The following is a 55526-nucleotide window of genomic DNA, read 5'->3' as shown; positions in this document are numbered from 1 at the left end:
GGGCGAGCGGCTCCCGGCCGGTGGCGGCCAGGCCCGCCTCGTCGGTCAACAGCAGGGCCGCGGCGCCGTCGTTGAGCGGGGAGGCGTTGCCGGCCGTGACGGTGCCCCGGCCGTCCGTCCGGAAGGCCGGCTTCAGCCGGGCCAGCGCCTCGGGGGTGGAACCCTCGCGGATGCACTCGTCCCGTACGAGGTCCACGCCCTCGTACGGGACGACCTCGCCGTCGTAGAGTCCGGCGGCCCAGGCGGCCGCGGCCTTGCGGTGGCTCTCCAGGGCGAAGGCGTCCTGCGCCTCGCGGGTGACGGCGTACTTGTCGGCGACGAGTTCGGCGCCCTCGCCGAGCGAGCCGGTCCACTCCGCGGGCATCCGCGGGTTGGTCATCCGCCAGCCGAGGGTGGTGGACCACATCTGCTGGTGCCCGGCGGGGAAGGCCCGTTCGGGCTTCTGGACCACCCAGGGGGCGCGGCTCATCGATTCGACGCCGCCCGCGATGGCCACGGAGGCGTCGCCCAGCGCGATGGCGCGGGCGGCCTGGATCACGGCTTCGAGTCCGGATCCGCACAGCCGGTTGACGGTGACTCCGGGGACGCTCACCGGGAGGCCTGCCAGCAGGACGGCCATCCGGGCCACGTCGCGGTTGTCCTCGCCCGCGCCGTTGGCGTCGCCGAAGACGACGTCGTCGATACGGGCCGGATCGAGGTCGGGCGTACGGTCCACCAGCGCGCGCACGACGTGCGCGGCCAGGTCGTCCGGGCGGACCCCGGCGAGGGCCCCGCCGAACTTTCCGATCGGGGTGCGGACGGCGTCGACGACGTAGACGTCGCGGACGGTGCGGATGCTCATGGGGTCTCTCCTGGGCGGATCCGTACGGCGGCGGCGCACCGGCGCCGTGTGGGCGCCGATGCCGAGGTGGGCACGACGCCGGTGTGGGCACCGCGACACGCCGCCGGGCACGCCCGGTGGGGCGCGCCCGCAGTCTCCGTCCGCACGTCACCGCCTGTCAACGGCCCCCCGGCCCTCCGTCGACCCGGCCGGGACGGAACGGGCCGCGGTACGGGGTGCCGGACCGGGGCCGCGGACACGGCGCCGGACCGCGGGCCGCGGGCAAGGACGGCCGGGCGGCGGACCGGGGCCACGGACGAGTGCGGCCGGCGGGCCCGCGGACCGGGTGCCCCGCGTGGGGCGGCCGGCGGGCCCGCGGACCGGGTGCCCCGCGTGGGGCGGCCGGCGGGCCCGCGGACCGGGTGCCCGAGCGGGGCGGCGTCAGGTCGACTCGCGGTGCACGGCCGCGGCCGCCGTCAGGTCGTGCCGCTCCGTGACCTCCGACGGCTCCCGCACCGCGTGGTCCACCAGCGAGGCCAGGTGGTCACCCGTCGGCATCTCGAGGCGCACCGTGCTCAGCCGGGGCCGCAGCAGCCGCCCGATGAGGAGGTCGTCGGCGCCGATGACGGCGACGTCCTCGGGGACGCGCAGCCCCGCGTCCTGGAAGGCGCGCATCAGCAGCATCGCGTACTCGTCGTTGTACGCGAAGACCGCGTCCAGCCCGAGCCCGCGCCAGCGGGCCGCGAGCGCCGCCGCCGATTCCTCGGAGTACGCCATCGGAACGGGCTCGACCCGTACCGCCTGCGCGCCGGACTCCTCGGCGCCCGCCACGGAGCGGGCGCCCGCCAGCCGGGGCGCGGAGAACAGCTCCAGCCCCTCCTCCTCCGGGACGACCACACCGATCCGCCGCCGGCCCCGCTCGACGAGATGGGCCGCGGCGCGGGCGCCGACCTCCTGCTGGTCCATGACCAGTGCGTGCGCCCCGGGTACACCGGCCGGGCCCATGGTGATCACCGCGCGGGCCCCGGCCCGCTTCAGGGTGGCGACGTTGCGCGCGGAGAGGGTGATCTCGCCGAGGGATATCACCGCCACGGGACGCAGTTCCGCCCACGCCCGCACGGCCTCGTCCCCGCTGAGGCCGAGGCTGCCGTACTGGACCACCGTGTAGTCGAGCCGGCGCAGCGCCCACTGGAGTTCGTTGAGGAAGGCGCTGTACAGCGGGCCGATCGGCACGTTGGGGGTGGGCAGCAGCACGATCCGGGTGTGCCCGGCGCGCAGACTGCGGGCGGCGGCGTGCGGGACGTATCCCAGTTCCTCGGCGGCCTCGCGGACCTTGCGGCGGGTCGGCTCGCTGATGCGCACGGCTTCCGCGTTGTTCAGCACGTACGAGACCGTCGCGCGCGAGACCCCGGCGAGGCGGGCCACGTCGGCGCTGGTCGGAACGGGGGGTGTCGGCGTGGGCGATCCGGAGGCCGCCTGCGGCGGCTTCGCCGGCTTCGGCGACTTCGATGACTGAGACATTGCCGTGGCATCTTTCCAGACCGGTTGCGCCCAGGGGCTGGCGGATGGCCTGAAACGAATGCTAGACAGTGGTTACACGCGTCATTGACACGTGTAACCACTGGCGTGACATCCCCGTCGACGGACGTGCCGACGGATGTGTCATCGCACGTGCGCACGCACGTGCCCCGCCGTGCCGCCGCCCTGTCGCGCTCCGTCGCACCCCCGCCGTCGCGACCGGGCGGCGCGCACCCAGCCCCACCCCTCGCTCTCCCTCCGTCCGCCCGCGACCGCCCAGGAGGGCACCGTGGCCCTTTCCTCCCCCGACACCGGTTCCACCGCAGCCACCACCGGCGCGTCCGCCGACCCCGGTCCCCGTCCCAGCCCCGGCCCCGGCCCGGGACCCGCGCGTCGCGGCCTGCTCCCCCTCCTGCTCGTCGGGAACTCCGCCATGTACGCGCTCTACGTCGGCGTGGCCGGCGTCCTGCTCGCGCTCCAGGTCGAGGACATCGACCCGGCGAACAAGGTGGCGAACTTCGGCCTGATAGCGGGGGTCTCGGCGATCTTCGCCACGGTCTTCAACCCCGTCGCCGGCGCCCTGTCCGACCGCAGCGGACGGCGCAACCCTTGGATCCTCGGCGGCGGACTCGCCGCCGTCCCGGCGATGTTCCTGCTCGGCCTCGCCGACACGATCCTGCTGATCACGATCGCCTGGTGCCTCGGCCAGGCCGTCATGAACGTCTACCAGGCGGCCCTCACCTCCGTGGTCCCCCACCGGGTGCCGCTGAGCGCCCGCGGCAAGGCCTCCGCGGCCGTGGGCCTCGGACTGCCCTTCGGCTCCACCCTCGGTGCGCTGCTCGGCGCGGCCTTCTCCGACGACTACCGCACCGGGTATCTCGTGTTCGGCGCTCTCGTGGCCGGGGCCGCCGTCCTGTTCACCGCCTGCAGCCGCGAGGAACGCCTCCCGGCCCGCGCCCCGCTGCCGGTCAGGGCCCAGCTCGCCGCCTTCGCGAGCGCCCTGCGCCACCACGACTTCCGGTGGGCGTTCATCGGACGGGCGCTGCTCGTCCTCGGGTACTTCGCGGTCACCGGCTACCAGCTCTACATCCTCCAGGACCACACCGTGCTGCCCGACGGCATGGAACCGGAGGCCGCGGTGGCGGTGTTGCTGCCGCTGAGCAGTGTGGCGATGGTCGTCTCCACCGTCCTCGGCGGATATCTCTCCGACCGCTTCGACCGGCGCAAGCTCTTCGTCGGCGCCTCCGCCCTGCTGTCGGCCGTCGCGCTCGTCCTCCCGGCCGTGTCGGCCAGCTGGACCGCGATGCTGGCCTTCTCCCTGGTCAACGGGCTGGCGTTCGGCTGCTACATGGCGGTGGACACCGCGCTCGTGACGATGGTGCTCCCCCAGGCCGAGGACGCGGCCCGCGACATGGGCGTGCTCAACATCGCCAACGCCGGCCCGCAGATCGTCGCCCCGTTCATCGCCTCGGTGATCGTCTCGCTCAGCGGCGGGTACACCGCGCTGTTCGTCGTCGCGGCCGTGCTGGCGGTGGCGGGGGCGCTGGCGGTGAAGCCGATCCGCAGCGTGCGCTGACCGGGACGCCGCACCACCAGTCCCCCTCCACCACAACTCGCCGCTCCCCGAGCACAGTTCACACCCTCGAAACTCAAGAAGGGCACCACCGTGCAGCTGCACACCCAGACCTGGGGCGAGGGCGACCGCATCGCCCTCCTCATCCACGGCATCATGACCGACCACCGGACCTGGCGCCGGGTCGGCCCCGCCCTCGCCGACCGCGGCTACCGCGTCATCGCCGTGGACCTGCGGGGCCACGGGGCCAGCGGCCGTGGCGCGTACAGTCCGGAGCTCTACGCCGACGACGTGGTCGAGACGCTGCCGGCCGACGCCGAACTCGCCCTCGGCCACTCCCTCGGCGGCCTCACCCTGTCGCTCGCGGTGGACCGGCTGAAGCCGCGGCGGGCGGTGTACTCCGACCCCGGCTGGCACCTGGCCGCCCCCGCGGAGGACTTCGGCCCGGAGCTACTGGCCCGGTTCAAGTCGGCGACCTGGGAGGAGATCCGGGCGATGAGTCCGCGCTGGGAGGACGTGGACGTCGACATCGAGCTGGCGACCCTGGCGCTGTGGGACGAGCGGACGGCCCTGAGCCTCGCCCCGCTGCTCGGCGCCGACCTGATGCCGACGGCGCCGGTGGTGCCGTCGCTGGTCCAGCTCGCCGATCCGAGCCGGTTGATCTCGCCGGAGCGGGCGGAGCTGCTCAGGAGCCGCGGGTTCCACGTGCGTTCGGTCGCCGGGGCCGGACACACCATCCATCGCGACGACTTCGACGGGTTCATGGCCTCCCTGGAGGGCTGGATCTAGGCCGTCTCCTTCGCCTGCCGGCATCGGGCGCTCTCCAACGGCGGCGGGTTCGCCCGGTGTCAGTGGCGGTTGCCAGACTGGTGCCATGAGCGATGAGGTGGAGTACGACGGCCGGGTGGACCCGGGAGCCCTGCTGCTGCGCACGGACTGGAACGCCGTGGAGCACTGCTGCCCGGACGTGGCACCGGAGACGCCCGTGATCCTGCGGGAGCTGCTGGACGACGATCCGCGCGTCCAGGGGTACGCCCTTCGATGCCTGGCCGAAGCCCTCACCCGGGGGAACGTCTTCTACACCGCCACGGCGCCCGCGGCCCGGTACGTGGCGGCGGTCCTGGGCGACCCGCGGACCCTGGCGCAGGTCACCGACCGCAGCGAGTACGAGGTGTACGACCTGGGTCCGCAGGCCCCGTTCCCGCTGCGCGCCGGATTGATGACCTGGCTGGGGGAGTCGCTCGTCGACGCGATCGCCCAGCAGGGGCGGCCCTACGGCGACGAGGAGGACCTCGACGCGTTCCTCGACCTCGCCCCGGAGTTCCACACGGCCGTGCAGCCCTTCCTCACCGCAGGCTCCCCCGTCATACGCGAGGCGGCCCTCGGCGTGCTCCTGCCGCTGCTCCGGCTGCCCGCCCTGGCCGACCGGCGCCCCGGGCACCGTGACCTGGTCCTCGCCGCGGCCCTCGGTGACGGCCCCCACCGCTGGCGGGCCGTCGACACGCTCTCCTCCTGGGGCGAGGACGTCTCGGCCCTGCTCTGACCGCCCGCTCATCCCCAACGTCGGGGCCTGCACGGGTAGTCGTGCCCGGTGGGTCCCCCGTACCGTCTTCCTACCGAACGGTAACAGGGGGAGTGGTGCGCGATGTCGGAAGTGTCGGCCGGCCTGGTCGAGATGGCTACGGCGCTCGCAGAAGGCAGTGTGTCCGCACGGCAGTTGACCGAGGAGGCGCTGCGCCGGATCGCGGTGGCGCAGCCGGAGCTGAACGCCTTCCGGACCGTACGCGCCGACGCCGCGCTCGCCGAGGCGGACGCGGCGGACCGGCGGCTGGCCGCAGGCGAGCGGCTGCCCCTGCTGGGCGTACCGCTCGCGGTCAAGGACGACATGGACCTGGCCGGGGAGGCGACCGCCTTCGGCTGCGGCGGAGTCTTCGCCCCGAAGACCGCCGACAGCGAGGCGGTACGGAGGCTGCGCGCGGCCGGTGCGGTCATCGTGGGCAAGACCCAGACGCCGGAGCTCGGACAGTGGCCCTTCACCGAGGGCGAGGCCTTCGGTGCGACCCGCAATCCGTGGAACCCGGCCTACTCGCCCGGTGGGTCCTCGGGCGGCTCGGCGGCGGCCGTGGCGGCGGGCCTCATCCCGGCGGCGCTCGGCTCGGACGGTGCCGGTTCGGTCCGGATCCCGGCGGCCTGGACCCACCTGATCGGCGTGAAACCGCAGCGCGGGCGCATCTCCACCTGGCCGGAGCCGGAGTCCTTCCACGGGCTCACGGTCAACGGCGTACTGGCCCGTACGGTCGCCGACGCGGCGCTCCTGCTGGACGCCGCGAGCGGCCCGCACCCCGAGGACCTGCACCGCCCGGCCCGCATCTCGGCGGTCGAGGCGGCCCGGCGCACCCCGCGTCGGCTGCGGATCGCCCTCTCCTTCGGGATGCCCTTCACCGCGACATCCAAGTCACTCGACCCGCAGGTGCGTTCGGCGGTGGAGCGGCTGGCCGGGCGGCTGGAGGCGCTGGGGCACGAGGTGGTGGCGGAGGACCCGCGGTACGGCCCGATCGGCCTGACCTTCGTACCCCGGGCGACCAGCGGCGTACGGGACTGGGCGGCGCGGGTACCCGATCCGGCGCTGCTGGACCCGCGCACGCGCGAGGCGGTACGGACCGGCCGGATCCTGGGCGGGGCGGCCCTGCGGGTCTCCCGCCGGGCGGAGGCGGCGCTGGGGCGGCGGGTCGGTGAGATCTTCGGCCGTTTCGACGTGGTACTGACCCCGACGACGGCCACCCCGCCGCTGCGGATCGGAGCGCTGGCCGGTCTCGGTGCCATGGCCACGGACCGGGCGATGATCGCCGCCTGCCCGTACGCGTGGACGTGGAACGTCCTGGGCTGGCCGGGGGTGAACGTCCCGGCGGGGTTCACGGCCGAGGGGCTGCCGATGGGAGCCCAGTTGCTGGGTCCGGCGGACTCCGAGCCGCTGCTGCTGGCGCTCGCCGCGCAGGTGGAGGCGGCACAGGACTGGGCGGCGCGACGGCCGGATCCGGTGCGGACCGGCGTGTGAGGTGCGGCGCGTGAGATCCGGGGTGTGACAGCCGGCGGGCCGCCGGGCTCGGCGCCCGCCTGCCGTGGGGCCGGAGTGCCGACGATGAGCCTGCGTGACAGGCTGAACGGGGGGATCTCGCCGGTCCGGCCACCGCGCCGGCCTTGCAGCTGGGAGATCGACATGGTCAGTGACGCCAGCAGGCCCGAGGCAGTCCAAGGGCGACCGCGCCCCTGGCACGCGCCCACGTCCGGCACCACTCTCCTGGCGGGAGTGCTGATGGTCTTCGGAGGGGCGATGGCGTTCCTCGAAGGGATCGCTGCCGTCGCCAGCGACGACCTGTTCGTCGTGACGCGCCACTACGTGTTCGAGTTCAGCCTGACGGGCTGGGGCTGGATCCACCTCATCCTCGGCATCGCCCTCGTCGTCGCCGGTTGCGCCGTACTCGGCGGACTCCTGTGGGGGCGCTACTTCGGCATCGTGGTCGCCGGGCTGGGCGCGATCGCCAACTTCCTCTGGATCCCGTACTACCCCTGGTGGGCGCTGACCCTGGTCGTCGTCAACCTCTTCATCGTCTGGGCGCTGTGCACGGGCTCCCACCGGGAAGCGGACACGACCTGAGCGCCCGGACCCGGCCGCACGGGGGCGCGGGCGCGGGACCGGTAGCCTCGGCGGGATGACGGCACTTTCGCATCACGGCAACGGCCGCACCGACCAGCCCGGCCGCGACGGGAACACGGCGACCTCCGAGGCCGATCCCCGCGCCATCGGCCCCGTACGCACCGAGTACGCACCCGACCCCGACGGCGACCCCGATCCCGGCGAGATCGTGTGGACCTGGGTCCCGTACGAGGAGAACGACGGCCGCGGCAAGGACCGGCCGGTGCTGGTCGTCGCGCGGGAGGCGGGCGGGCGGACCCTGCTCGCCGTACAGCTGTCCAGCAAGCGGCACGACCACGACCACGAGTGGGTGCCGATCGGGACCGGACCCTGGGACAGCGCGGGCCGCGAGTCCTGGGTGGACGTCGACCGGGTGCTGCGGGTGCACGAGTCAGGGATGCGGCGCGAGGCCTGCGCGCTGGACCGGGGACGCTTCCGGCTGGTCGTCGAGCGGCTGCGCGAGCGCTACGGCTGGACGTAGGCCCGCGGCGGGACGGCAAGCCGCGGCCGGGCCCTCACCGTCCCGCCCCGCCCCTCGCCGTCCCGCTCCGCTCTTCAGGACCCGAAGCCCGTGAAGGCGCGTTCGAACGCCTCCCGCGTCTCGGGTTTGCGGTCCAGCACCCCGAACACCACCCGCTCGAACACCCCCGCGAACCGGGCCGCCAGCAGTCCCCGGAAGGCCTCGGCCACCTCCGCCGGGTCGTTCTGGAACACCCCGCAGCCCCACGCCCCGAGGACCAGTCGCCGGTAGCCGTGCAGCGCGGCGACTTCCAGCACGAGCTCCGCCCGTCGGGCCAGCGCCCCCGGGATCTCCGCCACCCGCTGCGGCTCCTGCCGCCGGATCGTGCCCGCGTTCGGGGCGGGAGAGGTCAGGAAGCCGACCAGGAACGGGGTCTCCAGGAGTTCGCCCCTGTCGTCGCGGAACACGGGCACCCCGGGCGAGTGAATCACCCGGTCGGTGTAGAAGGTGCTGCGCTCGGCTCGGTGGACCTCGTAGTACTCCGGGGCCTCCAGCAGGGTCTCGTACAGGGCCGAGGCCCGGCACAGCGCCTCCTCCTGGGCCTTGGCCCCACGGACGTAACCGCCCCCGGGATTGCGGGCCGAGGCGAAGTTCAGAGCCGCGACCGGGGCGGCCTCCGGGCCGTCCGGGCCGTCCGGGACGCCCGTCGCGAGCCTGCGGGCCGCGACCGTGGTGCTCTCGTCCGTGACCTCGACGGCCGTCGGTCCGCCTCCACGAACGACCCCTCCGTCTGGAACGACCCGGTTTGGTCCATATATCCTGGTTCCTGCCTTGGCCTCCGCCAGGGCGGCGGCCAGCGAGACCTGCCGTCCCGACCGCGTCCGGTAGCCACCGGCCGCCAGGATCTCCGCGTTCTCCCGCGCGATCTCGCGCAATCTGCTGCTCACGCCGCCATCCTCTGTACCCCGGCCATCGGCGGCAAAGGAATTTGTGCCCCAGGGAGGGGTAGGCACGGGTGATGTCACGGCCGACCACAGGAGACGAGGACCGGTATGCCCCAGGACTCACCCACTCCCCCACGCGCGACCGTCCCACCTCCCAACGCCTCCCTCAGCGAGACCGAGGCGGAGGAGCTGATTCACGGCATCTGCTTCAAGACCGGCCCGCCCCGCCTCGTCGGCGCGGAGCTCGAATGGCTGGTCCTGGATGCCGAACGGCCCGAACAGCACCTGTCCCCCGAGCGGCTGCGGGCCGCGCACGCCGCCGCCCGCGCGCTGCCCCTGAACTCGCGGCTGACCGTCGAACCCGGCGGCCAGCTCGAACTCAGCTCGGCCCCCGCCGCGTCCCTCAGCGAATGCGTGGACGGCCTCCAGGCCGACCTCACCGCCGTGCGCGCCGCCCTGCTGGCCCGCGGCCTGGTCCTGCGCGGCCTCGGCCGCGACCCACGGCGCCCGTACCGGCGGCTGCTGAACAGCCCGCGGTACGACGCGATGGAGGCCTACTTCGACCGCACCGGCCCGGCCGGGCGCGTCATGATGTGCGCCTCCGCCTCCGTGCAGGTCTGCGTGGACGCCGGGTACGAGGAGCCGGGCATGCTCGGTCACGGCCGGCGCTGGCGCCTCGCCCACCTGCTGGGCGCGGTGCTGGTGGCCGCCTTCGCCAACTCCCCCGCGTACGAGGGCCCGTACGCCGGCTGGCGCTGCGCCCGCCAGGGCGTCTGGGGCGACATCGACAGCCGCCGCGCCCTCGCGCCGCCGCTGGAGGCGGAGCCGCGGGCCGCGTGGACGCGGCAGGCGCTGGACACCGAGGTCATGTGCGTCCGCTCGTACGAGGGCGAACCGTGGGAGATGCCGCGGGGCACGACCTTCCGCGACTGGCTGCGTACGGCTGGTGACGGCGGGCGGACGGAGCGCTCCGGGCCCGCGGGCCGCCCCGCACTGCGGGCGCCCACCGCCGAGGACCTGGAGTACCACCTGACCACGCTGTTCCCGCCGGTGCGGCCACGCGGCCACCTGGAGCTGCGGATGATCGACGCGCAGCCGGGCGACGACGGCTGGCTGGTCCCGCTGGCGGTCGTGCACGCGCTGTTCGACGATCCGGAGGCGGCCGAGACCGCGTACCGGGCGACGAAGGCGCTGTCCGACGCGCACGGCCCGCGGCCCTCGCCCCGCAATCCGCTGTGGCGCTCCGCCGCCCGGGACGGCCTGGCCGATCCGGAGCTGCGGACGGCCGCGACGGCCTGTTTCCTCGCTGCGGCCGAGGCCCTGCCCCGGCTGGGCGCGAGCGAGCACGTCCAGGAGACGGTCGGGGCGTTCACGGAGCGCTTCGTGCTGCGCGGTCGCTGTCCGGCCGACGAACCGTCCCCCCTGCTCACCGGGAAGGAGGCCCGCCGGTGACCACGTCATACCCGTCCCGGGAAGCCCTGCGGGAGCGGGCGGCCGCCGCCCTGACCGCCGCGCGCGTGCGGACTGCCGGGCTCACCGACGCCGTGAGCGACGAGGACCTGACCGCCCAGCACTCGCTGCTGATGTCCCCGCTCGTCTGGGACCTCGCGCACATCGGGAACCAGGAGGAGCTCTGGCTGTTGCGCAACGTCGCCGGCCGCGAGTCGCTGCGCCCCGAGATCAACCCGCTCTACGACGCCTTCGAGCATCCCCGCGCCGAGCGGCCCAAGCTGCCGCTGCTCGGACCCGGGGAGGCCCGCCGGTACGCGGCCGAGGTGCGCGGCCGGGTCTTCGACCTGCTGGAGCGCACTCCCCTGGAGGGCAGTGCGCTCCTCGACGACGGCTTCGCCTTCGGGATGATCGCCCAGCACGAACAGCAGCACGACGAAACGATGCTGATCACCCATCAGCTGCGGCAGGGCGCGCCCGTGCTGACCGCGCCGGATCCGGACGCCCCCTACGATCCGCCGCTCTCCGCCGAAGTCCTCGTCCCCGGCGGCCCGTTCACCATGGGCACCTCGGCCGAGCCGTGGTCGCTGGACAACGAGCGGCCCGCGCACGTCCGGGACGTCGCAGCCTTCTGGATCGACACGGTACCGGTGACCAACGCCGCCTACCTGGCCTTCATCGCGGACGGCGGCTACCACGAGCCCCGCTGGTGGGCGCCGGCGGGCTGGCAGCAGATCCGCGAACACTCCGTGGAGGCGCCGCTGTTCTGGCACCGGGAGGCGGGGCAGTGGCTGCGCCGCCGCTTCGGGGTGACCGAGCCGGTGCCCGAGGACGAGCCGGTGCTGCACGTCAGCTGGTACGAGGCGGACGCCTATGCGCGCTGGGCGGGGCGGCGGCTGCCGACGGAGACGGAGTGGGAGAAGGCGGCCCGCTTCGATCCGGTGGCCGGCCGCTCGGCCCGCTACCCGTGGGGCGACGCGGACCCGACTCCGGCCCTGGCCAATCTGGGGCAACGCCATCTGCGCCCGGCCCGTGCGGGCAGCTACCCGGCCGGCGCCTCCCCGCTCGGGGTGCGCCAGCTGATCGGCGACGTCTGGGAGTGGACCGCGTCCGACTTCCTGCCCTACCCCGGCTTCCGGGCGTTCCCCTACCGGGAGTACTCGGAGGTGTTCTTCGGCCCGGAGCACAAGGTGCTGCGGGGCGGTTCCTTCGCGGTGGACCCGGTGGCCTGCCGGGGCACCTTCCGCAACTGGGACCTACCGGTGCGGCGGCAGATCTTCTCCGGCTTCCGCACCGCGAGGGACGTCTGATGTGCCGTCACCTCGCTTATCTGGGACCGGTGGTGGAACTGCGGCGGCTGCTGAGCGAGCCCGAGCACTCACTGGTGCGCCAGTCCTGGGAGCCGCGCCGGCAGCGCTCCGGCACGGTCAACGCCGACGGCTTCGGCATCGGCTGGTACGCGGAGGACGACCCGGTGCCCGCCCGCTACCGGCGGTCCGGGCCCGTCTGGTCCGACCTGACCTTCGCCGACCTCGCCCGGGTGGTGCGCAGCGGGGCCGTGCTGGCCGCCGTACGGGACGCCACCCTGCCCGGGGCCGACGGGGAGGCGGCGGCCGCGCCGTTCTCGGACGGTCCGTGGCTGTTCAGCCACAACGGCGCGATACGGGGCTGGCCGGACGCGGCGGCCCCGCTCGCGGCCGGGCTGCCGCCCGCGGAGCTGCTCCGGTTGGCCGCGCGCACGGATTCGGCGCTGGTCTGGGCGCTGGTCCTGCACCGGCTGCGGGCCGGGGACGACCTGGCCACGGCGCTCGCCGAGCCGGTCCGGGAGCTGGCCACGGCGGCTCCCGGCTCGCGGCTGAACCTGTTGGTGACGGACGGCGTCGCGATCGCCGCCACGGCGTGGGGGGATTCGCTCTGGTACCTGGCCGACGCGGGCGCCCGGCGCACCGTGGTGGCCTCCGAGCCGTACGACGACGACCCCCGGTGGTGCGAAGTGCCCGACCGGACCCTGCTGACCGCCACCCGCTCACGGGTCGAACTGACCCCGCTCAAGGAGAACTCCCCGTGACCAACTTCCAGTTGACCCGGACCCTCGACGAGCACGCGGCGGAGACCGCGCTGCGCACGGACGTGCTCCACGGGCTCACCCACCTCCCGAAGATGCTGCCGCCCAAGTGGTTCTACGACGCGCGGGGCAGTGAGCTCTTCGAGGAGATCACCCGGCTGCCCGAGTACTACCCGACCCGCGCGGAGCGGGAGATCCTGCTGGAGCGGGCCCGGGAGATCGCCTCGGAGAGCGGCGCCCGCACCCTGGTGGAGCTGGGTTCGGGCTCCTCGGAGAAGACCCGGCACCTGATCGAGGCGATGCCCGCGCTGGACACCTACGTACCGGTGGACGTGAGCGAGAGCGCCCTGCGGGGGGCGGCCGAGACGCTGCTCGCGGCACATCCGGGGCTGCGGGTGCACGCGCTGCTGGCCGACTTCACGCGCGCGCTGAAGCTGCCGGACTCTCCCGGACCCCGGCTGGTGGTGTTCCTGGGCGGCACGATCGGGAACCTGCTGCCGCCGGAGCGTGCGGTGTTCCTGGCGTCCGTACGGGCGATGCTGTCGCCCGGGGACGCGCTGCTGATGGGCACGGACCTGGTGAAGGACGAGGCGGTGCTGGTGTCGGCGTACGACGACTCGCGGGGGGTGACGGCCGAGTTCAACAAGAACGTGCTGGCGGTCGTCAACCGGGAGCTGGGCGCGGACTTCCACACCGCCGACTTCACGCACGTGGCGGTGTGGAACAAGGAGCAGGAGTGGATCGAGATGAGGCTGCGCGCCCGGGCGGATCTGGTGGTGAAGATCCGGGCGCTGGATCTGGTGGTGCCGTTCGCCGCGGGTGAGGAGATCCTGACGGAGGTCTCGGCGAAGTTCCGTCAGGAGGGCGTGCGGAAGGAGTTGGCGGCGGCGGGGCTGGAGCTGACCCAGTGGTGGACGGACGCGGCGGGCCGCTTCGCGCTGTCCTTGTCGGTCGTCGACGGCGCGGCCGGCTGAGCCGGTATGCCGGGGAGCAGGGCCGGGGCTGAGGCTCCGAGCACGGCCTGCTGAGCGGCTGCCGCGAGGTCCCGCCGGTGCGCGTACCGGCCCGGCGGGATCCGCGGCAGCAGCCTCACCTCGGCCCGTACGCCGCGGGCCCGGGCGATCCGCCACAGCGAGGCGGTCAGCGGGTCGTCCCCGACGAAGGCGGGCGCCCCGGCCGGGGTCCCGTCGCAGCGCAGGTACGCGAGCCGCACGGGCTGTACGGGGACCCGCGCGTCCAGCGCCGACTGGAAGGCGGCCCGGCGGAAGGTCCCGTGGGCGCGGCCGCACCACGTGGAGCCCTCGGGGAAGACGGTGACGCGGTCGCCGGCGAGCAGTGCGCCGGTGATGGTCTCGACGGTGGCGGGCAGGGCCCGGATCTTGTCGCGCTCGATGAACAGGGTCCCGGCGCGCCCGGCGAGGCGGCCGAGGACGGGCCAGTCGCGGATGTCGCTCTTGGCCAGCATCCGGCAGGGCACGGCGGCGGCGACGAGCGGGATGTCCAGCCAGGAGATGTGGTTGGGGACGAGGAGGCGGCCGCCGCCCGGGCCGGGGTTGCCGTGCACGGTGATCCGTATGCCGAAAACCCGTACCAGGGCGGCCGACCAGGCGCGGACGACCGTGTGCCGGGGGCCGGCCGGCAGCAGCCGGACCGGCGGGGCGCCCAGGATCCCCAGCAGGATCAGGACGACGGCGGCGGTGAGCCGGAGGACCGCCCGCGGGACGCTCGCGGTGCCCCCCTCAGGGCCCGCACAGGCCTCGGGGGTGCAGGGCGAGGTGGGGAGCCAGCCGTTCATGCGCCCGGCACGAGCGAGCGGAAGTGCTTCAGGTAGCGCGGGTTGGTGCGGCGCAGCGAGAGCAGCACGTACAGGTCGGCGCAGCCGAACTCGGCGTCGAGGGCGGGTTCGCCGCAGACCCAGGCGCCGAGGCGCAGGTAGCCGCGCAGCAGCGGGGGCAGCTCCATGCGGTCGGGGAAGGTGATGCCCTCGGGGTTCCAGGGGAGGTGCGGGGTGACGCGGTACTCCTCGGGGGCGAGGCTGCGGGTCAGGGCGGCCTCGCGGGTGGCGGCGGCCAGGACCCCGCCGTCGGCGAGCGGTATCGAGCAGCAGCCGGCGAGCCAGTTGTGCCCGGAGCGGTCCATGTAGTGGGCGAGGCCGGCCCAGATGAGGGCGATGACGGCGCCGTTGCGGTGGTCGGGGTGGACGCAGGAGCGGCCGACCTCGACCAGGTCGGGGCGGATGGGGGCGAGGGCGGAGAGGTCGAATTCGCCCTCGGAGTAGAGGCGGCCGGCGACGGCGGCGCGCTCGGGGGGCAGCAGCCGGTAGGTGCCGACGACCTGCTCGGTCTCCTCCTCGATGACGAGGAGGTGGTCGCAGTACGCGTCGAAGGCGTCGGAGTCGAGGCCGGGCTCGGGCCCGTCCAGGCGGGCGCCGAGCTCGCCGGCGAAGACCTGGTGGCGCAGGCGCTGGGCGGCACGCACCTCGGACTCGTCGCGGGCGAGGCGTACGGCGTAGTGGGGGCCGGCAGCCGGCGCGGCGGCCCGGGGTGCGGTGGGCGTGAGGGGGGCGGGGCCGGTGGGGACGGTGAGGGTGGAGGGGGGAGTCAGGGGGGACGGGGACAGGGGTGCGATGGTCATGGCGGCTCCTGATCCGGGCGCGGAGGGCCGGGCCCGCAGGTGCGTGGCCTGGCTCCTTTACTTCTTCCGTGACCGGCTGGATTCGACATGACCGCTCAGCGGCCCTCGGATGTGCGGACGCTGAACTCGGCGGTGAACGCGGCCCGGGCCCGGCAGCGAGCGCGGCCGGGGCCCGGTGGTGGGACGGCGGGGGGCCCGGCGGTGGCCGGGCGGTGGCCCGGCAGTGGCCCGCGGTGGCCGGGCTCAGCGGTCGGAGCTGAGGACCCTGCCGATCTCCTCGGAGGCCGCCCGGGCCGCCTGCTTGGGGTCCCGGCCGGTGAGGACGGCCGTCATGAAGGGCTTGATCGGGTTCTTGGCCTCGACCTCGGCCCAGCGGGCGGAGGTGGGGGTGGCCCGGCCCTGGGCGGCGCCGGGGGCCATGTTGGTGGCGCCCTCGTTGCCCTCGACCACGTGCGCGAGGGTGGTCTTGTTCGGTACGTAGCTCATCGTGCGGGCGAGTTCGGTCTGCCACTTCTCGCTGACCAGGGCCGTGATCACGTCGACGGCGTGCTTCCGCTGTCGGGTCCGCTCCGGGATGATCAGGTCTGAGCCGCCGGTGAAGACGGCGCCCGCCTTGTCGGAGGTCTTGCCGGGGATCGGGAAGAAGCCGAGCTTGCCCTTCAGGGAGGGGTTGGCGGCCTCGATCTCGGCGGCCTGCCCGGGCGGGGCGATGATCTGCGCGATCCGGCCGCCTGCGAAGACCTGCGACTGCGGGGGCGTCTCCTCGTCGGCGTCCTTGGGGCCGTCGCCGAGGGCCTGGAGCTGCCGGTAGAAGTCCATGCCGGCCAGGGCCTTCTCGTCGTCGAGGGTGCCGACCCACCGGCCGCCGGTCTCGACGGCGAGTTCACCGCCCTCGTCCCATACGAAGCCGGCGAGGACGTACCAGTTCTGGCCCGCGAGGTAGATGCCCTGCTGGTCGCCCTTGTCGAGCTTCTGGGTGGCCTGGATCCACTCCTGGCGGTTCTTGGGCGGGGTCTTGATCCCGGCGTTCGCGAAGAGGTCCTTCCGGTAGATGACCACCCGGTTGGCGGCGTACCAGGGGACGCCGTACTGGGCGCCGTTGACGCTGCCCGGATCGGCGAGGCCCTTGAGCCAGTCCTTGCTGCCCCACTCGCGCAGGCCTTCGAGGGTGAGCTCGGAGAGGCCGCCCTTCTCGATGTACTGGGCGACCTGGGTGTTGCCGACCTCGATGACGTCGGCGGTCTCCTTGCTGGTGCCGTCGAGCACGGCGTTCACCTTGTCGCCGATCCCCGTCCACTCCTGGATCCTGACGTCCAGGTCGACGCCGGGGTGTTCCCGCTCGAACGACGCGGTGAACGTGTCGATGAAGTCCTCCGAGGCGCTGCCCTTCATCAGCCAGAGCGTCACCTTCTGCGGTCCTGAGGCCGATTCGGCCAGCCGGCTGCAACCCGTGAGGGCGGTCACGGCCGCGAGGGCGGTGCACAGGGCGGGGAAGCGCATCTTCAAGAGGGTCACCTTCTGGGGGCTCGATCTCAGATGGCTCGAAATTGGCATAGACCAATGGGCCGGTCAAGGGCCTTTCACTCCGGATTGTTCGCGCAAAGTTCGCGGAGCCGGACTTACTGGGGCACCGTAGAACCAGGCAAAAGCCACCCACTGTCGGGAGACCCCATGTCCAATCACACGTACCGGGTGACCGAGATCGTCGGCACCTCCCACGAGGGCATCGATCAGGCCATCCGCAACGGGATCGCCCGGGCGGGCCAGACCGTGCGGAACCTGGACTGGTTCGAGGTGGTCCAGGTACGCGGCCACATCGAGAACGGGGAGATCGCCCACTACCAGGTGGGCCTCAAGGTCGGCTTCCGCCTCGACGGCGAGGACTGAGACCCGCCGGGCGCCCCGGCGGGGCGGCCCGGCCCGCCGCCCGCGGGTCAGGTCCGACCCTCGACCTCCTGCGCGGATTCGAGCTCCGGCGCGTCCGCCGCCCAGTCGGCCTGCACCACCCGGAAACCGGCGGCCCGTGCCGCCCGGCAGACGAGCTCGTCGTCGTCCACGAGCATGCGCACCTCCCGGCCGCGCGCGATCCGGCCCAGCACCTCCAGCTTGGTCGTGCGGGCCGGCCGCCGGTCCTGGTTCCCGCGCATCCACAGCCGCCCCTCGGGCAGCCCGTGGCGGGCGAGCCAGTCGAGTGTGTCGGCCCGGCAGCGCTCGGGGCGCCCGGTCAGGTACACCACTTCGCAATCGGCCGCGCTCTCCACCGCGAGCGCCACCCCGCGCGCGAGCGGCGGATCGGCCGGGGCCGCCCCGAAGAAGCCGGTCCAGTCGCGGGGGCGCCGCTCCAGGAAGTGCTGGCGATGGCCGGTGTCCGCCAGCGTGTTGTCGATGTCGAAGACGGCCAGCGGCCGAGGAGTGCTCTTCTCGCTCATCCGGTCAGCCTAGGGCCGGGCACGGACACGGGCGCCGCCCCGGCCACCGGGGTGGGGGGAATCCCGTCGGCCCCCGGACGTTGACACCTGTGTGATCCGAAAACTCTCGATACTCGACCGGTCCCGCACCCGCGAGGGCCACCCGGCCCCGCAGGCCCTGCGCGACACCGTGGAGCTGGCCCGGGCGGCCGAGGAGCTCGGCTACCACCGCTTCTGGGTGTCCGAGCACCACAGCGTGCCCGGGGTCGCCGGTTCGGCGCCGACCGTGCTGGCCGCGGCCGTCGCCGGCGCGACGCACCGCATCCGCGTCGGCACGGGCGGGGTGATGCTGCCCAACCACCAGCCGCTGGTGGTCGCCGAGCAGTTCGGGGTGCTGGAGTCGCTCTTCCCCGGCCGGATCGACATGGGACTGGGCCGCTCGGTCGGCTTCACCAACGGCATCCGGCGCGCGCTGGGCCGGGACACCGGGGACGCCGACCGCTTCGAGGAGCAGCTGGCCGAGCTGCTGGGCTGGCTCGACGGCACCCAGCAGGCACACACCGAGGTGCACGCCCGCCCGGCCGAGGGGCTGCGCATACCGGCGTATGTCCTGGCCACCGGCGAGGGGGCCGGGATCGCCGCGCGGGCCGGGCTGCCGCTGGTGGTGGGCGATCTACGGGCGCGCGGCCGGGTCGCCGAGATCGTGGCGGCGTACCGAGAGCAGTTCCGCCCCTCCGCTCGGGGCACGGAGCCGTACGTGGTCGTCTCCGGGACGGTGGCGGTCGCCGCCACGGCGGAGGAGGCCCGCCGCATCCTGCTCCCGGAGGCCTGGTCCGTCGCGTACTCCCGCACCCGGGGCAGCTTCCCGCCGCTGCGCCCGGCGGAGGAGATCGAGGCCCTGGAGATGACCCCGAAGGAGCGGGAACTGTACGAGGGCGCCCTCGCCGGCCACGTCCACGGCACCGAGGACCAGGTCGCGGCGCAGCTCTCCGAGGTCGCCGCCCAGACCGGCGCGGACGAACTCCTGGTCACCACCTCCACGTACGACCGCACGGCCCTCCTGGACTCGTACGCCCGCCTGGCCCGCATCGCGGGCCTCCAGGACCCTGCGGTGGGAAGCGCGGGAATCGGGTAGCGTCGGTGAGCCGCACCGTGCGCGGTGGCGGCACGGCGTCAACCGAACTGTGCGAGGGGCGTGTTGAGCGGGACGACGGAGGGCCGGGGCCCGACCGGTCCCGCGGTGCGGTCGATCCGGCGGTGGCCGGGGCCGTCACGGCCGTCCGGCACTGACCTCGCACGGTCCGCGAGGCCCTAAAATGGGGTGAATGCACCAGTTCACCGATCCTCAGGCCCCTCGCGACCCCTTCGTACGGGTCCGGGGAGCGCGGGAGCACAATCTGCGCGGCGTCGACGTGGACATCCCGCGCGACGCGCTGACCGTGTTCACCGGGGTGTCCGGGTCCGGCAAGAGTTCGCTCGCCTTCGGCACGCTCTACGCCGAGGCCCAGCGCCGGTACTTCGAGTCGGTGGCCCCCTACGCCCGCCGGCTCATCCACCAGATCGGCGCCCCGAAGGTGGACTCGGTCACCGGACTGCCGCCGGCCGTATCGCTGGAGCAGCGCCGCTCCTCCCCCGGCTCCCGCTCCTCCGTCGGCACGGTGACCCTGCTGTCCAACTCGCTGCGGATGCTCTACTCCCGGGCCGGCACCTACCCGCCGGGCGCCCCGCGGATGGACTCCGACGCCTTCTCGCCCAACACCGCCGTCGGCGCCTGCCCTGCGTGCCACGGGCTCGGCAGGATCCACCACACCAGCGAGGAACTCCTCGTCCCCGACCCGGACCTGTCGATCCGTCAAGGTGCCATCGCCGCCTGGCCCGGCGCCTGGCAGGGCAAGAACCTGCGGGACATCCTGGAGACGCTCGGCCACGACGTGGATCGGCCGTGGCGGGAGCTGCCCGCGAAGGACCGCGAGTGGATCCTCTTCACCGAGGAGCAGCCGGTGGTGACCGTGCACCCGGTGCGGGAGGCCGATCGGATCCAACGGCCTTACCAGGGCACGTACATGAGCGCCCACCGCTACGTCATGCGGACCTTCGCCGACAGCAAGAGCGCCACGCTGCGGGCGCGCGCCGAGCGGTTCCTCACCGATGCGCCGTGTCCGGCGTGCGGGGGGCGGCGGCTGCGTCCGGAGGCGCTGGCCGTGACCTTCGCCGGGTACGGCATCGCGGAGCTGGCCGCGATGGCGCTGACCGACCTGGACGCCGTACTCGCCGGCGCCACCCTGGACGGGGAGGCCGCCCGGGTGCTCGCCGAGGACCTGCGTTCCCGGATCGGGCCGGTCACGGAGCTGGGGCTGGGGTATCTGAGCCTGGACCGCACCGCGCCGAGCCTCTCCGCGGGCGAGCTGCAGCGGCTGCGGCTGGCGACGCAGCTGCGGTCGGGGCTGTTCGGGGTGGTGTACGTGCTGGACGAGCCGTCGGCGGGGCTGCACCCGGCCGACACCGAGGCGCTGCTCGGCGTACTGGACCGGCTGAAGGAGGCCGGGAACACCGTCTTCGTCGTGGAGCACCAGCTGGACGTGGTGCGGCACGCGGACTGGCTGGTGGACGTGGGTCCGCTGGCCGGGGAGCACGGCGGGCAGGTCCTGCACAGCGGGCCGCCCGCGGCCCTGGCGGGTGTGGCGGAGTCGGCGACGGCCCGGCACCTGTTCGCGCCGCGGGAGGCCGCCGGGGCGCCCCGGCGGGTGCGCACGGAGACCGGCGCGGTGCGGCTGACCGGGGTGGACCTGAACAACCTGCGGGGCCTGGACGCGCGCTTCCCGCTGGGGGTGTTCACGGCCGTCACCGGGGTGTCGGGTTCGGGGAAGTCCACGCTGGTGGGGCAGGCGCTGGCCCGGGAGGTCGGCGAGCGGCTCGCGGAGCCGGACTTTCCCGTACGGCGGCTCGTGGAGGTGGACCAGAAGCCGATCGGCCGGACCCCGCGGTCCAACCTGGCGACGTACACGGGCCTGTTCGACGTGGTGCGGCGGCTCTTCACGGCGGCGCCGGAAGCCAAGGCGCGCGGCTGGAAGGCGGGCCGGTTCTCCTTCAACGTGGCGGGCGGCCGGTGCGAGACCTGCCAGGGCGAGGGCTTCGTCTCGGTGGAGCTGCTGTTCCTGCCGAGTACGTACGCCCCGTGCCCCGAGTGCGCCGGCGCCCGGTACAACGCCGAGACCCTGGAGGTCCGCTACGCCGGCCTGAACATCGCGGAGGTGCTCGCGCTGACGGTGGAGTCCGCGTCCGGGTTCTTCGCGCAGGTCCCGGCGGCGGCGCGGAGCCTGCGCGCGCTGGAGGACATCGGGCTGGGCTACCTGCGGCTGGGGCAACCGGCCACCGAGCTGTCGGGCGGCGAGGCACAGCGGATCAAGCTGGCCACGGAGCTGCAGCGGCTGCGCCGGGACCACACGCTGTACCTGCTGGACGAGCCGACGACGGGGTTGCACCCGGCTGACGTGCAGGTGCTGCTGCGGCAGTTGCACGGGCTGGTCGACGCCGGGCACTCGGTGGTGGTCGTGGAGCACGACATGGAGGTGGTGGCGGGCGCCGACTGGGTGATCGACATGGGTCCGGGCGGCGGCACGGCGGGCGGCCGGGTCGTCGCGGAGGGCACCCCGGCGCAGGTCGCGGCGGCGGGCGGGGGCCCCACCGCGGCGTACCTGGCGCGGGCGCTCGGCGGCCCGGAGAGGGCCTAGGGGTGCCGGTCAGTCGGCGGTGGCCGAGACGCGCAGCCGGCTGTGGTCCGAGACCGCCGTGTCGAGGGGGAGGGCGTCGGCGCTCGCGGCCCGGAAGTGCGGGGCGCTGAGAAAGAGGTAGTCGAGTTTCTTCGCGCCGAAGGTCGTCTCGCCCGATCGGCACGCGGAGGTGGTGGCGGGAGGGCAGACGGCGGGGTCGAAGAACTCCGGGTCGCTCTCGTCGGCCTCGGTGAAGTCGCCGTGGCCGCCGTCCCCGCGTTCCGGCAGGTAGAAGCGGGACAGCGTGGCGGTGCGCGGGGAGTGGTTGAAGTCCCCGCCGAGGACGACGGCGAATCCGTCGTCCAGCCACCGGCGGGCCTGCTCGGCCAGCCGGTCGGCTTCGGGGACGGCGAGGGCGCCGTCGTCCCAGTAGAGGTGGACCGAGCAGGACCAGGTGGGCCGGTCCGCCAGGGAGGCCAGGGCGCAGGGCACGGTGATCGGTTCGCGTTCGCCGCCCACCGTCAGGTCGAGGTCGGCCGTGTCCGAGACCGGGCCGCGGACCAGGACGGCGTTGCCGTACGCGTGGCCCTCGCAGATGGCCGCGTTCCCGGCGGGCAGGGTGGCGGAGTGGAAACCGGCGTAGCCGAGCGGGCCGAGGCGGTCGAGGAGCGCGCGGTACTGGTGCTCGCACACCTCCTGGAGGAAGAGCTGGTCGGCGCCCCAGCCCCCGGGGGCGGCCTCGGCGGCGACTTGCGCGAGCCGGCGCTCCGCGTCGTACGGGGGGCCGGAGCACATGTTGCCGCAGATGTTGTAGCTGGTCAGCCGGACCGTGCCGGCAAGGCGGGTCTCGGTGGCCGGGGCTGGGGCCGGGGCCGCGGCCGCGGTCGGTCCGGGCGCGACGAGGAGGTGGACGGCGGCGGTGGTGAGGGTGACGACGAGGACGGCCAGGGCGGCAGGGGTTCGGCGCACACCCGTAATGCTGCCCGCGGGCGCCGCCGCCAGCCCAACACCGGTTGAACAAACGGTGGATGCTCCCCACCGACATCCCGTGCGGAACCACCGGCGCCCCCAGGACGTCCCGAGGTCTACGCGTCCCCCGGCAGCAGGTGCTGCGGCAGTTCGCGGAAGCTCCACTGGCCGCGGCGGCGGGTGAACATCCAGACGAGGTCGTACCGGTCGGGCCAGGTCGCGGGGGTGCCGGGGGCCTGGTGGGCGCCGAGGGCCCGGATCAGGCGGGGGACGCCGGTGTGGTCCCAACAGACCAGTACGGGCATGGGAGCGGCCAACACGGCCTGTACGAGCGCCGGTTCGGCGCCGAGGGCGAACTCCCGGCGGACGGGGGTGCGCAGCGCGGTGGCCAGCGCCGCGACGGTCTGCCTGCACCGCGCGGGGGCGCCGTCCTTGCCGCCGGCCGCGAAGACGGCGGCGGGCCGGGGCAGCGAGGAGCCCTTGGCGGGCGGGAAGAGGCGCGGGAGCTCTTCGGCCCGGCGCCAGCCGCGGCCGGCCAGCGAGCCGGGGTCGTCCTCGCCCTCCTCGTCCCAGCCGGAGTCGCCGGCGTACGGCTTCTCCGCGTGCCGGATCACCATGATCAGGGCGTCCTTGGCTCCGGCCTGCGGGCCGGGGGCGGGGGTGGGGTCTTCCCCGCCGGCGCAGCCGGCCGCGGTCAGCGGGGCGAGGGCGGCGGCCAGTACGGCTCGGCGGCGCGGTCCGGACCCGGCGGGGGCTTCTGGCATGGGGCCCACTGTCCCCCATGGCCCGGGCGCCTCCGGGGCGCGGCGCGGGGTGGGCCGCGCCGGTCAGCCGATCGGCGCAGGGCCGGAAGCCGGCTCGTGCCCCGGCCCGCAGGGTCGGGCGGGGCGTACGGCCCGTACGGGCGCCCGGCCGGCGGACGGGGGCGGCCGATCGGGCCGGGACGGGGACCCGGTCCGACGGCGGCACCCGGCCGGGGGGCGCCCGTACGGGGGTTGGTGACGCGGCGGCGGGGCCGGGCCCCGCGCCGCGTGCGGGGACGGGCGGGTGCGCCGCGCGGTCAGCGGGGGCCCTTGCGCACCGCCCGCAGCCACTCCTTGTTCATCGCGGCGATCGACGGCAGCGGGATCCCCTTCGGGCAGGCCGTGGCGCACTCCCCCGTCAGGGTGCAGCCTCCGAAGCCCTCCTCGTCCATCCGGGCCACCATGTCCAGCACCCGGGTCTCCCGTTCCGGCGAGCCCTGCGGGAGCACGTTCAGGTGGTTGACCTTGGCGGAGGTGAAGAGCATCGCGGAGCCGTTGGGACAGGCAGCCACGCACGCGCCGCAGCCGATGCACTCGGCGTGCTCGAAGGCGAAGTCGGCGTCGGCCTTGGGCACGGCGGTGGCGTGCGCGTCGGGGGCGGCGCCGGTGGGGGCGGTGATGTAGCCGCCGGCCTGGATGATGCGGTCGAAGGCGCCGCGGTCGACGACGAGGTCCTTGACCACCGGGAAGGCGGCGGCCCGCCAGGGCTCGACGTCGATGGTGTCGCCGTCGGTGAAGGACCGCATGTGCAGCTGGCAGGTGGTGGTGCGCTCGGGGCCGTGGGCATCGCCGTTGATGACGAGGCTGCACGCGCCGCAGATGCCCTCGCGGCAGTCGTGGTCGAAGGCGACCGGGTCCTCACCGCGCAGGATGAGGTCCTCGTTGAGGGAGTCGAGCATCTCCAGGAAGGACATGTCCTCGGAGATCCCGTCGACCTCGTACGAGGCCATGTGGCCGGGGGCGTCGGCGCCGCGCTGGCGCCAGACGCGCAGGGTGAGCTTCATGCGTAGCTCCGCTGGGTGGGGTGGACGTACTCGAAGACGAGGTCTTCCTTGTGCAGGACGGGGGCGGCGCCGGTGCCCTGGTACTCCCAGGCGGCGGCGTAGGCGAACTCCTCGTCGCGGCGGGCGGCCTCGCCGTCCGGCGTCTGGGACTCCTCGCGGAAGTGGCCGCCGCAGGATTCGGCGCGGTGGAGGGCGTCGAGGCACATGAGCTCTGCGAGTTCGAGGTAGTCGACGATGCGGTTGGCCTTCTCCAGCGACTGGTTGAACTCCTCTCCGCTGCCGGGGACCTTGATGCGCCGCCAGAACTCCTCGCGGATCTCCGGGATCCGGGCGAGGGCCTTGCGCAGCCCTTCCTCGCTGCGGGACATGCCGCAGTACTCCCACATGAGCTCGCCGATCTCGCGGTGGAAGGAGTCCGGGGTGCGGTCGCCGTCGACGGCGAGAAGCTTGGCGAGGCAGTCGCGGACCTCCCGTACGGCGGCGGCGGCCTCGGGGTGGGTGTCGTCGACGGCGTCCTGGTGCGGGTGGCGGGCCAGGTAGTCGTTGATGGTGGAGGGGAGCACGAAGTAGCCGTCGCCGAGTCCCTGCATCAGGGCGGAGGCGCCGAGGCGGTTGGCGCCGTGGTCGGAGAAGTTGGCCTCGCCGATCGCGAACAGACCGGGGACGGTGGTCTGGAGGTCGTAGTCGACCCACAGTCCGCCCATCGTGTAGTGCACGGCGGGGTAGATCCGCATGGGGACCTCGTAGGGGTTCTCCGCGGTGATCCGCTCGTACATCTCGAAGAGGTTGCCGTACTTCTCGGCGACCTTGTCGCGGCCCATGCGGCGGATGGCGTCGGCGAAGTCGAGGTAGACGCCTTGGCCGCCGGGGCCGACGCCGCGGCCCTCGTCACAGACGTTCTTGGCTGCGCGGGAGGCGATGTCGCGGGGGACGAGGTTGCCGAAGGAGGGGTAGATCCGCTCCAGGTAGTAGTCGCGTTCCGCCTCGGGGATCTCGGCGGCGGGGCGGGTGTCGCCCTTGGCCTTGGGGACCCAGATGCGGCCGTCGTTGCGCAGGGACTCGCTCATCAGGGTGAGCTTGGACTGGTGGTCGCCGGTGCGCGGGATGCAGGTGGGGTGGATCTGGGTGAAGCAGGGGTTGGCGAAGTACGCGCCGCGCCGGTGCGCCCGCCAGACGGCGGTCGCGTTGGAGTTCATGGCGTTGGTGGAGAGGTAGAAGACGTTGCCGTAGCCGCCGCTCGCCAGGACCACCGCGTCCGCGTAGTGGGTGGAGATCTCGCCGGTGATCAGGTCGCGGGCCACGATGCCGCGGGCCACGCCGTCGACGACGACCAGGTCCAGCATCTCGGTACGGGCGTGCATCTCGACGTTGCCCGCGGCGATCTGCCGGGACAGCGCCTGGTAGGCGCCGAGGAGGAGCTGCTGGCCGGTCTGGCCGCGGGCGTAGAAGGTGCGGGACACCTGGACGCCGCCGAAGGAGCGGGTGTCGAGGAGGCCGCCGTACTCGCGGGCGAAGGGGACGCCCTGGGCGACGCACTGGTCGATGATCTCGACGGAGATCTGGGCGAGGCGGTGCACGTTGGACTCGCGGGCGCGGAAGTCGCCGCCCTTGACGGTGTCGTAGAAGAGGCGGTGCACCGAGTCGCCGTCGTTGCGGTAGTTCTTGGCGGCGTTGATCCCGCCCTGGGCGGCGATGGAGTGGGCGCGGCGCGGGGAATCGGAGTAACAGAACTGGACGACGTGGTAGCCCTGTTCGGCGAGGGTGGCGCCGGCCGCACCGCCCGCGAGGCCGGTGCCGACGACGATGACGGTGTGCTTGCGGCGGTTGGCCGGGTTGACGAGCTTGGCCTCGAAGCGGCGGCGGTCCCAGCGGTCGGCGATCGGGCCTTCGGGGGCCTTGGTGTCGGCGACGGGCTCGCCTTCGGCGTAGTGGGCGTAGTCGTTGCTCATGGTCAGCTCACCACTCCGGTCATGACGGCGACGGGCACGGAGACGAAGCCCGCGAAGAGGACGAGGGCCAGGGCGTTGGCCAGGGACTTCAGCGCCCGGTCGCGCCGGGCGTTGCCGGCCCCGAGGGTCTGGGCGGCGCTCCAGAACCCGTGCCGGACGTGCAGGCCGAGGGCCGCCATGGCCACGATGTAGAGGGTGTTCCCGTACCAGGTGGAGAAGGTCGCGAGGACGTTCTCGTACGGATGGCCCGCCCAGGCGCGCTCGTTGACGGTGAGCGTGGTGAGGTCGAGCAGGTGCCAGACGATGAAGAGGCCGAGGATGATGCCGCCCCAGCGCATGGTGCGGGTCGCGTAGCTCGCGCGGCGACGCTTGTGGGCGTACTTCACCGGGCGGGACTTGATGTCGCGGCGGCTGAGCTGGTACGCGGACACGGCGTGGCCGACGACGGCGGCGAGGAGCACCACGCGCACGATCCACAGGGCCCACTCGTGGTGGAGGAAGGGCGAGCCGAGGGTGCGCAGCCAGTGGGCGTAGCCGTTGAACTCGTCCGCCCCGAAGAAGATCTTGAGGTTGCCGAGCATGTGCACGACGAGGTAGCCGAGCATGATCAGGCCGGAGACGGCCATCACGGACTTCTTGCCGACGGAGGAGTCCCAGAGTGTGCGCGTGGTGGACGGCCGTCGACCCGTCCGCGTTGCCAGAGCCATGCATCCGACGGTAGGGACCGAGGTCCCGAAAGGTCCAAGACATGAAGGAGCTCAAATCGATAGGGATTCTCTATGTGGGGCGTTACGCTGGGCTTATGCAGTTCCAGCAGCTCCTGTACTTCGTGGCCGTCGCGGAGACCCGGCACTTCACCCGGGCCGCGGAGCGGGTGCACGTGGCCCAGCCCTCGCTCTCCCAGCAGATCAAGGCGCTCGAACGGGAATTGGGCGCCGAGCTCTTCAGCCGGGCCCGGGGCAACATCACCCTCACCGACGCGGGCGAGACGCTGCTGCCGCTGGCCCGGCGGATCCTGGCGGACGCGGACACCGCGCGGCTGGAGGTGCAGGAGCTGGCGCAGCTGCGGCGGGGGCGGGTCCGGCTGGGTGCGACCCCGAGCGTGTGCACGGGCCTGCTGCCGGAGGTGCTGCGCGCTTTCCATGCCGCGCATCCGGGGATCGAGCTGCTGATCGAGGAGAGCGGTTCGCTGGACCTCGTACGAGAACTGGCGCGCGGGGCCCTGGACCTCGCCCTGATCGCGCTGCCGCTGCCGCCCGCGGCTCCGGCCCTGACCACGGTGGAACTGCTGACGGAGGACCTGGTGGTGGTCTCGTCGACGGAGCGGCCGGCTCCCGGCGGGGGCGGTGAGCTGACCATTCGGGGCCTGCGCGACGAGCCGATGGTGATGTTCCGGCACGGCTACGACCTGCGGGAGCTGACGGTGACGGCGTGCCGCGCGGAGGGCTTCGAGCCGGTCTTCACGGTGGAGGGCGGCGAGATGGACGCAGTCCTCGGCTTCGTACGGGCGGGGCTCGGTATCGCGGTGGTCCCGGCGATGGTGGTGGACCGCGCCGGCCCCGGTCTGCGGGCGACCCCGCTGGCCGGCTCCCCACTGCGGCGCACGGTGGCCCTGGCCCACCGCACGGACGTGGCTCCCCCACGCGCGGCCCGCGAGCTGAAGCGCATGCTGGTGGGCTGACGACGCGAGGGCCGGCGCTTGGCCCGGGCCGGGCCGGGGCGGCGGGGGCGCGGCGATGGGCGCGGGCGCGGCTGCGGCCGGGGCGCGGCGCGCGGGCGTGGGCCGGGCTACGGCCGGGGTATGGACAGGGCCTTGTCGAGGCCTTCGGCGAGCATCCCGAAAGCCTGGTCGGCATCGGCCACGGCGGCCGGGTGGGCCTCATCGGCGCTCTGACCGGCTTCGATCCGCTGCCAGTTCACCCGGCCGAGCTCATGGCGGACCGCCACCAGATGCGTCGCGGCCAGGCGAGCGACGAGCGGGGGCACCGCCTCCGCCTCCAGTCCGGTCGTGAGCAGTTCCACCTCACGGTCGGTGTAGAGGGCCATCCGGCTCTTCAGGCTGGCGGTGCTGTACATCAGCTGCTGGAAAGCCATCACGTTCGGGTGGTCGCACAGCCCGGTGATCGGGTCCCGCTCGGCCAGGGCCGTCAGGAAGTGCGCGTGCACCGCGCCCACCGGCGTGCGGCCGGGGGGCCGCTCACGCACGATGCGCGCCACCTCGTCCTGATGGTCGGCGAAGCGGTCGAGCAGCAGGTCCTCCTTGCTCGGGAAGTACCGGAAGAGGGTGGGCTTGGAGACCTCGGCCGCCGCGGCGACATCCGCCACCGACACGGCATCGAAGCCCCGTTCCAGGAAGAGCTCCAACGCCGTCGCCGCCAGTCGGTGACGCGTACGGAGCTTCTTGTTCTCGCGCAGACCCGTCGTGTTCTCCATGCACACAGCGTAGCACGGATTCGTGACCGAGTTAATTTTGTAACCGGGTTGCTTTTTTGGGCGGGAGCCGCTTTCCTTGAGACATCGACGAGGAGAGGACCTCCCATGACGGACGTACTGATCGCCGGATCCGGCCCCACCGGGCTGACGCTCGCCTGCGACCTCGCACTGCGCGGATTCGCCGTGCGTGTCATCGACCGGCGCACCGCACCGCACCACGAGTCCCGGGGCAAGGGGCTGCTGCCGGGCAGCCTCGACGTCTTCCGGGAGCTCGGCGTGCTCGACACCCTGGCCGCCACCGGCCTCGAGAGCGTCGTGCTGCGCAAGTACTTCGACGGGGAACACATCAACGACACCCCCACCGACACCGGTCTGCTGATCGGGCAGTGGCAGATCGAGGCGGCCCTGCGCGACCGACTGGCCGGCCTGGGGGTGCGCGTCGAGTACGGATCGGAGCTCACCGGCATCACCCAGGACGGGTCCGGGGTGCGCGCCGAGCTGGCGGACGGCACCGTGATAGGAGCCCGCTACCTCGCCGGGTGCGACGGCGGGCGCAGCACCACCCGCAAGCTGCTCGGCATCCCCTTCGAGGGCAGCGGCCAGGAGGAGCCCGCGATGGTCATCGGGGACGTCCGGGCACCCGGGCTCAGCCGGGACGTGTGGCACCAGTGGTTCACCTCGGACGGCGAGGGAATGCTGCTCTGCCCGATGCCGGGGACGGACAGCTTCCAGGTACAGGCCTCGCCCGAGCGGGACGAGCGGGGCGAGCCGTTGCCGCCCTCCCTGGAGGGCTTCCAGCGGATCTTCGACCGTCATGCCCGGGTGCCCGGCATCCGGCTCGTCGATGCCACCTGGATCTCGGATTGGCGGGTCAACATCCGAATGGCCACCCGGATGAGGGAGGGCCGGGTGTTCCTCGCCGGGGACGCCGCGCACGTGCAGCCCATAGCCGGCGGGCTGGGCATGAACACCGGCATCCAGGACGCGGCCGCCCTCGGCCGGACGCTGGCCGCGGCGCTCACCCCGCCCTGCGGTGAGGAGGTGCTCGACGCGTACGAGGCGGAGCGGCTGCCGGTGGCGGCCGACGTCCTGGCCGACACGGCGGAGCGGTACGAGCGGGTCATGGAGGCTGTCCGGACCCCCGGCCGCGGGACGGAGGTCGGCATGAACCGGAACCAGCCGCCCACCGGAGCCTGAGCCGTCCCCGGCCGCCCCGGTCCGGAAACCCGCTCCTTGGCCGGCTCGCGGTCCATGGCCCGGCTCCGGGCCCCGGGTCGGCTCCCGTCTCGGACATGCGAGGCCCGGGCCCCCGGCCCGCGGCCGGCTCCCGGCCCGCGGCAGGCTCCCGTCTCGGACGCGCGAGGCCCGGGCCCCCGGTCCAGGGCCGGCTCCCGTCCCGGTGATGCGAGGCCCGGCTCCCCGGTCCTCCCGGCCGCGCGGGCCGCCCGGCGGCACGTGGAGGTGGCTTCAGGAAGGTGTGGGCACCGCGTCCGAGAGGGAGAGGGCATGGATGCGGTCGGGGGCCCCGGGGCGGGCGTAGTACCAGCCCTGGGCGGTATCGCAGCCGAGGGCGCGCAGCTGGGCGGCCTGGGCTCCGGTCTCCACGCCCTCGACCGTGACCGCGAGTTCGAGGCTGTGGGCGAGGGCGACGATCCCCTCCACGATCTTGACGTCGACCGGGTTGGCGGGCTGCTGCTGCATCCCCTGGGTGAAGGAGCGGTCGAGCTTGAGGACGCTGACCGGCAGGCGCCTCAGGTTGGCGAGGTTCGAGTAGCCGGTGCCGAAGTCGTCGAGGGCGATGTCCACGCCCAGAGCGGCGAGCCGGCGCAGGGGCTCCAGGAGTTCGTCGTCGGCCCCTATCAGGGCGGATTCGGTGACCTCCAGGCACAGGGCGCCCGGGGCGAGCCCGGACTTCTCCAGCACCGCGACGGTGTCGGCGACGAGTCCCGGATGGTGCAGCTGGGTCGGCGAGAGGTTGACGTTGACCCGCAGGGCCGAGCCGCCGTTCTGGCACTGCCAGATCCGGGCCTGGCGGACGGATTCCTCCAGCACCCAGCGGCCGAGGGGGACGATCAGCCCGGTGCGTTCGGCGAGCGGGATGAAGCGGTCCGGGCCGAGCACCCCGTACTGCGGGTGCGACCAGCGCACCAGGGCCTCGGCGCCGCGCACGGTTCCGTCGCGCATGTGGACCAGCGGCTGGTACTCGATGAAGAACTCGCCGCGTTCCAGCGCCGCAGGCAGGGCGTTGGTCAGGCCGTGGCGGGTGATCGCGCGGGCGTCGGCCTCGGCGTCGGCGAACTCGAAGCGGTTGCCGCCGGCCGCCTTGGCCCGGTACATCGTGATGTCGGCGCTGCGCAGCACCTCCGCCGGGGTGCGTTCCTTGGCCGGGCCCTCGACGATCCCGATGCTGCCCCGGACCGTCAGTTCCCGGCCCTCCAGCCGGATCGGCGTGGACAGGGCGGAGAGGATGCGGACGGCGAGGTCGGTCACCTTCTGCTCGGTGTCGGGGCCGGTGGTCAGGGCGACGAACTCGTCGCCGCCGAGCCGGGCGACGACCTCGCCGGGGCCGGTCGCGCAGCTCTGCAGCCGGTCGGCGACCTCCACCAGCAGCCGGTCTCCTGCCGAGTGCCCGAGGCTGTCGTTGACCGTCTTGAAGCCGTCGAGGTCCAGGTAGCACAGGCCGTAGCGGCTGCCGCCGGCGCCGCTGAGGGCTTTTTCGAGCCGCTCGAAGAACAGCGTCCGGTTGGGCAGTCCGGTGAGGGCGTCGTGGGTGGCCTCGTAGCGCAGGCGCAGGTTCAGCAGCCGGCGTTCGGTGGTGTCCTCCATCAGCGCCAGCTGGTACTGCGGCTTCCCGTCGGCGTCGCGCAGCAGCGACACCGTGAGGTTGGTCCAGAGGACGGTTCCGTCGTGCCGGTAGTACGGCTTCTCCACGCGGTAGCTCTCGCGCTCGCCGCGCACGAGTTCGCCGTACATCCGCCAGACGTGCGGGGTGTCGTCGGGGTGGCCCCACTCGCTGACGTTGCGGCTGCGGACGTGGCCCTCCAGGCCGCCGAACATCTGCAGGAGCGTGTCGTTGACCTCCAGGACGTTCCCGTCGAGGTCGGCGATGCCGATGCCGACGGCAGCGCCCTCGAAGACGGCCCGGAAGCGCTCCTCGCTCGCGTGCAGGGCCTGTTGGGCATCGGAGCGGGCGGTCAGCGCGGAGCGTGCGATGGCCTCCTGCTCCCGGAGGGTGCGCTCGCGCAGGGCTCGGGCGTATCCCGCCGCCATGGCGTGCTGGAGCCGGGCGCAGCGCGCGTGGTACTCGGCGGTGGCCTCCACGCCGGAGCCTTCGAGTCCGTCCGGTCCGCAGTAGAGCACCAGGTACGACTCGATCACGCCGAGGGTGCCGGCCAGGGCCTCGGGGTCGGTGCAGTGCACGGCGACGAGTTCCGCGCCGACGCGGTGCGCGACGGTGGCGTCGAAGGGCCGGGCGTGCAGGGCCTCGGTGAGCGTCCGGGTGAGCGGCAGCAGGTGCCGTTCGAACTCGGTGCGGGTGAGCGACGTCGCCGTGACCGGGAAGATCGCCCGGCCCCAGATGGTCGCGAAGCGGGCGATCCGGTCCTCGATGCCGCCGCGCGACGTCGCGGCGGGACCCGCGGCGGGGCCGGCGGCCGGTGCCGCGGCGGGTGTGGCGGCGGGCGCCGCGGCCGGTGGGGCGGCGGGCGCCGCGACGGCGTCCGGTGCGCCCGCGGTCTGTGCCGGAAGTCTCACGCCTTGCGTCCCACTCCGCCGAAGCCCGAAAAGGCATAGGGGTCTTCCGGTGACGCGTCCTCCGCCTCGCCGTCGGATCCGTCCGGCCGCCAGTCGGGCATGGAGACCAGTCCGGGCTCCAGGAGCTCGAAGCCGTCGAAGAAGCGGCCGATCTGCTCGCCGGTGCGCATGACGAGCGGGTTGCGGATGTTCCGGTAGACGTCGACGACGCCGCCCGCGACCTCCTCCGTGAGCGGGATCCCCTCGTACGAGGCGTGCGTGAGGATCAGGAGGCTGCCCGGGGCCAGCGCGTCGCGCAGTCCGGCGACGGCGGCGTACGGGTCGTCGGCGTCCTCCAGGAAGTGCAGGACGGCGACGAGCAGGAGGGCGACCGGGCGGTCGAGGTCGATCAGCCGGCCGACCTCGGGGGCGGCCAGGATCTCGTTCGGCTTGCGCAGGTCGGCGGCGACGATGTCGGTGCGCTCGTCCTCGCCGAGCACGGCGCGGCTGTGCGCGACGGCCACCGGGTCGTGGTCGACGTAGACCACGCGCGCCTCACCACTGGCGGCCTGGGCGACCTCGTGGACATTGCCGAAGGTGGGGATGCCGGAGCCGATGTCGAGGAACTGCGTGACGCCCTCGGCGACTGCGTGCCGGACTGCGCGGCGCATGAATGCCCGGTTGGCCTGCATGATCTTGGGCAGTCCCGGCATGAATTCCATGGCGCGTCGGGCCGCCTGGCGGTCGACCTCGAAATTGTGGGACCCGCCCAGGTAGTAATCGTAGATGCGGGACACGCTCGGCACCGATATGTCGATGCCTGGCGGGGCCCAGGCCGGGCGCTCCATCGAGGTCTCCAAGCGTTGTTCCTGCGGCGGTCCGTCCGAGGTCGGACTCCTGTCCGAGCCGAATGTACTGATCATTGCCCAACAGGGCGAGCAAAAGCGGAAATTGGCGATCCGTTCTTCGTCACACACCAAAGGGGCCCGCCACGCTCCGCGGGCCGAATGACCGGTACCGACAAATCCCTTTTGGGAATTGATCGGCGCGTGATCGGGATCGCCTCAGGAGCGGCCCACAACTGGCTCAAACCTCTCGGGTCACGGCTCCACCCGTTCAGGCGAACCGGGGGCCGAGCCTCGCGTGCGCGGGCGCGCGCGGGCCCATGCTCCCCGGGTGAACAGAGCCTGTGCCCAGCGCCTGCTGGCGGTCCCGGTCCTGCTGTGGGCGGCCTTGTCGGCCACGCCGGCCGTGGCTGATAGCTGCGCCTACGCGACCACCTGCTCAGGGGACGGCGCGACCGCCACCGCGGTGTTCGCGGTGGCCGGCGGCAGCGGCCGCGGAGGCGGCCCGGGTGGCGGACATCACGGCGACGACCGCGGCGACCACCGCGAAAACGACCGCGGCTCCGGCCACGGAAGGGGCCGTGGCGGGGACCACGAAGGAGGCCGCCACGGCGGCCCCCATTGCCCGCCGCCGCCACCGCCCCCACCACCCTGCCCGCCGAAGCCACCGCCGCCTCCGCCGCCGCCACCACCACCGCCGCCCCCTCCTCCGCCACCGCCGCCACCGCCCAAGCCCACGCCGGCCCCGCCCCCGAAGCCCGCGCCGGCGCCTCCGCCGCCCAAGCCGGCGCCCCCACCCGTAGCCAAGCCCGTCCTGCCCCCACCGCCCCCGCCGAAACCGGCGCCCCGCGCGGTCACGGTGCCCGCACCGCCCCCACCCGCCCCCGTGGTGACACCGCCGCCGCCGAAGGCGGTGGCCCGCCCGATCTACCACGCACCGGCCCGCAAGCCGGCCGAGCACCACATCTCACCGGTGACCTTCACCCTGCTGACCGCGGCTCCCGCGGTGCTCGCGATCGTCGCGCTGCGCCCGCGTTGACCCGCCCCACCTGAAACCGATCGGGAGTCATCTTGTCGGAATGGCTCGTCCTGTCCCTCGCGATGGCCGCGGCCTGTGCCGTGGTGCTGTCCATCGCCTTCTTCAACCACCGCAGGATCGGCGAGGACGACGATCCGAACGAAACCCCGGACGTCATCGAGTACATGACGATGATGATCGGCGTGATCTACGCGATCGTGCTGGGCCTGGCGATCGCCGGTGTCTGGGAGGGCCGCGGCGCCGCCCAGGAGTACGTGCGCCAGGAGGCGCAGGCCCTGCACGAGATCAGTGTCCGCTCCGAGGTCTACCCGGCCGACGTGCGCAGGAAGATCCGCTCCGACGTCGACGCGTACGTGACGTACGTGGTGGACACCGAGTGGAAGGAGATGGCCGACCACGGCGACCTCACGGACCACGGCGGGGAGCTGCTGGAACGCATCCGCCGGGACGTCACCGACTACGAGCCGCGGACCGACCACGAGGGGCAGGCGTACCAGCCGCTGGTCGACCAGGTCGGTGTGGTGGACGACGCGCGCAGTGCGCGCGGCCAGAGCGCCGGGGCCACCATGCCGGGGGTGGTGTGGTTCGGGCTGATCGCGGGCGCCCTGGTGACGGTGGGGCTGATCTTCACGCTGCAGATCAGGCGCTCGTTCCGGGAGTTGCTGCTGGCCGGCCTGTTCAGTGCGCTGATCGCGTTCCTGCTGTTCCTGATCTGGGACTTCGACGCGCCCTTCGGGCGGGGCATCGCGGCCACCGCCGAGCCCTTCCTCGCACAGTTCCCGCACCTGGACCTCGGAGGCTGACCGCCGCCCGGCAAACCGGGGACGGGCCCCCCGTCCCCGGTTCGGCCTAGGGCCATGCCCCATTCGCCCGTTCCTGATCGCGGGCGCCCGTCGCCGGACCTAGCGTGGCGGACATCGAGGCGCACGCCCCCCACGTGCGGAAACCGTTCCGCGGCTGCTCCTCGGGGATCCGGAGACTCAAGCATGGGTGCGATACGCAGCTCCGCCACCGTCCTGCTCAGCGCCGGCGCAACGGCCGCCGTAGTCGCGCTCGGCGCACTCGGCGCGTCCGCCGCGGCCCCGGCCGGGGCGGGGGCCCGCCAGATCACCTCGTTCGGCTTCACGCTCACCCCCTCCACCGTGGCCCCGGGCGGCCAGACGGTGCTCGCGGTCAGCGGCTGCGACTCCGCCTACGCCACCGCGTCCTCCGGGGTCTTCGACACCGTGAGCATCGCGCGCGGCCAGACCGCGCGGGTCACCGTGGACCGGGACGCCCGGCGCGGGGCCGTCTACTCCGTCTCCTTCACGTGCAACGGGGAGACCGGCTCGGCCGATCTGACCATCGCCGGCGGCACCACCCGGCCCACCACCAGTTCCACGCGGACCACCACCGCCACGCGGGCCGCCACCCCCACGAACGCAACAGTCGCCGGTTCCGCCCGCGGTGTCCGCGGCGGCCTCGGCGGCAGTGTCGCCGGCATGGATCCCGTGGAGTTCGGCGCGGGCGCCGGCCTCTTCCTCACCGCCGCGGGCGGCGCCGCGTACGCCCTGCGCCGCAAGGGCTCCGGTCGCGGCCACTGAGGAGCCCGCCCGTGTTCCCCGCTGCCGCCGCTCGCCCCGGGCCCGGGCGAGGGCTGGGGGCGAGCGGCGGCAGCGGGGAACACGGGCGGGGCACTCACCCGGCCGGAAGGGCGTCCGGTCAGGCCCTGCTGCGGAGCGGACGGCGGCGGCGCACCACGTGGGCCCCCGCGCCGAGCGCCGCGGCGCCGACGAGGCCCGCGCCGATGGCGGTCTCGGCGGCGGACGGGCCGAAGGATCCGCCGAGGCCGCCCTGCGAGGGGTTGCCTTCGAGGATCGTGAAGCGGTGCGTGGCGACCAGGCTGCTGTCGTTGCACCGGACCGACAGCGTGTGGTGGCCGGGCGAGGCGTGGTTGAAGATCCGGACGTTCGCGAAGCCGATCGACCCGGCGGACAGGTTGGCCGGCGGAAAGTTCCCCGGCGAGGAGACGGTACCGCCGTGTCCGCAGCCCGACGCGCTCACCTGCATCGTGGATCCCTGGTGCACGGAGTACGGGTTGACCGAGATGTTGCTGGGACCGCCGTTCCCGCCCTGACCACCACCGGGGTTCTGGTTCGCGGAGGCGAACGGGACACTGAGGCCGATCGCGGCGCAGGCTGCCGCCGTCACGGTAAGAGCGCGCAAGACACGCATGGTGGAACCTCCAGCGGGAAGCGCCCCGGAGCGTCGGCCCCGGATGATCGACGAGAACGCCTCCCACGTCGAACCCTCCGATCGCCCCGCAAGCTCCGCATTTCCGGCTTTGGGCCGCCCGGTTGAGCGACACGCCGAAGCGCGGACGGTGCGGCTGACGGATCCGCAGGTCACGACCCGTCAGGCATTTATGTGACGATTACCTGGATGGACGCACCCCTTCCGGCCCCCTCCGGGCCGCGGCCACCCGTTCGCACCTCCCCCCTCGCCGTCCCGCCCGGTCGCCCTTAGCGTGCGTGAAGTAGGGCGTACAGGGGTGGGACAGGAACGCGGGTCGGGACCCCCGCGTCGGGAAGGGAGAACGATGGGCGAGGACGAGACCGGGCAGTCACGCAAACGCTCACCGTGGGGCGTGCTCGCCCTGGTCATGCTCACCGGCCTCGCCATGGTGCGGAACGGCGTGGACATCGACGGCGGACCGCCCCAGCCCACCGCGGCCTCGGCGGTGGCGGTGACGGCCGACCAGCTGCCGGCGAACCCTCCGGTGGCGCCCGCGGGCATGGATGTGCTGGAGCACTCGTCGGTGCAGCGCATCCGGATCCCCACGATCAACGTGGACGCGCCGGTGATGACGGTCGGGCTGGACGCGGAGGGCTGGATCGACGCCCCGCCGCCGCAGGACCGCAATCTCGCGGGCTGGTACCTCAACGGCATCTCGCCGGGCCAGCGCGGTTCGGCGGTGATCGTGGGGCACGTGGACAACGCGCAGGGACCGGCGGTCTTCTACGGCCTGGGCTCGGTCAAGCCCGGCAACCGCATCGAGGTGCAGCGGTACGACGGGCGCACGGCCGTGTTCGAGGTCTACGGCGTCGAGGTGTTCTCCAAGGAGGCCTTCCCGGGAGCCCGGGTGTACGGGGACACCGGGCACCCGGAGCTCCGGGTGATCACGTGCGGCGGTGGGTACTCGAAGGCCCGCGGCTACGACGGCAACGTGGTCGTCTTCGCCCGCATGGTGGAGGCGCGCTGAGCATCCGCCCGCATGCCGGCGGCCCGCCGGGCGTAAGCGCGCCGGGGAGCGGGCCGCTCAGCGGGGCGGCAGCGTCGGAAGGGTCATCCGGTAGCCGCGCGCCAGCAGTTGGGGCAGGTAGGAGGAGACCGCCTGGACGCTCTGCGAGCGGTTGCCGCCCGCGTCGTGCGACAGGACGATCACGCCGGGGCCCGCGCCGCCGAGGACCCGGGAGATGATCGTGCCCGTCCCGGGCTCCTTCCAGTCCAGGGTGTCCACGGTCCAGGCGAGCGGCTCCATGCCCAGCTCGGCCCCGATCTCGAAGGCGGCCCGGTTCCACGCCCCGTACGGCGCCCGGAACCACACCGGTGCCTCGCCGACGGTCTGCTGCACGACCTCGCTCGTGCGGCCGATCTCGGAGGTGAGGGCGGGCCGGCTGAGCTTGGGGATGAGCGGGTGGGTCCAGGTGTGGTTGCCGATGACGTGCCCTTCGGCGACCATCCGGCGCAGCAGGTTCGGGTTCTCCGCGGCCATCTCCCCGCAGACGAAGAACATGGCGCGTACGCCGTACCGGGCGAGGGTGTCGAGGATGCCCGGCGTGTAGCGGGGGTCGGGGCCGTCGTCGAAGGTGAGCACCATGGCGCTCGCGGTCCTCGCGTCGGCCGGGAGCTCCAGGATGGGCCGGGTCCGGACGGCCGGCTTCAGGGCGGCGGGCCGTACGGGGGCGTCGGCGGTCATGGGGCGCAGCCGGTAGGCCTTTTCGGGCAGTCCCTGGGGGAAGGCGGCCCCGGGTGCTCCGGCCGCCGGGTTCGGTCCGGGCCCGGCGGCGCCCGCCGCACCGCCCGCACCACCCGCCCCGGGGACACCGGGCGTTGCGCCCTCGCCGCCCGAGGAGACCAGTCCGGCGGCGGCCGCGACTCCGAGGAAGACGGCGGTGCGCAGGAGCGCGCGCCGCCCTACTGTCGGCTCGTCATTTTTCATTCTTACTACGTATCAACGACGTCACCGCAGATGTCGAGAGGCGCGGACGCGCCCCGTCCCCGTCACCCGCCCGGACCAGCCGGGCGGCCGGTCAGCCGCGCCGCACCAGGGGGAACGGGAGCGTCTCGCGGATCGTCAGGCCCGTGAGGAACATGACCAGGCGGTCCACGCCGATGCCCAGGCCTCCGGTCGGCGGCATCGCGTACTCCAGCGCGTCCAGGAAGTCGTTGTCGAGCTCCATGGCCTCCGGGTCGCCTCCCGCCGCGAGCAGGGACTGGGCGGTGAGCCGGCGCCGCTGCTCGACGGGGTCGGTCAGTTCCGAGTACGCGGTGCCCAGTTCGGTTCCGAAGGCGACCAGGTCCCAGCGCTCGGCGAGCCGCGGGTCCTTGCGGTGCTGGCGGGTGAGCGGGGAGACGTCGGTGGGGAAGTCCTTGTAGAAGGTGGGCAGTCCGGTCTTCTCCTCGACCAGTCGTTCGTACATCTCCAGGACGACGTCGCCGCGGGTGTCCTCGGGGGCGTGCGGCACTCCGGCCCGGTCGCACAGTCTGCGCAGTACGGGTTCCCCGGTGTCGGCGTCGACCTCCTCGCCCAGGGCCTCGCTGATGGCCCCGTACATGGTCTTGACCGGCCAGGTCCCGGAGATGTCGTGGACGACGAGCTTCCCGTCCGGTCCGGCCTTGTGGGCGATAGGCGAGCCGAAGGCGGCGGTGGCGGCGCCCTGGATCAGTTCGCGCGTGAGGTCGAGCATCACGTCGTAGTCGGCGAAGGCCTGGTAGGCCTCCAGCATCGTGAACTCGGGGTTGTGCTTGTAGGAGACGCCTTCGTTGCGGAAGGTGCGGCCCATCTCGAAGACCTTCTCCATGCCGCCGACACAGAGCCGCTTGAGGTACAGCTCGGGGGCGATGCGCAGGTACAGGTCGAGGTCGTAGGCGTTGATGTGGGTGCGGAAGGGGCGGGCGTTGGCACCGCCGTGGATCTGCTGGAGCATCGGGGTCTCGACCTCCAGGTAGCCGCGCTCCAGCAGCCCCTGGCGCAGGGCCTGGACGGCGCTGGAGCGGGCCCGTACGACGTCGCGTGCCTCGGGGCTCGCGACGAGGTCGAGGTAGCGGCGCCGGACCCGGGCCTCGGGGTCGGCGAGTCCCTTGCGCTTGTCGGGCAGGGGGCGCAGGCACTTGCCCGTGAGCTGCCAGGACCGGACCAGGAGGGAGGGCTCGCCGGCCTTGCTGGCCGCGGCCTCGCCGCTGACCAGGACGTGGTCGCCGAAGTCGACCTGGGAGGTGAAGGAGTCCAGCACCTCGCTCCCCGACTCGTCGCGGGTGAGCATCAGCTGCAGGTCGCCCGACCAGTCGCGCAGGACGGCGAAGACCACACCGCCGAGGTCGCGTACGAGCATCACGCGCCCGGCGAGGGTGGCCGGCTCGCCCGACCGGGCGCCGGGCGCGAGGTCGGGGAGGGCGGCCCTCAGCTGGGCGACGGTGTGGGTGCGGGGTCGGATTCCCACCGGGTAGGGGTCGGTGCCGGCCGCCCGGAGGCGTTCCAGTTTGGCGTGGCGGACACGGACTTGCTCGGGCAGCCGCTCGGCGGGGGCGAGGCCCTCGCCCTCCTCCCCCACGGCGTCCAGGCCCAGGGAGTCGATGGAGGGCAGCCCCTCGGTGGTGGCGGGGTTGGTGAGTCCTCTGGGGTGGCCGTTGCCCCACAGGGTGCGCAGGCTGGGTACGGAGACGAAGCCCTCGGCGATGCCGGAGGCGAGGCTGACCCGGGCGAGCGAGCCGGCGTCCTGGTAGCAGAGGAACCGCGGGTACCACTCGGGGCCGTACTTGACGTTCGAGCGGTAGAGCGCCTCCAGCTGCCACCAGCGGGAGAAGAACAGGAGCAGCCTGCGCCACAGCTTGAGGACGGGTCCGGCGCCGATCCGGCCGCCCTCCTCGAAGGCGGAGCGGAAGACGGCGAAGTTCAGGGAGATCCGCCGCACGCCCAGGCCGGGGGCCGCTGCGCACAGCTGGGAGACCATGAACTCCATGACCCCGTTCGGGGCGGCGCGGTCGCGGCGCATGAGGTCGAGGGAGATGCCGTCCCTGCCCCAGGGGACGAAGGAGAGCAGGGCGATCAGCTCGCCCTGCGCGTCGAAGGCCTCGACCAGCAGGCAGTCCCCGTCGGCGCGGTCGCCGAGCCGGTCCAGGGCCATGGAGAAGCCGCGTTCGGTCTCGGTGTCCCGCCAGCGGTCGGCGCGGTCGACGATGGTCTGCATCTCGTCCTCGGAGAGGGCCGAGTGACGGCGGATGAGGGTGGTGGCGCCGGTCCGCTTGACCCGGTTGACGGCCTGGCGCGTCACGCGCATGTCCCGGCCGTCGAGGTCGAAGTGGGCGACGTGCAGGATGGCCTCGTCGCCGAGCTGGAGGGCGCTGAGTCCGGAGCGGGCGTAGGCGGTGGCGCCGTCCTCGGAGGCGCCCATGACGGCGGGCTGCCAGCCGTGGCGGCGGGCCACGGCCAGCCAGGCGTCGACGGCCGGGGTCCAGGCGGCGGGGTCGCCGACCGGGTCGCCGCTGGCGAGGCAGACTCCGGCCTCGACGCGGTAGGTGACGGCGGCCTTGCCGTTGGGGGCGAAGACCACGGCCTTGTCCCGCCGGGTGGCGAAGTAGCCGAGGGAGTCGCCCCGCCCGTAGGCGCCGAGGAGGGCGCGGATGCGTGCCTCCTCGTCCCCGTGCAGGGCGGCGGTCAGCCGTTGGGAGCGGAAGAGGGTGGCGGCGGCGTTCAGCAGGGCGAGGGCGCCGAAGAGGCCGAGCAGGAAGTACAGCGGGCGGGGCGGGCTGCCGTCGAACTGGCGGGCCGAGAAGAGACCGCCGAAAACCTCCTTGGCGGCCCAGTCCAGCCACTGGCCCTTGGGGAGCGTGCCGGGGAAGAGGGCGACGAGCCCCCAGCCGACGAGGACGGCGGCGAGGAGCCCGAGGCCCAGCACGAGCAGGGCGTGCCACAGGGCCCCGGGGCGGGAGGCGGCGTAGAACTCGTCGCGGGCGGCGATCAGCACGGCCGTCGCGGCGACGGCGATGGCCATGGAGGGGACGCCGATCCAGTAGTCGCCGACGGCCATGTCCAGTACGTCGTCGAGCATCAGCAGGGCCAGATAGGTGATGACGATCCACCAGGCGACCTTCTTGCGGGTGCCGAGCGCCGCGGCGAGGAGGAAGAGGAACACGGCGTAGGCGAGGTTCGCGCTGACCGGGACGACGATCAGGTCGAGGAAGCGCACGACGTGGCGCAGGAGCCGGCGCAGCGTCGGGGAGAGCGAGAGCAGCGCGCACAGCAGGCCGAGCGCTCCGAAGAACGCGCCGAACCCGTCGGGCACCCGGTTCAGGAAGCGGTTCCGGGTCCCGCGCGTCTCCTCCACGGTGGCACTCATGGTTCGCACTGTAGGGAGGGCCGGGCGGGTGCGCGCGCCGAGGGGAACGGGGCATCGCCTAACCTCGGCAGGGTGACGGAGCACGTGAACACGGGATTCGAACGCGGTACCGACGGACCGAAGGTGATCCTCGCCGGGGTCGACGGGTCCGACTCCTCGCTGCGGGCGGCGGCCTACGCGGCGGGGCTGGCCCGGCGGCAGAACGCGCTGCTGGCGCTGGTGTACGTCCAGCCGGTGATCTCGGCCGGGGCCGCCCTGGGGGCGCCGGTGGCCGACACCACCGGGGAGATCGCGGAGGGCCTGGTGGCCGAGATCCGCGAGTCCGCGGAGCGGCTCAGGGGCATCTACGAGGTGCGCTGGCAGTTCCACACCTTCCGCGGCGACCCGTACGCCGGGCTGGTGAGCGCGGCGGAGGAGCTGATGGCGGACGCGGTGGTGGTCGGCGCGTCCGAGCAGGCGGGCCACCGCATCGTGGGCTCGGTGGCGATCCGACTGGTCAGGGCGGGCCGCTGGCCGGTGACCGTCGTCCCGTAGCACCGAGGGGGCCCGTGCGGACGGGCGTCCCGTCCGGCCCGGGGCCTACTGGGCGAGGGTGAGGCCGTCCTTGGCGGCGCCGCGGCTGAGGACGGCCTCGATGATCTCGTCCCGGGCGCTCTCGTGGTCGTCGCGGTCGGAGGGCCGTGCGAGGTCGACGACCCGGCCGGCGGACAGGTCCATCATCTGCGGTACGAACTCGGCCTTGGTGACCTGCCAGCGCTGCCCCTCGGCGGCCGGCGGGGCGAAGGTGAAGCGGCCGATCGAGCCGTAGTTGCCCCGCATGTCCCGGGCGCCCGAGTAGTTGAACATCTCGCCCGCGACCTGGTCGCCCATGCCGTAGATGATCCAGGTCCCGTTGACCCTCTCGTAGGGCTGCGGGATGTGCGCGTGCGTGCCCAGGATCAGGTCGATGTCCGGCCGGCCGCCGGTCTGTGAGGCGGTCAGCGCCTTGCCGAGCGAGAGTTGGGTCTCGTCCGGCTCGGTCTGCCATTCCGTGCCCCAGTGCACGCTCACCAGCACCACGTCCGCGCCCGCCTTCCGGGCGGCCCGCGCGTCCGCGATGATCTTGTCCTGCTTCATCAGGTTGACCGCCCAGGGCTGGCCCTCGGGCAGCGGGTAGCCGTTGGTGTCGTAGGTGTACGCGAGGTGCGCGACCTTCGCCGAGCCCGCCGTGTACGTGGTCACCGTGGCCGCCTCGGCCGCCGTACGGGCCGAGCCGGCGTGCTTCAGCCCGACCTTGTCGAAGCGGTCCAGGGTGCGGCGCAGCCCCGCGGCCCCGTCGTCGAGGGTGTGGTTCGAGGCCGTGGAGCAGCCGTCGTACCCGGCGTCCTTCAGCCCGTCGGCGACCTCCGGCGGGGACTTGAAGGCCGGGTAGCCGGAGAACGGGCCGCCCTCCTCGCCGTAGATGGTCTCCATGTGGCAGAGGGCCAGGTCGGCCGCGGAGACCACGGGCTTGACGCCGGAGAACATCGGCCTGAAGTCGTACCCGTCACCGTCGGCGTCGTTCGACGCGCGCTGGATGACGGAGGTGTGCGGCAGTACGTCTCCGCTCGCGACGAGGGTGAAGCCCTTGCCGGCCGGGGCACCGGCGGCGCTGGAGGGGACGCGTCCGGCACTCTCGCCGAGGCGGGCGGGTGCGGGGTCGCCGGTGCCCGAGCATCCGGCGGCCGCGGACAGGAGGAGCGCCGACAGGAGGGCGACCGCCCGGGGCCGGGTGCGCTTGGTCATCTGCCCAGCTCTCGTTAGTACCACTATCTGATATCCGATCACCTGTAATCCATAGAAACAGACGCTCCAAGTCAAGGAACGGATCCGCGCGCGGACACCGGACCCACCCCAACGGCGGACACCTGCGACGCTCCTGCCGTTCGCCGCGCCGTTCGACCGTTCACCGCTCGGCGGGGCCGCCCGGCGGACCACCCGGGTGCTTGGGCGCATCGCCCCGGCGGGACGGTTCCCGGCGGGCTCTGCGCAGGTCAGGGTGAACGAAACGCCTCCGCCACGGACCCCGCACGGACCCCGTACCGACCCCGGTCGGACCGCCACGCACCTCGGAAGGAGCCCCTCGTGCCGCTCTCCCCCGCCCTCCCGCACACGGACCCCGAGGCACTGGCCGAACTCCAGCGCGACCACGGGCGGGCCCTGTTCGGATTCCTGCTCGGTCTCACCGCCGGCGACGCCCAGCGCGCGGAGGACCTCGTACAGGAGACCCTCGTACGGGTCTGGCAGCACCCGGAGGCCCTGGCGAGCGGGCACGACTCGATGCGGCCGTGGTTGTTCACGGTGGCCCGGCGGCTCGCCATCGACGCCCGCCGGGCCCGGCTGTCACGGCCGCTGGAGGTGGACGCGGAGGGGCTGGAGCAGGCGCCGGCTCCCGAGGACGCGGTGGCCGGCTCGGTCACGGCGATCGACGTCCGACGGGCCGTGGGATCCCTGGGGCAGGAGCACCGCGAGGTGCTGATGCAGGTCTACTTCCGGGACCGGTCGGTGGCAGAGGCCGCCGCCGAGCTCGGCATCCCGGCCGGTACCGTCAAGTCCCGTACCCACTACGCCCTTCGCGCCCTCCGCAAGGGCCTCCAGGGGTACGGCTACGGCCTCGGAGCCTGAGCTTCCGGCACGCGGGGCACCAGGGCGATGGATCCGGGATCGTCGTGAAGGGGCGCGGACCGGACAAAAAACGCACAGAATCGGGCATCAGAGCGCCCAAGTTGCGTAAACATCCCCCGCCCGGCGAGCCGCGCGGTGAAGGCTCGGGCTGACGACGACGGGATGCTCGACGTGTGGGAGAAGGTGGAACGGTGCAGCCCGAGGGGACGAACGGCACCAGTGACGGCGGGCTCGCGGTGCCCATGGCCTGGCTGTACGCCGAGTACATCGCGGACGAACTGCTGCGTACCGGCCGGCTGATCCCGGTCAGCACCCTGGAGTTCCGGGCCGGGCGCGACACGCTCGCCCTGACGATCTACCTCTCGGACGCCGCCGGCGAACTCTCCGGGATCCGGGTGGTCTCGCAGCTCGACGAGTGGATGTCACTGACGGCGTACGGCCACCCCTGGCGCGACTGGGTGCACACGCGGTTCCTCGCGCTGGGCGAGGAGGCCAGGGAGCGCGGCCGCGACGAGGACCCCGACCTGGAGCTGGCCCGGGCGGCGTGGCGCTGGCTGGACCGCACCGAGCTCTTCGCCACCAACCTCGACCCCGGGCGGCACGGCCACGCCGACACCCCGCCCGGACTGGACGAGAACGCGCGGGTGTGGACCCCCGCCTGGCAGCTCGGACTGCCGCTGGGCCACCTGGCGATGCACCTGTTCTGACGCCCCTACGAGGACCGTTCGGCCGGATCGGTCACCAGGCCGGTGAAATCGGCCTCGTTGCGCTCCGCCCGGGTGACGTACCACCGGGCGATCAGCCACATCACCGGATACACCAGCAGCCCGAGCGCCACCCACACCAGCGGCCCCGACGCGGCCGCCGACAGCGCGAACAGCAGCGGCAGCGTCCCGACCAGCACCACGAGCGCGGCCAGCGCCCCCAGTCCGGCGCGCAGCTGACTGCGCATCAGTGCCCGTACGTAGGTGGCCCCGAGGGTGGTGTGCTCGGAGATCTCCGAACGGGCCGGGGCGTGCGCGGGCGGCCGGCGACGGGCGCCCCGGGGCACCCCGGTGACGATCTCGCGCCGGGGCGGCGACTGCTGCTGCTCCTCGGCCATGGCGTGGGAGTCTACGCAGCGCCCGGCTACTTGAGGAGCCGCGACAGCCGCCGGTCGGCCAGCGGCTTGCCGCCCGTCTGGCAGGTGGGGCAGTACTGGAGCGAGGAGTCCGCGAAGGACACCGAGCGCACGGTGTCCCCGCAGACCGGGCACGGCTCACCGTCCCGGCCGTGCACGCGCAGCCCGGACTTCTTCTCGGCCTTGAGCGCACCGGCGGCCACGCCGTGCGCCCGGGCGACGGCCTCGCCCAGGGTGGTGCGCACGGCCTCGTAGAGGTGGGTCACCTGGTCCTCGTCGAACGAGGCGGCCAGTTTGAAGGGGGAGACCTTCGCCGCGTGCAGGATCTCGTCGCTGTAGGCGTTGCCGATGCCCGCGATGACGCTCTGGTCGCGCAGCACGCCCTTGATCTGGCGCCGTTCCCCGGCGAGCAGGGCGGCGAAGGCGTCCCGGTCGAAGTCCTCGGCGAGCGGGTCGGGGCCGAGCCGGGCGATGCCGGGGACCTCCTGGGGGTCGCGGACCACGTACACGGCGAGGCGTTTCTGGGTCCCGGCCTCGGTGAGGTCGAAGCCGCCGCCGTCCTCCAGGGCGACCCGCAGCGCGAGCGGCCCCTTGCCGGGGCGCGGCGGCTGCGCGGGCAGGGTGTCCTGCCAGCGCAGCCAGCCGGCCCGGGCCAGGTGGGTGACGAGGTGGAGCCCGCCGATCGGCAGGGCCAGGAACTTGCCGTACCGGGCGGTGGCGCCGGCCGTCTGGCCTTCGAGGGCGGACAGCGGCGGATCGTACGTCTTGAGCACGCTGACGGCGAGCGGGAGGACGCGCTCGACCACCCGCCCGGTGAGGTGCTCGTCGAGGTACTCCCGCAGGGCCTCGACCTCGGGCAGTTCCGGCATGGGTCCAGCCTGCCGCCGTCTCAGGCGAAACGCGAGCCGGGCACGGGGCCCGGTGACGCGACCCGGTCGCGGGGCGCCGAGAGCCAGCCGGTGCGGACCGCCGTCACGAACGCCCGGAAGGCCTCGTCCGGGTCGGCCGGGGTCGCGCCGTCGCCGCCGTCCGGGGCCGGGTCGGCCGTCGCGATCTCACGGGCGATCTCATCCTCGGGCCGGTCGTCGTCCTGCCACGGCGGGGCGACGTACTGGCAGAGCAGCGCGCTGGAGTCGGCGCTGACCGCGGGCGGATCGGTCCAGCAGGTGGCGTGCTCGTGGAGGATCTGGCCGTCGGCGCGCTCGCGCAGGGTGCGGACGAGATCCTGGTCGGCCGCGTTCAGGTCGTAGGCGACGACGAGGGTGTCCGCGCGGTCCGGTTCATACGGGACGACGGGCAGCCCGAGCACCCGGGCCGCGGCGAGCCCGAGGATCCGGTCCGAGCGGCCGGGCAGCGGGGAGACGGTCGCGGGGGCGCGTCCGGCGGCCTCCAGGGCGAGGGCGAGCCGGGCCAGGCCGCGGCGGCACTGCTCGGGGCTGTCGCCGAGGTAGGCGTACCGGCCCGTCATCCCGGCGTCCCAGCCGTACGGGGAGAGGGTGCCGAGGATGCCGCCGGTGAGGCCGTAGTGCCAGCCGCGCAGGTCGGCCGGGCCGAGCGGGTCGGGGTGTCCCGCCGTCTCCTGGGCCCTGCGGGACTGGCCGCTGCGCAGCACCTGGCGCGCCTGGCGCTCGCGCGCTGCCGACCACTGCGGGTCCTCGGGGGCGGGGAGGCCGAGCAGCAGCCCCTGGGCGGCGTCCAGGTCCCCGGCGAGCAGCGTGTGGTGGACCAGCAGGTACGTCTCGGGCCAGGCGGGCAGCCGGTCGCCGCGGCCGGAGAGCAGCGCGGCGGCCTCCGCGTGCCGGTGCTCGTCCTCCAGCGCGGAGACCAGCTCGGCGAGGAGCGGCCGCGAGTCGGGGAGCAGCCGGAGCGCCTCGCGCAGCGGCGCGACGGCGAGGAAGGCGACGCCCCGCTCCACGCAGGCGTAGCCGAAGTCGTAGAGGGCCTGTGGTTCGTCGGCCCGCTCGGCGGCGGCCCGGGCGGCCGCGGCGAGGTCCTCGAAGCCGGCGGTCTCGGCCAAGGCCGCGGTGGCCTGGGCGAGTTCGGCGACGGGGAGGGTCTCCGCGCGGGGGCGCAGCGAACGTACGGCTCCGGGCAGATCGCCCGCCTTGAGCAGCCGGCGGACGTCATCCATGGCGATAGTCATCGCCGTCGATCCTCACGGACCGGGCGCCGCCCCGCAACGCACTTTTCCCGCCCGCCCGGCCCCACCGCCCGCCGCGCCGCGCCCGGCCGCGCCCCGCCCCAGCCCGCCTGCCGCGTCACCAACCTGTCCGGACAAGCTGTCCGGCCACCACGCCTAGCCCATGACGAACTCGCACCACACGCATTTGCCGCCGCCGCGCGGTTCCACTCCCCAGACGTCCGCCAGCCGGTCCACCAGCATCAGGCCCCGTCCCGAGACCCCCGCCTCCCCCGCCTCGCGCCGCCGCGGCAGCGCGCTGGAGCGGTCCTCGACCTCCACCCGCAGCCTGCGCTCGTGTCCCGCCAGGACCCGCAGGGTGACGATCGCCGGGCCGTCGGTGTGCATCAGGGCGTTCACGATCAGCTCGTCCGCGACCAGCTCGATCTCGTCGGACCGCTCCCGCGCGCCCCACGCCCGCACCGCCGCCCCGATCATGTGGCGGGCCGCCACCAGGGCCTCGGGGTCGCCGGGTGCCACGTGCTGCTGCAGGCGGCTGCCGGCCTGCGGGGCGGCCGCCACCTCGCGGCGCAGCAGGAGCAGCGCCATGTCGTCGTTCCCGCCCCGGTCGTCGGCGACCTCGCAGAGCCGGTCCGCCAGGAACTGCAGGTCCGCCGGGCCGCTGCGGACCTGGGAGGCCAGCAGCCGGATGCCGTCGTCGAGGTCGGCGCCGGGCTGTTCCACCAGGCCGTCGGTGCAGAGCAGGAGCGTTTCTCCCGGGTCCAGCTCCACCGTGGTCACCGGGTACTCCAGCCGCCCGAACTCGGCCGACAGGCCGAGCGGCATCCCCCCTTCCACCGGGAGCCGGCGGCAGTCCCCGTCGCGGGTGCGCAGCAGGGGGTCGATGTGGCCGGCCCGTACCAGCTGGAGGACGCCGGTGGAGAGGTCGACCTCCGCGTAGGTGCAGGTGGCGAAGCGGTCCGTGTCCAGCTCGTGCAGGAAGACGGAGGCCCGCGCCATGACCGTGCCCGGCGAGTGCCCCTCGGCCGCGTAGGCGCGCAGCACGATCCGCAGCTGGCCCATGACCGCGGCCGCGTGCGTGTCGTGGCCCTGCACGTCCCCGATGACGGCGCCGACCCGGCCGCCCGGCAGCGGGATGACGTCGTACCAGTCGCCGCCGATGTCCCGGCCCATCCGGGCGGAGCGGTACCGTACGGCGATCTCCCCGCCGGGCACCGAGGGGATCCGCCTCGGCAGCATGGCCTGCTGCAGGCCTTCGGCGAGGTCGTGCTCCTGCTCCAGCAGCATGGCCCGCTGGAGGCTCTGGGCGATGCTGCTGCCGAGCGCGACGAGCAGGTTGCGTTCCTCCTGGGTGAAGCCGTCCTTGTCCTGGTAGAGCAGTCCGATCGCGCCGATGGGGCGGGCCTGGGCGATGAGGGGCAGGTAGGCGGCCGCCGAGATCCGCATGTACGAGATCTTCGCCCAGAGCTCGGGATAGCCCTCGGCGAACTCCTCCGCCGAGTGGAGGAAGCGCGGCTGGAGCGAGCGGACGACCTCGCTCATCGGGTACTGCTCGTCGACGCGGGTGTAGCGGGTGCCGGGGACGAAACTGTCCTGGGGGCCTTCGGCCACGAGGTGGATGCGCCCGGCCTCGACGAGGCCCATCACCATGCCCATGGAGCCGAGCCGCTCCAGGCCGTGGGCGTCGCCGATCACGTCGATGACGTCCCGTACGGTCCGGGCGTGTGCGAGGGCGGCGGTCGTGGACTCGACGACGGACGTCTGGCGGCGCCGTTCCTCGTCCAGGCCCTGGCGCTCCGCCGAGTGACTGAGCTCGTCGGTCGCGTCGCGGACGATGCCGATGATCCGGTAGGGCCGCCCGTCCGGGCCCCGCATGACGCGGCCCTGGGTGTGCGTCCAGCGCAGCCGCCCGTCGCGGCAGCGGATGCGGAAGTAGGCGCCGTAGCTGTCCTCCTTGCTCTTGAGCGCGGAGGAGACGAGGGCGTCGAGGCGTGTGGACTCGGTGGCGGGGACGCGCGGGGAGAGGGACTCGGGTCGGCCGTCGTACTCGTCGGGGGTCGTGTCGAAGACGTCCAGGGCCGCTTCGTCCATGTGCATGAGACCGGTCACGAGGTCCCAGTCGAAACTGCCCATGCGGTTCAGCGAGAGCGACCGGTCCGGGTGCGCGGGCCAGTCGTCCGGCAGCGATACGGCGGTCGGCACCGATCCACCATGACACACCGGCCGGTCAGGCGCTCTCCAGCGAGTGGCTCCCGTCCGAGGTCCCGTCCGAGGGCTGCGGCTGCTGGTTCGGGTCGAAGTACGGCTCCGTGCGCGGGTCGGCGTAGGGGTCCCCGGACGGTTCGGTGTACGGGTCCAGCGGGGGCGGCACCGATCCGTCGGGCTCGGGCACGAGACCCGGGTCGCTGGGGTTCGGCTGCGTCAGGTCGAACGGGATGTCCGAGGGCATGTCACCGCCCGGCACGTCGGAGGGGACGTCCGAGGGAGCATCCGGGCGCGGCTGCTGCGGGCGGGGGACGGCGTCCGACGGCGAGCCCGGGTTCTGCGGGACGCCGGGACTCTGCGGCCGGTTCTCGCCCGGGGGGTTCTGCTGGTCCTGCGGGGCCGATCCGGTCGGTTGGCAGTCCGGCGCGCCGCCGGCCTGGTCGCTGCGGCACGGCTGGTCCGAGGCGGGCCCGGACGGGGCGAGGGGCCCCGTCGGGATGCCGTCGGCGGGGTCGTACTGGGGCAGCGCGCGCGGGGGCCGGTCCTGGGCCCCGTCGTCGCCCCGCTTGCGTTCGATCCAGGTGTTGTCGGCGATGTTGACGATCACCAGGTTGTTGATCACCTGGGCGGCGGGTTCGACGACGACGACCTGGTTGGGCTGGTAGCCGCTCCACGGGTCGCCCTTGTGCACCGGGGACCCCTTGGCGGCGAGCGGGGAGCCCAGCGGGTTCCCGCAGCCGCAGCGCACCCGGGGCATGCCGTGTTCGTCGACGAGGACGGCGGTGCCGGCCTGCAGGACGGACTGGAAGCCGTCGGCCCGGCCGTCGCGGAAGGCGTGGTTGGTGACCCGGGTGTCGGCGCGCAGCACGACGGGGGTCAGGCCGCGCAGGAACTCCGGGATGCTCGCCTGTTCGATGTCGGCGGCCTGGGCGAAGGCGCGGGCCTTCGCATTGTCGGTGCTCAGGAAGCCGACCTGCTGTTCCACATCGCAGCTGCCGAGCCGCTGGGTGCCGCCGTACAGGCCGGGGGTGGCCGCGTTGATCGTGCGGATGCCCTGTCCGGTCGGGTTGGGCAGTGGGGGCTGGAGGGGGGCGGACTCGCCGGTGGCGGAGGAGGCGGTGAAGGGGTCGGGGCCGGCGGAGGCCACGGGCTGGAGATAGACCTCCTGGCTCTCGGGTCCGGGGGCGCTCTTGGGCTCCTCGGCTCCGCCGCAGCCCGCGGCGAACAGCCCGAGGAGGGCCAAGAGGGCGGCGCCGGCCGGTAGGTGACGGCCCGACGTCTGACGAGGTGTCGGAACTGACGGTGCGTGCACGTGGATCTCCCTTTTCGCCCCGGTTGCTCCCTCCTGTCTGCCGCATGTGCGCGGGTGCCGCAACCGGAGGACGTGTTGAACATGTTCAAGGAAGCCCGTAAGGTCATCACCGTGAGTTGAACGCGTTCAAGGCGTTCGGCCGCAGCGTTGGGGGGAGTCCAGGGTGGCGGTACTGGTGAACGTGATCGTCACCCTGGGCATGCTCTACGTCGTCCCGGCGGGCCTGCTCCTGATCGACCCGGCCGGGCTCCGCCGGACCGCCCGCCGCTGGCCGCTGCTCGCCGCTCCCGGGGCGCTCTGCCTCTGGCTGCCGCGCGGGCTGCCCGCCACGGCGCTCGCCGCGCTCTACGCGACGGCCTGCCTGGCCCTCGCGGCCCGGGCCCCGGCCCGGCTGCTGCGGGGCCGTCCCACGGACCGTCCCACGGGCCGGGAACCGGGCCGGGAACCGGGCCGTGGGAGGGCCCGTACAGCGGACCCGTCCGGGATCGCCGTCGCCACCGCGCTGGTCTCACCCTCGATCGCCGGGACCGCGCTGGTCGCCGAGCGCGCCGGGTACCGGCTCTTCGGCTTCGACCTCGACATCCTGGCGCTCACCGTGCCGCACTTCCACTTCGCCGGGTTCGCGGCGGCGCTGGTCGCGGGCCTCGTGTGCCGGGCCGTCCGGGACCGGCCCGCGACGGGGCTCTCGCGCTGGGCGGCGTACAGCGTCCCGGCCGGCACCCTGCTCGTGCTCCTCGGCTACTTCGTCGACGACTGGGCCGAGCTGGTGGGCGCGGTGGTGCTGACCGGCGGGATGTGGGCCGTGGCCCTGCTGACCTGGCGGGACATCCGGCCCGCGGCCCAGGACCGGTGCACGCGGGCGCTGCTCGCCACCTCGGCGGCCGTGCTGGTGGCCACCATGTTGCTCGCCCTGTGGTGGGCGGCCGGCGAGGCCACCGGGATCGTGCACCCCACACTGACCTGGATGGCCGCGACCCACGGCCTCGGGAACGCCCTCGGATTCGCCCTCTGCTCGGTGCTGGCCTGGCGCCGGCTCACCACCGACCACCCCTCTCCCGCCTCGCCCGCCGACGGCGACCAGCGGCTCACGGCCGACCGCCGTCCGTCGGCCGCCCACCTGTGACCATCCCCCACCGACTGGAGACCTCGCCATGACCCGCCTCATCAGCGCCGGCCGGGACACCGTCAACTACCCCGACAAGGGCGCGACGGCCCGCCGGCCCCTGCCCGCCGGGTACCACCACCTCGACCACCGCACCCGCCTCGGACACGGCCGGGCCGTCTTCGAGGCGGCCGGCACCGCCGTGACCACCTTCCAGGCGCACCGGGCCTCCGGGATGCGGGTACGGGCCGATGCCGGAGCGGTCCGGCCCGGCAGCCGCGTGGTCGTCGGCATCGGCTTCGGGCCGTTGCGCGTCGACGCCCCGTGCCAGGTGATCTGGACGGCGTACGAGCCCCACCGCATCGGCTTCGCCTACGGGACCCGGCCCGGCCACCCCGAGTGCGGGGAGGAGTCCTTCCTCGTGGAGATGGACCCCGACGGCACGGTGTGGTTCACCGTGACCGCCTTCAGCCGCCCGAACAGCTGGTACACCCGCCTCGCCGGCCCGGTGGTCCCCTTCCTCCAGCTGCGCTACGCCCGCTGGCTGGGCCACCGCCTGCGCAGGCTGGCCACGGCCGCCTGACCGGTCCGATACTGGAGGCGATGGACTGGTTCACGGCGCCCGGATACTGGCTCGCCCGGCTGGTCTTCCAGCGGGCCCTGGCCGGGATCTACCTCGTCGCCTTCGTCGGGGCCGCCCTGCAGTTCCGGGCCCTGATCGGGGCGCACGGCATGCTGCCCGTGCCGCAGTACGTGCGGTACGTGCCCTTCCGGCGCGCCCCGAGCCTGTTCCAACTGCACTATTCGGACCGCTTCTTCGCCGGCTGCGCCTGGACCGGCGCGGCGCTCGCCGCGGCGCTGGCCGCCGGGGCCGGGGACGAGGTGCCGTTGGGCGCCGCCATGGCGATGTGGGCCCTGCTGTGGCTGCTCTACCTCTCCGTCGTGAACGTGGGACAGACCTGGTACTCCTTCGGCTGGGAGACGCTGCTGCTGGAGGTGGGCTTCCTCGCCGTGTTCCTCGGCAACGCCCGGGCCGGGCCGCCGGTGCTGGTGCTGTGGCTGCTGCGCTGGGTGGTCTTCCGCGTGGAGTTCGGGGCCGGGCTGATCAAGATGCGCGGGGACTCCTGCTGGCGCGAGCTGACCTGCCTCTACTACCACCACGAGACGCAGCCGATGGCCGGGCCGCTGAGCTGGTTCTTCCACCACCTGCCGAAGCCGCTGCACCGGGTGGAGTGCGCCGCCAACCACGTGACCCAACTGGTCGTCCCGGTCCTGCTGTTCACCCCGCAGCCGGTGGCCTCGTACGCCGCCGGGATCATCGTCGCGACGCAGCTGTGGCTGGTGCTGTCCGGGAACTTCGCCTGGCTGAACTGGCTGACGATCACCCTGGCCCTCTCGGCCGTGGACTTCACCGGGCTCGCGGGCGCGCCTCCCGCCGCCGCCTCGCAGGGCGCTCCCGTGTGGTTCGTGGTCCTGGTCTGCGCGGTGACCGTCCTCGTGCTGTTCCTCAGCCGTCGCCCGGTGCTCAACATGATCTCGCGCCGGCAGGTGATGAACCGCTCCTTCGACGCCCTGCACCTGGTCAACACCTACGGGGCCTTCGGCTCGGTCGGCCGGGTCCGCATGGAGGTGGTGGTGGAGGGCACCGCGGACCGGGTGCCGCACGAGGACGGCGCCGCCTGGCGGGAGTACGGCTTCCGCGGCAAGCCGACCGAACTGCGCAGGCTTCCGCGCCAGTTCGCCCCGTACCACCTGCGGCTGGACTGGCTGATGTGGTTCGCGGCGATCTCCCCGGGCTACGCGCGGGACTGGTTCGGGCCGTTCGTGGAGCGGCTGCTGGCGGGCGACCGGGACACGCTGCGGCTGCTGCGCCACAACCCGTTCCCGGACGCGCCGCCCGTCTACGTCCGGGCCCTGCTCTACCGCTACCGGTTCACCACCTGGCGGGAGCTGCGCGAGACGGGGGCCTGGTGGCACCGCACGCTCGTGCGCGAGTACCTCCCTCCGACCCGTCTCGCCGGCGGCCGGCTCTCAGAGCCCGAGTAGCGCGGCCTCCCGCTCGGGGGAGATGCCGAGGACCGGCCGGTCGGGCCGCTGCGGGGCGACTCCGCCGAGCGTCCGCAGCCAGGCCCACGTGTCGGCGACGGTCTCCTCGACCGGCCGGCACTCCAGTCCGGCCGCCAACGCCTTCCCGACGTCCGCGCCGAACACGTGCTCGCGCGAAGGCCCCTCCGGAATCCAGACGGGCAGCTCGGTCCACGGCTCGACGCCGGCCTCCAGGAGCCGGTCCGGGGCGGTCCAGCGCAGCTCGGCACGGCCCCCGGTGACGGCGGCGCAGGCGTCGAGGAGAGCGCCCATGGTGGCGTGCCCGGGCGGGGAGACCAGGTCGTACGCGCCGCCGCGGCCCGCGGCGGCGGCGTCCAGGGTCCAGCGCGCGAGGTCGCGCACGTCGACGTACCGGACGGGGAGTTCGCGGGGGCCGGGGGCGAGCACCGGACCGCCGCGGGCGGTGCGGTTCAGCCACCACGGCAGCCGGCCGATGTTCTCGTACGGGCCGAGGACGAGTCCGGCGCGCACCAGCAGGGCGTGGTCGGCGAAGGCGGCCAGGGAGGCGAGTTCACCGCCGCGCTTGTCCTCGGCGTAGGCGGTCGGGCCGGCGTCCGGCGAGCCCTCGACGAGCGGGCCGTCCTCGCCCTGCCCGGCGGAGGCGGGGTAGGCGTACACGGAGCGGCTGGAGACGTACGCGTACCCGCCGGCCCGCTCCCGCAGCAGGCGCGCGCTGTCGCGCACCGCGGTGGGGGCGCCGCTCCAGGTGTCGACGACGAGGTCCCACTCCCCCGCGGCGAGTGCGGCCAGGCCGTCCGGGGCGGTGCGGTCCCCGTGCAGGGCCGCGGCGCCCGGCGGGGGCGCGTGGTGTCCGCGGTGGAAGACGGTCACCTGCCAGCCCCGGTCGAGGGCGTCCTCGGTGACCGCGCGTCCGACGAATTCCGTACCACCCAGCATCAGCAGCTTCATGCCGACCAGCCTGCCCCCGGCGGGCGGGGCGGGGGAAGCGGTGATCGCCCTCCGCGATGACGCTCAGGGCGTAGCCGTTCGGGGAACCTTGTCGGGGAACCGGGCCGGGCCCGGACGTGCCCCGGCGGACAGGGCAGCGCCCCCGGCGCGTGGGCACGAGGGGGCGCGTGGCACCGCTCTGGCGGCTAGGCCGTCTCTTCCGGATCTTGCCTCGCCCGCGCCGCCCGGCAAGATCCGAAAGAGACGACCTAGTGACCTGAGTCAGAGATTCGGTGGCAGTAGGCGGCGACTCTGTCGAGGATCTCGTCGGCTGTCTTTGTCCAGACGAAGGGCCTGGGTTGG

Annotated in this window: 51 protein-coding genes (1 of these 51 running past the window's edge); 25 read left to right on the top strand and 26 right to left on the bottom strand. The window is 73.7% G+C overall.

Annotated features, from left to right (window positions below; genetic code table 11):
- Positions 1–841, bottom strand: partial view of a thiolase family protein gene (locus ACFYP3_RS27685; RefSeq protein WP_388837927.1) — the 5' portion only. Its footprint begins 359 nt before the window's first position; only the first 841 of its 1200 coding nucleotides appear in the window; it begins with the start codon at positions 839–841; its stop codon lies beyond the left edge, outside the window.
- 420 nt (positions 842–1261) lie between these two features.
- Positions 1262–2341, bottom strand: a complete 1080-nt coding sequence (locus ACFYP3_RS27680) for a LacI family DNA-binding transcriptional regulator (protein WP_388837925.1) — start codon at positions 2339–2341, stop codon at positions 1262–1264.
- A gap of 286 nt (positions 2342–2627) precedes the next feature.
- Here ACFYP3_RS27680 and ACFYP3_RS27675 point away from each other — a divergent pair, with 286 nt between their 5' ends.
- The 6 genes from ACFYP3_RS27675 (at position 2628) to ACFYP3_RS27650 (ending at position 8086) form a co-directional block, all read left to right on the top strand.
- The gene (locus ACFYP3_RS27675) at positions 2628–3914 is read left to right on the top strand and encodes an MFS transporter (RefSeq protein ID WP_388837922.1); all 1287 of its coding nucleotides are present in this window, start codon (positions 2628–2630) and stop codon (positions 3912–3914) included.
- 90 nt (positions 3915–4004) lie between these two features.
- The gene (locus ACFYP3_RS27670) at positions 4005–4700 is read left to right on the top strand and encodes an alpha/beta fold hydrolase (protein WP_388837919.1); all 696 of its coding nucleotides are present in this window, start codon (positions 4005–4007) and stop codon (positions 4698–4700) included.
- Positions 4701–4785: 85 nt separating this feature from the next.
- Positions 4786–5454 carry a hypothetical protein gene (locus ACFYP3_RS27665; RefSeq protein ID WP_388837916.1) on the top strand — a complete coding sequence of 223 codons (669 nt, stop codon included), beginning with the start codon at positions 4786–4788 and terminating at the stop codon, positions 5452–5454.
- A 102-nt stretch (positions 5455–5556) separates the two neighbouring features.
- Positions 5557–6966, top strand: a complete 1410-nt coding sequence (locus tag ACFYP3_RS27660; RefSeq protein ID WP_388837913.1) for an amidase — start codon at positions 5557–5559, stop codon at positions 6964–6966.
- Positions 6967–7242: 276 nt separating this feature from the next.
- The gene (locus ACFYP3_RS27655) at positions 7243–7566 is read left to right on the top strand and encodes a hypothetical protein (RefSeq protein ID WP_388837910.1); all 324 of its coding nucleotides are present in this window, start codon (positions 7243–7245) and stop codon (positions 7564–7566) included.
- 55 nt (positions 7567–7621) lie between these two features.
- A complete protein-coding gene (locus tag ACFYP3_RS27650; protein WP_388837907.1) occupies positions 7622–8086 on the top strand; it encodes a type II toxin-antitoxin system PemK/MazF family toxin in 465 nt (154 codons plus the stop codon).
- Positions 8087–8160: 74 nt separating this feature from the next.
- Here ACFYP3_RS27650 and ACFYP3_RS27645 read toward each other — a convergent pair whose 3' ends face one another.
- Positions 8161–9012: a TIGR02452 family protein gene (locus ACFYP3_RS27645; protein WP_388837904.1), complete on the bottom strand. Its 852-nt coding sequence runs from the start codon at positions 9010–9012 to the stop codon at positions 8161–8163.
- A gap of 105 nt (positions 9013–9117) precedes the next feature.
- Between ACFYP3_RS27645 and egtA the strand changes: the two genes are divergently transcribed.
- The 4 genes from egtA to egtD are packed head-to-tail and all read left to right on the top strand — an operon-like array spanning position 9118 to position 13497.
- A complete protein-coding gene (egtA, locus tag ACFYP3_RS27640) occupies positions 9118–10461 on the top strand; it encodes an ergothioneine biosynthesis glutamate--cysteine ligase EgtA (RefSeq protein ID WP_388837901.1) in 1344 nt (447 codons plus the stop codon).
- The gene (egtB, locus tag ACFYP3_RS27635; RefSeq protein WP_388837898.1) at positions 10458–11768 is read left to right on the top strand and encodes an ergothioneine biosynthesis protein EgtB; all 1311 of its coding nucleotides are present in this window, start codon (positions 10458–10460) and stop codon (positions 11766–11768) included. The genes egtA and egtB overlap by 4 nt, the downstream gene beginning before the upstream one ends.
- The gene (gene egtC / locus ACFYP3_RS27630; RefSeq protein WP_388837895.1) at positions 11768–12526 is read left to right on the top strand and encodes an ergothioneine biosynthesis protein EgtC; all 759 of its coding nucleotides are present in this window, start codon (positions 11768–11770) and stop codon (positions 12524–12526) included. The genes egtB and egtC overlap by 1 nt, the downstream gene beginning before the upstream one ends.
- Complete coding sequence (gene egtD, locus ACFYP3_RS27625) at positions 12523–13497, top strand: L-histidine N(alpha)-methyltransferase (protein WP_388837892.1); 975 nt, start codon at positions 12523–12525, stop codon at positions 13495–13497. The genes egtC and egtD overlap by 4 nt, the downstream gene beginning before the upstream one ends.
- On the opposite strand, the gene ACFYP3_RS27620 is transcribed toward egtD, so the two are convergent.
- The 3 genes from ACFYP3_RS27620 to ACFYP3_RS27610 all read right to left on the bottom strand — a co-directional run bounded on the left by ACFYP3_RS27620 (position 13380) and on the right by ACFYP3_RS27610 (position 16663).
- A complete protein-coding gene (locus ACFYP3_RS27620; RefSeq protein WP_388837889.1) occupies positions 13380–14318 on the bottom strand; it encodes a lysophospholipid acyltransferase family protein in 939 nt (312 codons plus the stop codon). The two genes, egtD and ACFYP3_RS27620, sit on opposite strands and share 118 nt — an antisense overlap.
- Complete coding sequence (locus ACFYP3_RS27615) at positions 14315–15157, bottom strand: GNAT family N-acetyltransferase (RefSeq protein ID WP_388837886.1); 843 nt, start codon at positions 15155–15157, stop codon at positions 14315–14317. Before ACFYP3_RS27615 ends, ACFYP3_RS27620 begins: the two co-directional genes overlap by 4 nt.
- A gap of 243 nt (positions 15158–15400) precedes the next feature.
- Positions 15401–16663 (bottom strand): extracellular solute-binding protein, encoded by a 1263-nt coding sequence (locus ACFYP3_RS27610; protein ID WP_388837883.1) that lies wholly within the window; start codon positions 16661–16663, stop codon positions 15401–15403.
- A gap of 165 nt (positions 16664–16828) precedes the next feature.
- On the opposite strand from ACFYP3_RS27610, the gene ACFYP3_RS27605 reads away from it, so the two are divergent.
- A complete protein-coding gene (locus ACFYP3_RS27605) occupies positions 16829–17044 on the top strand; it encodes a dodecin (RefSeq protein ID WP_030012846.1) in 216 nt (71 codons plus the stop codon).
- 47 nt (positions 17045–17091) lie between these two features.
- Here ACFYP3_RS27605 and ACFYP3_RS27600 read toward each other — a convergent pair whose 3' ends face one another.
- On the bottom strand, positions 17092–17586 hold the full coding sequence (locus tag ACFYP3_RS27600) for a hypothetical protein (RefSeq protein ID WP_388837880.1): 495 nt from the start codon (positions 17584–17586) through the stop codon (positions 17092–17094).
- Between the two features lie 91 nt (positions 17587–17677).
- Here ACFYP3_RS27600 and ACFYP3_RS27595 point away from each other — a divergent pair, with 91 nt between their 5' ends.
- Positions 17678–18700, top strand: a complete 1023-nt coding sequence (locus tag ACFYP3_RS27595) for an LLM class flavin-dependent oxidoreductase (RefSeq protein WP_388837877.1) — start codon at positions 17678–17680, stop codon at positions 18698–18700.
- Positions 18701–18890: 190 nt separating this feature from the next.
- Entirely contained in the window at positions 18891–21296 is a 2406-nt protein-coding gene (locus ACFYP3_RS27590) for an ABC transporter (RefSeq protein ID WP_388837874.1), read from the top strand.
- Between the two features lie 9 nt (positions 21297–21305).
- Here ACFYP3_RS27590 and ACFYP3_RS27585 read toward each other — a convergent pair whose 3' ends face one another.
- From ACFYP3_RS27585 to ACFYP3_RS27565, 5 genes are all read right to left on the bottom strand, one after another.
- Positions 21306–22244, bottom strand: a complete 939-nt coding sequence (locus ACFYP3_RS27585; RefSeq protein ID WP_388837871.1) for an endonuclease/exonuclease/phosphatase family protein — start codon at positions 22242–22244, stop codon at positions 21306–21308.
- Between the two features lie 116 nt (positions 22245–22360).
- On the bottom strand, positions 22361–23008 hold the full coding sequence (locus tag ACFYP3_RS27580) for a hypothetical protein (protein ID WP_388837868.1): 648 nt from the start codon (positions 23006–23008) through the stop codon (positions 22361–22363).
- 296 nt (positions 23009–23304) lie between these two features.
- Positions 23305–24051 carry a succinate dehydrogenase/fumarate reductase iron-sulfur subunit gene (locus ACFYP3_RS27575; protein WP_388837865.1) on the bottom strand — a complete coding sequence of 249 codons (747 nt, stop codon included), beginning with the start codon at positions 24049–24051 and terminating at the stop codon, positions 23305–23307.
- Positions 24048–26000: a fumarate reductase/succinate dehydrogenase flavoprotein subunit gene (locus tag ACFYP3_RS27570; protein WP_388837862.1), complete on the bottom strand. Its 1953-nt coding sequence runs from the start codon at positions 25998–26000 to the stop codon at positions 24048–24050. Before ACFYP3_RS27570 ends, ACFYP3_RS27575 begins: the two co-directional genes overlap by 4 nt.
- Before the next feature lie 2 nt (positions 26001–26002).
- Positions 26003–26707: a succinate dehydrogenase gene (locus tag ACFYP3_RS27565; protein WP_388837859.1), complete on the bottom strand. Its 705-nt coding sequence runs from the start codon at positions 26705–26707 to the stop codon at positions 26003–26005.
- Between the two features lie 95 nt (positions 26708–26802).
- On the opposite strand from ACFYP3_RS27565, the gene ACFYP3_RS27560 reads away from it, so the two are divergent.
- Complete coding sequence (locus tag ACFYP3_RS27560; protein WP_388837856.1) at positions 26803–27681, top strand: LysR family transcriptional regulator; 879 nt, start codon at positions 26803–26805, stop codon at positions 27679–27681.
- Positions 27682–27788: 107 nt separating this feature from the next.
- On the opposite strand, the gene ACFYP3_RS27555 is transcribed toward ACFYP3_RS27560, so the two are convergent.
- Positions 27789–28433 (bottom strand): TetR/AcrR family transcriptional regulator, encoded by a 645-nt coding sequence (locus ACFYP3_RS27555; protein WP_388837854.1) that lies wholly within the window; start codon positions 28431–28433, stop codon positions 27789–27791.
- A gap of 105 nt (positions 28434–28538) precedes the next feature.
- Here ACFYP3_RS27555 and ACFYP3_RS27550 point away from each other — a divergent pair, with 105 nt between their 5' ends.
- Positions 28539–29630 (top strand): FAD-dependent monooxygenase, encoded by a 1092-nt coding sequence (locus tag ACFYP3_RS27550; protein ID WP_388837851.1) that lies wholly within the window; start codon positions 28539–28541, stop codon positions 29628–29630.
- A gap of 270 nt (positions 29631–29900) precedes the next feature.
- Here ACFYP3_RS27550 and ACFYP3_RS27545 read toward each other — a convergent pair whose 3' ends face one another.
- From ACFYP3_RS27545 to ACFYP3_RS27535, 3 genes are all read right to left on the bottom strand, one after another.
- Complete coding sequence (locus ACFYP3_RS27545) at positions 29901–32042, bottom strand: putative bifunctional diguanylate cyclase/phosphodiesterase (RefSeq protein WP_388837992.1); 2142 nt, start codon at positions 32040–32042, stop codon at positions 29901–29903.
- A gap of 140 nt (positions 32043–32182) precedes the next feature.
- Positions 32183–33013, bottom strand: coding sequence for an SAM-dependent methyltransferase (locus ACFYP3_RS27540; RefSeq protein ID WP_388837989.1), 831 nt, complete (start codon positions 33011–33013; stop codon positions 32183–32185).
- Positions 33014–33449: 436 nt separating this feature from the next.
- A complete protein-coding gene (locus ACFYP3_RS27535; protein WP_388837849.1) occupies positions 33450–33620 on the bottom strand; it encodes a hypothetical protein in 171 nt (56 codons plus the stop codon).
- A 276-nt stretch (positions 33621–33896) separates the two neighbouring features.
- Between ACFYP3_RS27535 and ACFYP3_RS27530 the strand changes: the two genes are divergently transcribed.
- From ACFYP3_RS27530 to ACFYP3_RS27520, 3 genes are all read left to right on the top strand, one after another.
- A complete protein-coding gene (locus tag ACFYP3_RS27530; RefSeq protein WP_388837847.1) occupies positions 33897–34049 on the top strand; it encodes a hypothetical protein in 153 nt (50 codons plus the stop codon).
- Positions 34050–34081: 32 nt separating this feature from the next.
- Positions 34082–34852, top strand: coding sequence for a hypothetical protein (locus ACFYP3_RS27525; RefSeq protein ID WP_388837845.1), 771 nt, complete (start codon positions 34082–34084; stop codon positions 34850–34852).
- A gap of 183 nt (positions 34853–35035) precedes the next feature.
- Entirely contained in the window at positions 35036–35632 is a 597-nt protein-coding gene (locus tag ACFYP3_RS27520; protein ID WP_388837842.1) for a hypothetical protein, read from the top strand.
- A gap of 118 nt (positions 35633–35750) precedes the next feature.
- Here the strand turns inward: ACFYP3_RS27520 and ACFYP3_RS27515 are convergent, their stop codons facing one another.
- Positions 35751–36263 (bottom strand): hypothetical protein, encoded by a 513-nt coding sequence (locus ACFYP3_RS27515; protein ID WP_388837839.1) that lies wholly within the window; start codon positions 36261–36263, stop codon positions 35751–35753.
- Positions 36264–36627: 364 nt separating this feature from the next.
- Between ACFYP3_RS27515 and ACFYP3_RS27510 the strand changes: the two genes are divergently transcribed.
- Entirely contained in the window at positions 36628–37290 is a 663-nt protein-coding gene (locus ACFYP3_RS27510; RefSeq protein WP_388837836.1) for a class F sortase, read from the top strand.
- A 57-nt stretch (positions 37291–37347) separates the two neighbouring features.
- Here the strand turns inward: ACFYP3_RS27510 and ACFYP3_RS27505 are convergent, their stop codons facing one another.
- Complete coding sequence (locus tag ACFYP3_RS27505) at positions 37348–38250, bottom strand: polysaccharide deacetylase family protein (protein WP_388837833.1); 903 nt, start codon at positions 38248–38250, stop codon at positions 37348–37350.
- Between the two features lie 91 nt (positions 38251–38341).
- Positions 38342–41647, bottom strand: a complete 3306-nt coding sequence (gene lysX / locus ACFYP3_RS27500) for a bifunctional lysylphosphatidylglycerol synthetase/lysine--tRNA ligase LysX (protein ID WP_388837830.1) — start codon at positions 41645–41647, stop codon at positions 38342–38344.
- Positions 41648–41719: 72 nt separating this feature from the next.
- On the opposite strand from lysX, the gene ACFYP3_RS27495 reads away from it, so the two are divergent.
- On the top strand, positions 41720–42181 hold the full coding sequence (locus ACFYP3_RS27495; RefSeq protein WP_388837827.1) for a universal stress protein: 462 nt from the start codon (positions 41720–41722) through the stop codon (positions 42179–42181).
- 45 nt (positions 42182–42226) lie between these two features.
- On the opposite strand, the gene ACFYP3_RS27490 is transcribed toward ACFYP3_RS27495, so the two are convergent.
- Positions 42227–43411 carry a CapA family protein gene (locus tag ACFYP3_RS27490; protein WP_388837824.1) on the bottom strand — a complete coding sequence of 395 codons (1185 nt, stop codon included), beginning with the start codon at positions 43409–43411 and terminating at the stop codon, positions 42227–42229.
- A gap of 339 nt (positions 43412–43750) precedes the next feature.
- Here ACFYP3_RS27490 and ACFYP3_RS27485 point away from each other — a divergent pair, with 339 nt between their 5' ends.
- Together ACFYP3_RS27485 and ACFYP3_RS27480 are read left to right on the top strand one after the other, a co-directional pair.
- On the top strand, positions 43751–44290 hold the full coding sequence (locus ACFYP3_RS27485) for a sigma-70 family RNA polymerase sigma factor (protein WP_351300259.1): 540 nt from the start codon (positions 43751–43753) through the stop codon (positions 44288–44290).
- A gap of 242 nt (positions 44291–44532) precedes the next feature.
- Positions 44533–44997 (top strand): hypothetical protein, encoded by a 465-nt coding sequence (locus ACFYP3_RS27480; RefSeq protein ID WP_388837986.1) that lies wholly within the window; start codon positions 44533–44535, stop codon positions 44995–44997.
- A gap of 5 nt (positions 44998–45002) precedes the next feature.
- Here the strand turns inward: ACFYP3_RS27480 and ACFYP3_RS27475 are convergent, their stop codons facing one another.
- The 5 genes from ACFYP3_RS27475 to ACFYP3_RS27455 form a co-directional block, all read right to left on the bottom strand.
- Positions 45003–45392, bottom strand: coding sequence for a hypothetical protein (locus ACFYP3_RS27475; protein ID WP_388837821.1), 390 nt, complete (start codon positions 45390–45392; stop codon positions 45003–45005).
- 26 nt (positions 45393–45418) lie between these two features.
- Positions 45419–46279 (bottom strand): Fpg/Nei family DNA glycosylase, encoded by an 861-nt coding sequence (locus ACFYP3_RS27470; RefSeq protein ID WP_388837818.1) that lies wholly within the window; start codon positions 46277–46279, stop codon positions 45419–45421.
- Positions 46280–46299: 20 nt separating this feature from the next.
- The gene (locus tag ACFYP3_RS27465; RefSeq protein WP_388837816.1) at positions 46300–47553 is read right to left on the bottom strand and encodes a hypothetical protein; all 1254 of its coding nucleotides are present in this window, start codon (positions 47551–47553) and stop codon (positions 46300–46302) included.
- 153 nt (positions 47554–47706) lie between these two features.
- The gene (locus tag ACFYP3_RS27460) at positions 47707–49770 is read right to left on the bottom strand and encodes a SpoIIE family protein phosphatase (protein ID WP_388837813.1); all 2064 of its coding nucleotides are present in this window, start codon (positions 49768–49770) and stop codon (positions 47707–47709) included.
- Positions 49771–49777: 7 nt separating this feature from the next.
- On the bottom strand, positions 49778–50998 hold the full coding sequence (locus tag ACFYP3_RS27455; RefSeq protein ID WP_388837810.1) for a DUF6777 domain-containing protein: 1221 nt from the start codon (positions 50996–50998) through the stop codon (positions 49778–49780).
- 232 nt (positions 50999–51230) lie between these two features.
- Here ACFYP3_RS27455 and ACFYP3_RS27450 point away from each other — a divergent pair, with 232 nt between their 5' ends.
- Genes ACFYP3_RS27450 through ACFYP3_RS27440 form a run of 3 tightly spaced genes read left to right on the top strand, consistent with a single transcriptional unit; the run spans position 51231 to position 54215 of the window.
- On the top strand, positions 51231–52190 hold the full coding sequence (locus ACFYP3_RS27450) for a YndJ family protein (protein WP_388837807.1): 960 nt from the start codon (positions 51231–51233) through the stop codon (positions 52188–52190).
- 28 nt (positions 52191–52218) lie between these two features.
- On the top strand, positions 52219–52752 hold the full coding sequence (locus tag ACFYP3_RS27445; RefSeq protein ID WP_388837804.1) for a DUF1990 family protein: 534 nt from the start codon (positions 52219–52221) through the stop codon (positions 52750–52752).
- A gap of 20 nt (positions 52753–52772) precedes the next feature.
- Complete coding sequence (locus ACFYP3_RS27440) at positions 52773–54215, top strand: lipase maturation factor family protein (RefSeq protein WP_388837801.1); 1443 nt, start codon at positions 52773–52775, stop codon at positions 54213–54215.
- Here the strand turns inward: ACFYP3_RS27440 and ACFYP3_RS27435 are convergent.
- Entirely contained in the window at positions 54201–55184 is a 984-nt protein-coding gene (locus tag ACFYP3_RS27435; protein ID WP_388837798.1) for an NAD-dependent epimerase/dehydratase family protein, read from the bottom strand. The two genes, ACFYP3_RS27440 and ACFYP3_RS27435, sit on opposite strands and share 15 nt — an antisense overlap.
- Between the last annotated feature and the right edge of the window lie 342 nt (positions 55185–55526).

This window comes from Streptomyces sp. NPDC005533 (assembly GCF_042871845.1).
Lineage (GTDB): Bacteria > Actinomycetota > Actinomycetes > Streptomycetales > Streptomycetaceae > Streptomyces.
This window is presented reverse-complemented; position numbering and strand designations above follow the sequence as displayed.

Bases quoted from the DNA above. Each gene is read 5' to 3' on its own strand.
- ACFYP3_RS27490 (WP_388837824.1), bottom strand. From the start codon at position 43,411: ATGACCAAGCGCACCCGGCCCCGGGCGGTCGCCCTCCTGTCGGCGCTC.
- ACFYP3_RS27480 (WP_388837986.1), top strand. From the start codon at position 44,533: ATGGCCTGGCTGTACGCCGAGTACATCGCGGACGAACTGCTGCGTACC.
- ACFYP3_RS27620 (WP_388837889.1), bottom strand. From the start codon at position 14,318: ATGAACGGCTGGCTCCCCACCTCGCCCTGCACCCCCGAGGCCTGTGCG.
- ACFYP3_RS27565 (WP_388837859.1), bottom strand. From the start codon at position 26,707: ATGGCTCTGGCAACGCGGACGGGTCGACGGCCGTCCACCACGCGCACA.
- ACFYP3_RS27470 (WP_388837818.1), bottom strand. From the start codon at position 46,279: ATGCCGGAACTGCCCGAGGTCGAGGCCCTGCGGGAGTACCTCGACGAG.
- ACFYP3_RS27680 (WP_388837925.1), bottom strand. From the start codon at position 2,341: ATGTCTCAGTCATCGAAGTCGCCGAAGCCGGCGAAGCCGCCGCAGGCG.
- ACFYP3_RS27665 (WP_388837916.1), top strand. From the start codon at position 4,786: ATGAGCGATGAGGTGGAGTACGACGGCCGGGTGGACCCGGGAGCCCTG.
- ACFYP3_RS27605 (WP_030012846.1), top strand. From the start codon at position 16,829: ATGTCCAATCACACGTACCGGGTGACCGAGATCGTCGGCACCTCCCAC.
- ACFYP3_RS27475 (WP_388837821.1), bottom strand. From the start codon at position 45,392: ATGGCCGAGGAGCAGCAGCAGTCGCCGCCCCGGCGCGAGATCGTCACC.
- ACFYP3_RS27560 (WP_388837856.1), top strand. From the start codon at position 26,803: ATGCAGTTCCAGCAGCTCCTGTACTTCGTGGCCGTCGCGGAGACCCGG.
- ACFYP3_RS27550 (WP_388837851.1), top strand. From the start codon at position 28,539: ATGACGGACGTACTGATCGCCGGATCCGGCCCCACCGGGCTGACGCTC.
- ACFYP3_RS27515 (WP_388837839.1), bottom strand. From the start codon at position 36,263: ATGCGTGTCTTGCGCGCTCTTACCGTGACGGCGGCAGCCTGCGCCGCG.
- ACFYP3_RS27440 (WP_388837801.1), top strand. From the start codon at position 52,773: ATGGACTGGTTCACGGCGCCCGGATACTGGCTCGCCCGGCTGGTCTTC.
- ACFYP3_RS27655 (WP_388837910.1), top strand. From the start codon at position 7,243: ATGGCGTTCCTCGAAGGGATCGCTGCCGTCGCCAGCGACGACCTGTTC.
- ACFYP3_RS27660 (WP_388837913.1), top strand. From the start codon at position 5,557: ATGTCGGAAGTGTCGGCCGGCCTGGTCGAGATGGCTACGGCGCTCGCA.
- ACFYP3_RS27570 (WP_388837862.1), bottom strand. From the start codon at position 26,000: ATGAGCAACGACTACGCCCACTACGCCGAAGGCGAGCCCGTCGCCGAC.
- ACFYP3_RS27520 (WP_388837842.1), top strand. From the start codon at position 35,036: ATGGGTGCGATACGCAGCTCCGCCACCGTCCTGCTCAGCGCCGGCGCA.
- ACFYP3_RS27590 (WP_388837874.1), top strand. From the start codon at position 18,891: ATGCACCAGTTCACCGATCCTCAGGCCCCTCGCGACCCCTTCGTACGG.
- ACFYP3_RS27615 (WP_388837886.1), bottom strand. From the start codon at position 15,157: ATGACCATCGCACCCCTGTCCCCGTCCCCCCTGACTCCCCCCTCCACC.
- ACFYP3_RS27575 (WP_388837865.1), bottom strand. From the start codon at position 24,051: ATGAAGCTCACCCTGCGCGTCTGGCGCCAGCGCGGCGCCGACGCCCCC.
- lysX (WP_388837830.1), bottom strand. From the start codon at position 41,647: ATGAGTGCCACCGTGGAGGAGACGCGCGGGACCCGGAACCGCTTCCTG.
- ACFYP3_RS27510 (WP_388837836.1), top strand. From the start codon at position 36,628: ATGGGCGAGGACGAGACCGGGCAGTCACGCAAACGCTCACCGTGGGGC.
- ACFYP3_RS27465 (WP_388837816.1), bottom strand. From the start codon at position 47,553: ATGACTATCGCCATGGATGACGTCCGCCGGCTGCTCAAGGCGGGCGAT.
- ACFYP3_RS27435 (WP_388837798.1), bottom strand. From the start codon at position 55,184: ATGAAGCTGCTGATGCTGGGTGGTACGGAATTCGTCGGACGCGCGGTC.
- ACFYP3_RS27505 (WP_388837833.1), bottom strand. From the start codon at position 38,250: ATGAAAAATGACGAGCCGACAGTAGGGCGGCGCGCGCTCCTGCGCACC.
- ACFYP3_RS27555 (WP_388837854.1), bottom strand. From the start codon at position 28,433: ATGGAGAACACGACGGGTCTGCGCGAGAACAAGAAGCTCCGTACGCGT.
- egtC (WP_388837895.1), top strand. From the start codon at position 11,768: ATGTGCCGTCACCTCGCTTATCTGGGACCGGTGGTGGAACTGCGGCGG.
- ACFYP3_RS27650 (WP_388837907.1), top strand. From the start codon at position 7,622: ATGACGGCACTTTCGCATCACGGCAACGGCCGCACCGACCAGCCCGGC.
- egtA (WP_388837901.1), top strand. From the start codon at position 9,118: ATGCCCCAGGACTCACCCACTCCCCCACGCGCGACCGTCCCACCTCCC.
- ACFYP3_RS27580 (WP_388837868.1), bottom strand. From the start codon at position 23,008: ATGCCAGAAGCCCCCGCCGGGTCCGGACCGCGCCGCCGAGCCGTACTG.
- ACFYP3_RS27540 (WP_388837989.1), bottom strand. From the start codon at position 33,013: ATGGAGCGCCCGGCCTGGGCCCCGCCAGGCATCGACATATCGGTGCCG.
- ACFYP3_RS27445 (WP_388837804.1), top strand. From the start codon at position 52,219: ATGACCCGCCTCATCAGCGCCGGCCGGGACACCGTCAACTACCCCGAC.
- ACFYP3_RS27600 (WP_388837880.1), bottom strand. From the start codon at position 17,586: ATGAGCGAGAAGAGCACTCCTCGGCCGCTGGCCGTCTTCGACATCGAC.